Annotated in this window: 49 protein-coding genes; 28 read left to right on the top strand and 21 right to left on the bottom strand. The window is 71.4% G+C overall.

Going from position 1 to position 56856, the window contains the following annotated elements; genetic code table 11:
* Window positions 1-40: 40 nt before the first annotated feature.
* The 3 genes from ACFQRD_RS15455 to ACFQRD_RS15445 form a co-directional block, all read right to left on the bottom strand.
* Window positions 41-1528, bottom strand: a complete 1488-nt coding sequence (locus ACFQRD_RS15455) for a gluconokinase (protein ID WP_377804734.1) — start codon at window positions 1526-1528, stop codon at window positions 41-43.
* Between the two features lie 224 nt (window positions 1529-1752).
* Window positions 1753-2307 (bottom strand): copper chaperone PCu(A)C, encoded by a 555-nt coding sequence (locus ACFQRD_RS15450; protein ID WP_377804733.1) that lies wholly within the window; start codon window positions 2305-2307, stop codon window positions 1753-1755.
* Between the two features lie 123 nt (window positions 2308-2430).
* A complete protein-coding gene (locus ACFQRD_RS15445) occupies window positions 2431-3447 on the bottom strand; it encodes a LysR family transcriptional regulator (protein ID WP_377804732.1) in 1017 nt (338 codons plus the stop codon).
* Between the two features lie 89 nt (window positions 3448-3536).
* On the opposite strand from ACFQRD_RS15445, the gene ACFQRD_RS15440 reads away from it, so the two are divergent.
* The gene (locus ACFQRD_RS15440) at window positions 3537-3854 is read left to right on the top strand and encodes a hypothetical protein (protein WP_377804731.1); all 318 of its coding nucleotides are present in this window, start codon (window positions 3537-3539) and stop codon (window positions 3852-3854) included.
* Between the two features lie 79 nt (window positions 3855-3933).
* Here the strand turns inward: ACFQRD_RS15440 and ACFQRD_RS15435 are convergent, their stop codons facing one another.
* The 10 genes from ACFQRD_RS15435 to ACFQRD_RS15390 form a co-directional block, all read right to left on the bottom strand.
* Window positions 3934-7515: a S41 family peptidase gene (locus tag ACFQRD_RS15435; RefSeq protein WP_377804730.1), complete on the bottom strand. Its 3582-nt coding sequence runs from the start codon at window positions 7513-7515 to the stop codon at window positions 3934-3936.
* A 40-nt stretch (window positions 7516-7555) separates the two neighbouring features.
* Window positions 7556-8449, bottom strand: coding sequence for an S-layer homology domain-containing protein (locus tag ACFQRD_RS15430; protein WP_377804729.1), 894 nt, complete (start codon window positions 8447-8449; stop codon window positions 7556-7558).
* Between the two features lie 35 nt (window positions 8450-8484).
* Complete coding sequence (locus ACFQRD_RS15425; protein WP_377804728.1) at window positions 8485-9447, bottom strand: hypothetical protein; 963 nt, start codon at window positions 9445-9447, stop codon at window positions 8485-8487.
* 218 nt (window positions 9448-9665) lie between these two features.
* Window positions 9666-10733 (bottom strand): LLM class flavin-dependent oxidoreductase, encoded by a 1068-nt coding sequence (locus ACFQRD_RS15420; RefSeq protein ID WP_377017712.1) that lies wholly within the window; start codon window positions 10731-10733, stop codon window positions 9666-9668.
* A 126-nt stretch (window positions 10734-10859) separates the two neighbouring features.
* The gene (locus tag ACFQRD_RS15415; protein WP_377804727.1) at window positions 10860-11303 is read right to left on the bottom strand and encodes a VOC family protein; all 444 of its coding nucleotides are present in this window, start codon (window positions 11301-11303) and stop codon (window positions 10860-10862) included.
* Between the two features lie 478 nt (window positions 11304-11781).
* Window positions 11782-12357, bottom strand: a complete 576-nt coding sequence (locus tag ACFQRD_RS15410; RefSeq protein ID WP_377804726.1) for an endonuclease domain-containing protein — start codon at window positions 12355-12357, stop codon at window positions 11782-11784.
* A 581-nt stretch (window positions 12358-12938) separates the two neighbouring features.
* A complete protein-coding gene (locus ACFQRD_RS15405) occupies window positions 12939-13676 on the bottom strand; it encodes a transposase (RefSeq protein WP_377804725.1) in 738 nt (245 codons plus the stop codon).
* A gap of 239 nt (window positions 13677-13915) precedes the next feature.
* Window positions 13916-14344: a hypothetical protein gene (locus ACFQRD_RS15400; protein ID WP_377804724.1), complete on the bottom strand. Its 429-nt coding sequence runs from the start codon at window positions 14342-14344 to the stop codon at window positions 13916-13918.
* A 194-nt stretch (window positions 14345-14538) separates the two neighbouring features.
* Window positions 14539-15060: a ferritin gene (locus ACFQRD_RS15395; protein ID WP_377804723.1), complete on the bottom strand. Its 522-nt coding sequence runs from the start codon at window positions 15058-15060 to the stop codon at window positions 14539-14541.
* A 237-nt stretch (window positions 15061-15297) separates the two neighbouring features.
* Window positions 15298-16347 (bottom strand): LacI family DNA-binding transcriptional regulator, encoded by a 1050-nt coding sequence (locus ACFQRD_RS15390; RefSeq protein WP_377804722.1) that lies wholly within the window; start codon window positions 16345-16347, stop codon window positions 15298-15300.
* A gap of 541 nt (window positions 16348-16888) precedes the next feature.
* On the opposite strand from ACFQRD_RS15390, the gene ACFQRD_RS15385 reads away from it, so the two are divergent.
* The 14 genes from ACFQRD_RS15385 (at window position 16889) to ACFQRD_RS15320 (ending at window position 32919) form a co-directional block, all read left to right on the top strand.
* Complete coding sequence (locus ACFQRD_RS15385; RefSeq protein ID WP_377804720.1) at window positions 16889-17932, top strand: carbohydrate ABC transporter permease; 1044 nt, start codon at window positions 16889-16891, stop codon at window positions 17930-17932.
* A complete protein-coding gene (locus tag ACFQRD_RS15380) occupies window positions 17929-18855 on the top strand; it encodes a carbohydrate ABC transporter permease (protein WP_377804719.1) in 927 nt (308 codons plus the stop codon). The genes ACFQRD_RS15385 and ACFQRD_RS15380 overlap by 4 nt, the downstream gene beginning before the upstream one ends.
* Window positions 18856-19008: 153 nt before the next feature.
* Window positions 19009-20406, top strand: a complete 1398-nt coding sequence (locus ACFQRD_RS15375; protein ID WP_377804718.1) for an ABC transporter substrate-binding protein — start codon at window positions 19009-19011, stop codon at window positions 20404-20406.
* Window positions 20403-21269: a glycerophosphodiester phosphodiesterase gene (locus tag ACFQRD_RS15370; protein WP_377804717.1), complete on the top strand. Its 867-nt coding sequence runs from the start codon at window positions 20403-20405 to the stop codon at window positions 21267-21269. Before ACFQRD_RS15375 ends, ACFQRD_RS15370 begins: the two co-directional genes overlap by 4 nt.
* 149 nt (window positions 21270-21418) lie before the next feature.
* A complete protein-coding gene (locus ACFQRD_RS15365; protein WP_377804716.1) occupies window positions 21419-22180 on the top strand; it encodes a glycerophosphodiester phosphodiesterase in 762 nt (253 codons plus the stop codon).
* A 94-nt stretch (window positions 22181-22274) separates the two neighbouring features.
* Complete coding sequence (locus ACFQRD_RS15360) at window positions 22275-23564, top strand: amidohydrolase family protein (RefSeq protein WP_377804715.1); 1290 nt, start codon at window positions 22275-22277, stop codon at window positions 23562-23564.
* 9 nt (window positions 23565-23573) lie between these two features.
* Window positions 23574-24971, top strand: coding sequence for a sodium:solute symporter (locus tag ACFQRD_RS15355; protein WP_377804714.1), 1398 nt, complete (start codon window positions 23574-23576; stop codon window positions 24969-24971).
* A gap of 55 nt (window positions 24972-25026) precedes the next feature.
* Entirely contained in the window at window positions 25027-25434 is a 408-nt protein-coding gene (locus ACFQRD_RS15350) for a hypothetical protein (protein ID WP_377804713.1), read from the top strand.
* 12 nt (window positions 25435-25446) lie between these two features.
* On the top strand, window positions 25447-25659 hold the full coding sequence (locus tag ACFQRD_RS15345) for a helix-turn-helix transcriptional regulator (RefSeq protein ID WP_377017683.1): 213 nt from the start codon (window positions 25447-25449) through the stop codon (window positions 25657-25659).
* 156 nt (window positions 25660-25815) lie between these two features.
* A complete protein-coding gene (locus tag ACFQRD_RS15340) occupies window positions 25816-26868 on the top strand; it encodes an ABC transporter substrate-binding protein (protein ID WP_377804712.1) in 1053 nt (350 codons plus the stop codon).
* Entirely contained in the window at window positions 26865-28556 is a 1692-nt protein-coding gene (locus tag ACFQRD_RS15335; protein ID WP_377804711.1) for an ABC transporter permease, read from the top strand. The genes ACFQRD_RS15340 and ACFQRD_RS15335 overlap by 4 nt, the downstream gene beginning before the upstream one ends.
* Window positions 28557-28560: 4 nt before the next feature.
* The gene (locus ACFQRD_RS15330; protein WP_377804710.1) at window positions 28561-29721 is read left to right on the top strand and encodes an ABC transporter ATP-binding protein; all 1161 of its coding nucleotides are present in this window, start codon (window positions 28561-28563) and stop codon (window positions 29719-29721) included.
* Window positions 29722-29965: 244 nt separating this feature from the next.
* Window positions 29966-32440, top strand: coding sequence for a molybdopterin oxidoreductase family protein (locus tag ACFQRD_RS15325; protein WP_377804709.1), 2475 nt, complete (start codon window positions 29966-29968; stop codon window positions 32438-32440).
* Entirely contained in the window at window positions 32437-32919 is a 483-nt protein-coding gene (locus ACFQRD_RS15320) for a hypothetical protein (RefSeq protein ID WP_377804708.1), read from the top strand. The genes ACFQRD_RS15325 and ACFQRD_RS15320 overlap by 4 nt, the downstream gene beginning before the upstream one ends.
* 254 nt (window positions 32920-33173) lie before the next feature.
* Here the strand turns inward: ACFQRD_RS15320 and ACFQRD_RS15315 are convergent, their stop codons facing one another.
* Window positions 33174-33752 carry an HPP family protein gene (locus ACFQRD_RS15315; protein ID WP_377804707.1) on the bottom strand — a complete coding sequence of 193 codons (579 nt, stop codon included), beginning with the start codon at window positions 33750-33752 and terminating at the stop codon, window positions 33174-33176.
* Window positions 33753-33934: 182 nt separating this feature from the next.
* Between ACFQRD_RS15315 and gdhA the strand changes: the two genes are divergently transcribed.
* From gdhA to rox, 3 genes are all read left to right on the top strand, one after another.
* On the top strand, window positions 33935-35278 hold the full coding sequence (gene gdhA / locus ACFQRD_RS15310) for an NADP-specific glutamate dehydrogenase (RefSeq protein ID WP_377804706.1): 1344 nt from the start codon (window positions 33935-33937) through the stop codon (window positions 35276-35278).
* 171 nt (window positions 35279-35449) lie between these two features.
* Window positions 35450-36904, top strand: coding sequence for a hypothetical protein (locus ACFQRD_RS15305; RefSeq protein ID WP_377804705.1), 1455 nt, complete (start codon window positions 35450-35452; stop codon window positions 36902-36904).
* A gap of 370 nt (window positions 36905-37274) precedes the next feature.
* On the top strand, window positions 37275-38702 hold the full coding sequence (rox, locus tag ACFQRD_RS15300) for a rifampin monooxygenase (protein ID WP_377017664.1): 1428 nt from the start codon (window positions 37275-37277) through the stop codon (window positions 38700-38702).
* On the opposite strand, the gene ACFQRD_RS15295 is transcribed toward rox, so the two are convergent.
* Window positions 38696-39484: a fructosamine kinase family protein gene (locus ACFQRD_RS15295; RefSeq protein WP_377017662.1), complete on the bottom strand. Its 789-nt coding sequence runs from the start codon at window positions 39482-39484 to the stop codon at window positions 38696-38698. The genes rox and ACFQRD_RS15295 overlap by 7 nt on opposite strands.
* A gap of 74 nt (window positions 39485-39558) precedes the next feature.
* Window positions 39559-40875: a phosphotransferase gene (locus ACFQRD_RS15290; RefSeq protein WP_377017660.1), complete on the bottom strand. Its 1317-nt coding sequence runs from the start codon at window positions 40873-40875 to the stop codon at window positions 39559-39561.
* Between ACFQRD_RS15290 and ACFQRD_RS15285 the strand changes: the two genes are divergently transcribed.
* The 3 genes from ACFQRD_RS15285 (at window position 40874) to ACFQRD_RS15275 (ending at window position 43070) form a co-directional block, all read left to right on the top strand.
* On the top strand, window positions 40874-41389 hold the full coding sequence (locus ACFQRD_RS15285) for a DinB family protein (RefSeq protein WP_377017658.1): 516 nt from the start codon (window positions 40874-40876) through the stop codon (window positions 41387-41389). The two genes, ACFQRD_RS15290 and ACFQRD_RS15285, sit on opposite strands and share 2 nt — an antisense overlap.
* Window positions 41390-41416: 27 nt before the next feature.
* Window positions 41417-42013 carry a GNAT family N-acetyltransferase gene (locus ACFQRD_RS15280; RefSeq protein ID WP_377017656.1) on the top strand — a complete coding sequence of 199 codons (597 nt, stop codon included), beginning with the start codon at window positions 41417-41419 and terminating at the stop codon, window positions 42011-42013.
* A gap of 229 nt (window positions 42014-42242) precedes the next feature.
* Entirely contained in the window at window positions 42243-43070 is an 828-nt protein-coding gene (locus ACFQRD_RS15275) for an SDR family oxidoreductase (protein ID WP_377804704.1), read from the top strand.
* Window positions 43071-43241: 171 nt separating this feature from the next.
* On the opposite strand, the gene hutG is transcribed toward ACFQRD_RS15275, so the two are convergent.
* The gene (hutG, locus tag ACFQRD_RS15270) at window positions 43242-44219 is read right to left on the bottom strand and encodes a formimidoylglutamase (protein WP_377017652.1); all 978 of its coding nucleotides are present in this window, start codon (window positions 44217-44219) and stop codon (window positions 43242-43244) included.
* Window positions 44220-44258: 39 nt separating this feature from the next.
* Between hutG and ACFQRD_RS15265 the strand changes: the two genes are divergently transcribed.
* The 5 genes from ACFQRD_RS15265 to ACFQRD_RS15245 all read left to right on the top strand — a co-directional run bounded on the left by ACFQRD_RS15265 (window position 44259) and on the right by ACFQRD_RS15245 (window position 50546).
* Window positions 44259-45050, top strand: a complete 792-nt coding sequence (locus ACFQRD_RS15265; protein ID WP_377017650.1) for an IclR family transcriptional regulator — start codon at window positions 44259-44261, stop codon at window positions 45048-45050.
* Window positions 45051-45177: 127 nt separating this feature from the next.
* Window positions 45178-46038 carry a formate/nitrite transporter family protein gene (locus tag ACFQRD_RS15260; RefSeq protein ID WP_377017648.1) on the top strand — a complete coding sequence of 287 codons (861 nt, stop codon included), beginning with the start codon at window positions 45178-45180 and terminating at the stop codon, window positions 46036-46038.
* A 121-nt stretch (window positions 46039-46159) separates the two neighbouring features.
* Window positions 46160-47842, top strand: coding sequence for a urocanate hydratase (gene hutU / locus ACFQRD_RS15255; protein ID WP_377017646.1), 1683 nt, complete (start codon window positions 46160-46162; stop codon window positions 47840-47842).
* Window positions 47843-47958: 116 nt separating this feature from the next.
* Window positions 47959-49170 carry an imidazolonepropionase gene (hutI, locus tag ACFQRD_RS15250; protein WP_377017644.1) on the top strand — a complete coding sequence of 404 codons (1212 nt, stop codon included), beginning with the start codon at window positions 47959-47961 and terminating at the stop codon, window positions 49168-49170.
* A gap of 11 nt (window positions 49171-49181) precedes the next feature.
* Window positions 49182-50546, top strand: coding sequence for a YjiH family protein (locus ACFQRD_RS15245; protein WP_377017642.1), 1365 nt, complete (start codon window positions 49182-49184; stop codon window positions 50544-50546).
* Window positions 50547-50635: 89 nt separating this feature from the next.
* Here ACFQRD_RS15245 and ACFQRD_RS15240 read toward each other — a convergent pair whose 3' ends face one another.
* Window positions 50636-51172, bottom strand: a complete 537-nt coding sequence (locus tag ACFQRD_RS15240) for a hypothetical protein (protein ID WP_377017640.1) — start codon at window positions 51170-51172, stop codon at window positions 50636-50638.
* Window positions 51173-51216: 44 nt separating this feature from the next.
* On the opposite strand from ACFQRD_RS15240, the gene hutH reads away from it, so the two are divergent.
* Together hutH and ACFQRD_RS15230 are read left to right on the top strand one after the other, a co-directional pair.
* Window positions 51217-52785, top strand: a complete 1569-nt coding sequence (gene hutH / locus ACFQRD_RS15235; protein WP_377017638.1) for a histidine ammonia-lyase — start codon at window positions 51217-51219, stop codon at window positions 52783-52785.
* A 175-nt stretch (window positions 52786-52960) separates the two neighbouring features.
* Window positions 52961-54634: a metallophosphoesterase family protein gene (locus ACFQRD_RS15230; protein WP_377017636.1), complete on the top strand. Its 1674-nt coding sequence runs from the start codon at window positions 52961-52963 to the stop codon at window positions 54632-54634.
* Between the two features lie 103 nt (window positions 54635-54737).
* Here the strand turns inward: ACFQRD_RS15230 and ACFQRD_RS15225 are convergent, their stop codons facing one another.
* The 3 genes from ACFQRD_RS15225 to ACFQRD_RS15215 are packed head-to-tail and all read right to left on the bottom strand — an operon-like array spanning window position 54738 to window position 56762.
* Window positions 54738-55508, bottom strand: coding sequence for an SDR family oxidoreductase (locus ACFQRD_RS15225; protein ID WP_377017634.1), 771 nt, complete (start codon window positions 55506-55508; stop codon window positions 54738-54740).
* A gap of 47 nt (window positions 55509-55555) precedes the next feature.
* Entirely contained in the window at window positions 55556-56161 is a 606-nt protein-coding gene (locus ACFQRD_RS15220) for a DUF488 family protein (RefSeq protein WP_377017632.1), read from the bottom strand.
* Between the two features lie 4 nt (window positions 56162-56165).
* Complete coding sequence (locus ACFQRD_RS15215; RefSeq protein WP_377017630.1) at window positions 56166-56762, bottom strand: cysteine hydrolase family protein; 597 nt, start codon at window positions 56760-56762, stop codon at window positions 56166-56168.
* Window positions 56763-56856: the final 94 nt, after the last annotated feature.

Genomic DNA, 56856 nt, shown 5'->3' with positions numbered 1-56856 from the left:
TTCTGCGGCGCCGCCGTCACTCCGGAGGCTGCCCGCCGGCTCAGGCCAGGTCGGCCAGCTTCTCGAAGCGCTCGAGCCGCTCGCGGTAGTAGTCGGTGTGCGCGGAGACCGGTTCGACGCGGCGCAGCACCGGGACCTCGGCGATGTCGGTGCCGGGGGCGGCCTCCTCGAGGGCCATCACCGCGGCGCCGCGCATGGTCGAGCGGGAGACGGCGACGTGGTCGATCGGGGCGCCGAGCGCGTCGGAGAGCAGATGCAGCCAGCCCGGGACCGCCTCGGTCATGCCGCCGGACAGCACGATCCGCTCGGGATCCCCGCTGGCCTCGCGCAGCTGGTCGGCGATGCGCAGGAAGGTCAGCGCCACCCCTTCGAGCGCACCGCGCAGCATGTCCTCGGCGGTGGTCGAGGCGCTGATGCCCGCGAAGATCGCCCGTGAGGAGCCGCGCCACTTGGTGCCGCGCTCGCCGGAGAGGAACGGGATCACCAGCGGGGTGCCGGCCTCGGGCGGGACGGAGAAGAGCGTCTCGGTGTCGGTCTCGGTGATGTCGGTGGGGATGGCGAGCTGGGTGCGTGCCCAGTCGAGCACCCGCCCGCAGTCGCTCATGGCGGAGCCGACGAGGGTGCGGCGGTCATCGACGCGGTACGCCCACAGCCCGCTGGGCAGCGCCTGGATCTCTGTGTCCAGCAGCTGGCGGATCGCGCCGGAGGTCGCGGTGGAGATGCCCCAGATGCCGGTGCCCAGGGCGCCGATGCCCATGTTCGCGGCGAGGCCGTCCCCGATCACCGGCAGCCACACGGCTCCCTTCAGCACCGGGAACTCCTTGGCCAGCGGGGTGCCGGCGACCGGCAGGGCGTCGGACGGGTTCAGCGGGGTGCCCATCTTCTCGGCATCGACCCCGCCGGCCTCGAGCAGCTCGGGCACGTACTCGCCGGTGCGGCGGTCGATCATGCCGGACCACGCGGCCGAGGCGGTTCCCAGTGCCGGGGTGCCCAGCAGCTTGAACGCCACGTACTCGCCGAGCGCCATGAAGTGCGCGGTGCGGGCGAACACCTCGGGGTGCTCCTCACGCAGCCAGGCCAGGCGCGGGACCGTGTAGGAGGAGTGCAGGCGGGCGCCGGTGCGCTCGTGGAGGGCCTCGATGTCCAGGGCGTCGGTGAGGGTCGCGACCTGGGCATGGCAGCGGGTGTCCGCGTAGGTGATGCACGGGGTCAGCGCTTTGCCGTCGGCGTCGACCGCGATCAGCGAGGACGCGAAGGTGTCCACGCCGATCCCGCAGATCTCGCCGGGCAGCGAGCCCTTGAGCACTGTGCGCAGGGCGGTGCGGATCTCGTCGACGATCTGGTCCGGGTCGATGATGCTGGTGCCGTCGTCGCGCACCGTGAACGAGTGCGCCTCCTTGTGGGTGCGCTTGGCGACCTCGCGCCCGCTGGCGTCGTAGACGGCGGCGCGGGAGCCGCCGGAGCCGACGTCGAGGCCGACGACCAGGGGGCCCTGCGCGTCGTCGGTGGGAACGTTGAATCGAGGCACGGGGTTACTCTCCTGCGGGGTCGGAAGCATCGCCCGCGCCGAGCCGGGCCGCGATGCCGCGAACTGACCGCCGAGCGCAGGGGCGTCGGACCCAGGATAGGTGGCGGCGGCGTGTGGCCGCTGGCGCGGCCACGGGTTGCCACGCTGACCGCCGTGAGGGCGCCCGTCGCACTGGCGTCGTCCCGTCCCGCTGGTTCCGCTGAGACCGCTCTGTCCCGCGGGTTCTAATCGGTCCCGGAACGGTCCTCGACCGGCGCGGTGAACTGGTGTTCGGTGCCGTCGGCGAACGCGAGGGCGACCTCGACCTCATCGCCGGGCTGGAGGGGCTCGGTGAGATCCGTCAGCATGAGGTGGTTCCCGCCGGGCTCGAGCACGAGCTCCTCTCCCGCGGGAAGCGGGAAGCCGTTCTCCTTCACCGGCATGCTCTGCCCGTCAGAGCTGCCGGGCGCGTCCGCGTGCAGCTGCACCTCGCCGGCGGCGGGGCTCGAGGCCGCGACCAGGACCAGATCCCCCTCGGTGCCGTTGGTGAGGGTCCCGAAGACCGCGCTCTGAGACGGCATGGCTCTCGCCCAGGGGTCGTTGACCGAGAGCGTTCCGGATCCGGCTCCGCCGGAGTCCGATACCGAGGTCTCTCCGGTGGTGCCCTCGCCCTCACGCGGAGCGCCCGCATCGCCGCAGGCCGCGAGCGTCCCGGCGGTGACGGAGAGGGGGAGGAGGGACAGCAGAGCCGTCCGGCGGGACAGGCCGGTGCGGAGCCGGTGGGCGCGAGGGGGAGGCACCGTCCTATTGTGCTCCCCCGGGCGCCCGAATCGCGAAGCGTCCGACCTGACTCCAAGGCGTGACCTCTGGGTCGCGGGGAGCGGCGCCGCATCGTGCCCGAACGCGGTGTGGGACGTGGCGGCTCAGCCCCCGGGAGCCGACGCCGCAGCGGGCTGGTCCGTGACGACAGCCGCTACCGGCGGTCGCGGATCGCGTCGATCGGTCGACGTGCTGCCCAGGTAGATGACTCCCGGGATCTCCTCGGCGCGCATCGCGGCGACCGCGTGGATCCGCTCGACGATGTACTGCACGGCCGGGTTGCGCGAGGTCGCACGGCGCACCTGCACCCGCAGCCGGCGCCGCGGTGCGGGCGGATCGAGGGGGATCGCGACCACGTCGGGGCGCATGTCCCGCGCGATCACCGAGGGCTGCACGCTGACGTAGTCGCCGCTGGCGACGAAGCCGAGCACGGTGGAGTAGTCGTTGGGATTGACGTCCACGCGAGGGGAGAATCCCGCGGCGCGGCACGCCGAGCAGATCCGGTCGAACCAGTACGAGTCCAGCGGGTCGTCGGTCACCCACGCCTCGTCGGCGAGCTCCTTGAGCAGCAGCGAGGGGCGCCCGGCGAGCGGATGGCCCGCCCCCACCAGGGCCACGTACCCCTCCTCGAGGATCTCCTGGTACTCCCATTCCGCGGAGGGCCTGGAGGGTGCCTCCCCGTCGCCGACCACGATGTCCAGCCCGGAATCCTCGAGGACGCCGTCCCCCTGGCAGTCGCGCAGGGTGAGGTCGAGGCCGAGGTCGGGGTACCGGCGGCGCACGTCACGGGCGAGTTCGGGGATCCAGTCCCCGGCGATCGAGGTGGCGTAGCCGAAGCGCAGCCTGCCGATGCGACCGGAGCGGAGGTCCTTCGCGGTGCGCTCGACGGCATCGAGCGCGTCCAGGGCCGGCCCGGCCTCGTCGGCCAGGAGCCGCGCGTGCGCCGTGACGTGGATGCCGCGACCGGACCGTTCGACCAGTTCGAGGCCCGTCTCCCGGCGCAGGCTCGTGAGGTGCTGGCTGATGGCCGACGGGGTGTAGCCCAGCGCCTCGGCGCTGGCACGGATGCTGCCGGTCTCGACGACCGACCGCAGGACGCGGAGCTTGACGGGATCGAGCATGCCCTGACCGTACCGCGATTCAGCGGCACTGAACAGTAGGGTGCGAATCATCGCTTGTCCTGAACCGTCGCCGGGCTGAGGATCATGGCATGACCTCAGCACTGATCGGCATCGGCCTCATCCTTCTCATCGCTCTGATCACCGCGGTGCTCGGCACCGTGACCCGACTGCTGGCCGGCGGCATCGACGGCCCGGACGCCTCCCGCGGGGCGCCCCTGACCCTCACCGAGCGGATCGCCCGCGGCGACGAACGGATCGCCCGCGACCTCCGCCCCGACGAGACGCACCCCGTCGCCCGGACTGCCGAACGCGACGCGACGACGCGGGCGGTCGCGGCCTTCGGCCCCGACAGCCGCCAGGAGCTGGCCGTGCGCCACCCCGAGATCGTCGTGCCCACCCTGCGGTGACCGCGGCCGCCGGCACCAGCGCCGATAACGCTCGGGGCCGGCATCCGCCACGGCCCCGGGCGCCGACGGCGCCGGTCGTTCAGCTCTGTGCCGCCGGGCCCGGTCCGAACCGGGGCGCGGGCAGCGGGGGAGCGGTCGCGGCAGGGTGCTGCTCGAGCCGGGCCAGAGCCTCGGTGACCCCGCGCTCGATCTGCGGGTCCTCTCCGGCGACCCACGCGTTCGGCGGCAGCGGCACCTCGATGTCGGGCTCGACACCGTAGTTCTCGATGCCCCAGCCCTCGCCCTCGAACCAGCTGGCGTACTTGGGCTGGGTGATGCCGGTGCCGTCGACCAGGTCGAAGCGGCCGTCGATCCCGATCACGCCGCCCCAGGTGCGGGTGCCGATGATCGGGCCGATCTCCATCGCTCGGGAGACGGCGCCCACGATGTCTCCGTCGGACCCCGCCTCCTGGTTGGTCACCAGCACCACCGCGCCGCGCGGTGCGAACTGCGGGTAGGTGCCCGGCCTCTGGTGGCGCGGATAGTCCCAGGACAGCACGCGACGGGCGAGGCGATCGGTGACCAGCTGCGAGGTGTGCCCGCCGCTGTTGTAGCGCACGTCGACGACCAGGCCCTCCTTGGTGGTCGCCTCACGCAGGTCGCGGTGCATCTGCGCCCAGCCGGAGGAGACCATGTCGGGGATGTGGAGGTAGCCGAGGCGGCCGCCGGAGAGCTCATCGACCAGGGCGCGGCGCGATGCGACCCACGCCTGGTAGCGCAGCTGCGAGTCGTCGGCCAGGGGGAGGACCGCCACCCGGCGCTCGGCGCCGTCACGGGCCAGCACCAGCTCCGTCGGCCGGTTCGCCGAGCCGATCAGCAGGGGCTGGACGCCGTCTGGGCCCACCTCCCGGCCGTCCACGCGCACGATCGCATCGCCCACCTCGGCCGCCACGCCCGGAGCCAGCAGCGGCGAGCGGGCCTCGGGATCGGAGGAGTCTCCGGGCAGGATCGAGGTGATCACCCAGCGACCCTCGCGCTGCTCGACATCGGCTCCGAGATAGGCCGGGAGCATCGGCGGATCCGCCTGGTAGACCCCGCCCATCACGTAGGCGTGGGACGTGCCGAGCTCGCCCAGGACCTCCCACATCAGATCCTGGAAGTCGTCCTCGGTGACCAGTCGCTCGATGACCGGGTCGTACCAGGAGGTCATGGCGTGCCAGTCCATGCCGTCCATGTCGGCCCGCCAGTACTGCTGGGCCATGATCCGGTAGTTGTCCCAGAGCATGCCGCGGCGCTCGGCGACCGGGTCGACCGTCAGTCGCAGGCGGCCGGTGTCGATCGGGATGCGGGCCGGGTCCTCGTCCTCCACCTTGCGGTTCGAGGGGACCTTCACCCAGCTCTCGCCCTGCTTGATGACCAGGGACTCCCCGTCGCCGGAGACCGCGAGATCGGCGACCCCTTCGGCCAGCACGGTCAGCTTGCGATCGGCCAGGCTCCAGTGCTCGAGCGTGGGCCCGGGCTCCTCGCCCTCGACCCCGGCGCGCGCGGTGCCGAGCACGCCCTGCTGGGGATGGCGCAGCCATACGAAACCGCCGCTGACCGCGGTCAGGTGCGAGTACGTGCCCGAGACGACGGGGAACGGCACCAGGCGGTCCTCGACGGCGTCGAGGTCGACCCGGGTCGCCGGGGCCCTGTTCGCGTCGTCGGCCCCGGCCGGAGCGGTCGAGGTCGCCGGGTGCGAGCCATCCCCGGCCGACGGGGTATGAGCGGGCCGGGCCGCGGCGGGTCCCTCGGCATGCGGAGCCGCCGTCCCGTCGGCCTGTGCGGCGGGCTCCTCGCCGCCCCAGCCGTCGGGCAGCGGCCCGAACGGGTCGGCGGTGCTGCGTTCCAGCGGGATCAGGAAGGGGCGCTCGGCGTTGACGAAGCCGAGGTCGAAGACCATGTCGTCGTAGACGGTCTCGAAGGTGCGCATGGACAGCAGCGCCAGGTGCTTGCCGTCCGCGCTGAAGGCGGGCGCCGAATCCTGGTACTTGCCCGAGGTCAGCGCGCGGCCGGTGGGCTCAGGATCCTCGGTGTCCGAGATCATCAGGCGGCTGAGCATCCACGAGTTCGGCTCGGTCCACACCAGCCAGCGACCATCCGGCGACCAGGCCAGATCCGCGACCTCGCCGCCGCTGGAGCGGCCCACCTCGCGCACATGGTCCAGGTGCGGCACAGCCGGCGCCGCCTCGCTCTCCTGCTCCCACGGGGAGACGGCGCCTGTGCCGGAGCCACCCGCGCCCGTGGTGTTCGTGCCCGCGCCCGCGCCGCCGGCACCGGTGACACCCGAGGTCGCCGCGCCCGTGGAGGTCGTGGCGGGGTCGACCAGACCGCGCAGGGTCACCAGGCGCACCACGTTGTCGTGGCTGGAGATCGCGATCTTGGACCCGTCGGGCGAAGGGACGGCGTGCAGGATCCGGCCCACGTCGCCCAGGTCAAAGCGGATCTCCTCGCTGCCGCCGTCCAGCCGGGACAGAGCCAGCACATCCGAGCCGACGCCGCCGTGCTCGCGGTCCGAGAGCGCCTCGGCGTCGCTGACCATGAGGGCGAAGGGGGAGCGCCCGAGGGGGCGCACCTCCCGGATGCGCACGCCGTCGGCACCCGCGAGCAGCCGTGCCGGGCCGCCGCGGTGGGTGAGGGCATGGGCGCTGCCGCGCCACTCGACCACGCTCGAGCGGGCATCGTGCACCGGCCGCACGGCCAGCAGGTTCTCGCTCGGCGAGACGGGCCGGGGGACGCGGGACGCGCCGACCCCGGAGGCGAGGATCTCGACCTCGCGCGGCTCGGCCTGCAGCGAGTCCAGGGCGAACAGGCGGCCGCGGGAGGAGTACACGATGGTGGTGCCGTCGGTCGCGGGCTCGCGCAGGTAGCCGTCCTCGGCCTGCAGCGAGGTGTGGACCTGCAGGTCGGAGCCATCCGCTGCGACGGACCACAGATTGGCCGTGGCGCGGTCGTGACGGGCCGCTCCGGGCCCGGGGGTGTCGGAGGCGAAGATCAGCCGGTCGCCGTACCAGGCGATGCGCGTCTTGGAGGCGAGGATGTCCGCCAGCAGCGGCTCCCAGGAGCGTGCGGCGTGCGCGGCGGCCGGCGCACCGAGGGCCACGTCCTCGTGCGAGATCCACAGCTTCACCGCGGTCTCGCCCTGGTAGTGCTTCCAGCCGGCCTGATCGCGGCGCCACGGGGTGGCGACCACGGTGGGGCCCGACAGGTGGATCGCGACCTCGCCCGAGCGGCCCAGCGGCAGCAGCTCGGCCTGCCCCTCCAGATCGACCGCCCACAGCTGCGCATCCCGCGCGACCGGGGCGTTGTAGCTGCTCGAGGCGACGATGCGGCCGTCGGGAAGCCAGCCGACCACCTTCGTCGAGGGCCGGCCCCACGTGGTCAGGCGGCGCGGGGTGGTGGATCCGTCGGCCGAGACCACCCAGACCTCGGGGCCGCCGGAGGTGCGGGAGGTGTAGGCGACGTGGACGCCGTCGGGCGAGAACCGCGGATAGGTGACGGGGGCGCCCTCGTCGGTCAGTCGCCAGGCGCGGCCCCCGGCCAGGGGCGCGAGCCACACGTCGTTCGCGGCGGTGAAGACGACGGTGTCGCCACGGACATCTGGGTGGCGGAGGTAGGCAGCGTGGGCAGGCGTCGATGACATGGTCATCAGCCTAAGTGTGAGCGGCGGCGCAGGGGCGTGCTCAGCCGAGCGCGCCGGCGATGACGCCGTTGGCCCGGTGCAGCGAGATCGCGAGATCGGCGCGGCTGACGGACTTCTCTCCCGCCCAGACATCCTCCGCGAGAGAGGCGGGCACCATGCCCGCTGCCTCGAGCCAGGCCACATCGCGGAGCGTCGAGGCCGATTCCGGGGCTTCCGGAGCCTCCGGCGCCTCGGGCAGCGATGTCGCGGCCGACGGATCCCACGTTGCTCCGTATCCGGCCAGGGCCGGGCGCAGCAGCGCCGCCAGCATCCCGGCGACGCAATCGCGGGTGGCGTCCTCCTCAGGGCGGACGCGCAGGTCGGGGTCGCCCCACACGGCGCCGCGGCCGTGCAGCCACAGCAGCGCGGTGGCGATCTCGACGTCGTCCCCGAGGTCGGTGATCAGCGCCGGCGCGGTCTCCCGCGGCACGGCCGGGGCCCCGGCGAATCGGTGCAGGGCCAGGGCCACGGCGCCGCGGGTGAGCACAGCATCGGGGGAGTAGGCGCCGCTGCCATCGGCGGGCTGGACGCCGGTCTCGTGGGCCCAGCGCATCGCCTCCAGGCCGGGCGCGTCATCGGGAACGTCGGTGAACGGGCTGGTGACCGGCGCGTTGCCGGCTCCGGCGCCTGCGGAGGCCGAGGTGGCTCCGCCTGCGGTCCGGCTCAGCAGTGCCCCGGCGGTCACCGAGCTGCCGATGGCCGCCGCCGCGGTGCCGGCGACCAGGAAGGCCCGGCGGCGCAGGTCGCGGCGGGGAGCGGCGCCCCGGACCACCGTGGACTCCGCTGGTGTGATGGCGGCGGGCGGAGAGGTCGGGACCGGATCGGGCAGGCGGTCGGCGGGGGCATGAGTCGATGCCGCAGCGGCGGAGGCGTCGTTGGGGGCCGGGCGGGGCACCCGGTCCTGTCGCAGGCGCGGGGCAGGCGGTCGTCTCACAGCCACTGCAGCTCCCGCATCCGTTGCAGGATCGCCCAGCTCACGGCGAGATTTCCCCAGCCGTTGAGGTGGATGCCATCGGGTGCGCGGAGCTCCGGCGGGGCCACGTGCATCTCGAGCGCACCCTGAGTGCCCGCCTGCTCGAGCAGGCTCAGCGGGGCCAGCGGCGGGCAGCACAGGCCCTCGGCCGAGGTGAGGAGCATGGCGAGGTCGAGGAAGTGGTCGCCGTAGCGGCGCTGCTGCTCCTCGTTGACGGCGAGCACCGCCTCGGCCGTGTCCGAGCCGACCGGATCGTAGGCCGTCGGCCACTGTCCCAGCACCAGGGTGTCGTGCTCGGGATCGTCGGCGGCGTCCCACATCCGCTGGGTGTCCTCGAGGACCCCGTCGACGTCGAGAATGTTGTTCTTGCCCATCCACAGCACCTGGCGGGATCCGGCGGCCACTTCGGCGAGGGAAGAGGTGAAGACGCCATCGGTGACCGGAGAGGTCGGATCCTCGGGCGTGAAGAACCAGGTGCCGCTCGAGCCGTCCAGCTCGCCCGGCACGCCGTCGACCGTGCCCGGGATGCGCAGCGGCCCGGCCGGGGCGAGCCCGGAGTCGAGCTCGGCGCGCACGCGTCCCGTACCGGCTTCGGGGCTGCCGACGCAGGCCAGCCGCGGGGTGTCCAGGCCCCGCATCAGCAGGGTGTGCGGGGACCTGGTGGCGCCGACCCCGAAGCAGTGGACGCTCGCGGGCGCGGCAGCCAGCGCCAGGTGCTCGTGGATCCGGACGGTCAGCGGCGTGCCCTCGTAGCCGCGCTCGGAACTCATCGAGGACGAGCCCCACAGCGTCAACGGGCGCGTGGTCTCCGGGGCGAGCAGGTGGCGGGATGCCTCGGTGCCGGGAGCGGACTGGTGAGGCTTCGCGGGGAGGGGTGCGGCAGGCGCGGCCGGTACGGCGGCGATCTGCGGCGCGGGCATCGCGGTCCTCCGAAGGCGGTGCTGAGCGAGCGCCCCGATCAGCACCCGCGGACCTTCACCTTACGGGAGAACCGGTCATCCCGGCAGGGGTCGGCGGTGTGATCCGGCCGGGAGCCGACGATGCCGCGGAGGCGCGAGCCGGGGCGGCTCGGACGGTGCGGCTCGGACGTGTGGCCAGGCCGGGCCGTGGAGGCGGCGAGCCGGGGCCCTCGACAGCGTCAGGTGACGGGGTCGCCGGTCACCGGCCCCTCCGTGTTCGGCTTCCACCCCAGGTCAGGAGCGACATGCTGAGCGAAGCTCTCCAGGATGTGCAGGTTCAGCTCGACTCCTGCCTGCGAGGGGATCGTGAGCATCAGGGTGTCCGCGGACTGCACGGCGGCATCGGCCTTCAGCTCCTCGATCAGCTGATCCGGCTCGCCGACGAACGTGCGGCCGAAGGTGGAGCGGTGCCCGTCGATGATGCCGATCTGATCGGCACCGTCCCCGGGGCGCATGCCGAACATCAGCCGGTCCTGATCGGTGACGACGGGGAAGACGCTGCGGGAGACGGAGACGCGGGGTGCGTGAGTGTGGCCGGCGGCGCGGAAGGCAGTGCGGAACCGCTCGATCTGCTCAGCCTGGAGGTCGGCGAACTGGGCACCGGTGGCCTCGGTCAGCAGTGTGGAGCTCATGAGGTTCAGGCCCTGGCGGCCGACGTTCTCCGCACTGTCCCGGGATCCGGCGCCCCACCAGATGCGGCGGACCAGATCCGGGGAGTAGGGCTCGAGCCGCAGGTCGGCGCCGGGGGTGACCGGGGCGCCATAGGGCTGCTGGGCGGCGCGGGCCATCGGTTCGCCCTGGATGGCCTGCATGAACAGGTCGAACTTCTCGCGGGCGATGTCCGCCCCACGCGGGTCGGTGGACCCGGTGTAGCCGAAGGCCTCCCAGCCGCGGTCGGCCGGTTCGGGGCTGCCTCGCGAGACGCCGAGCGCGACCCGGCCGTCGGCGATCAGGTCGAGAGCCGCCGCCTCCTCGGCGAGGTACAGCGGGTTCTCGTAGCGCATGTCGATCACGCCGGTGCCCACCTCGATCCGCTGCGTGCGGGCGGCGACCGCCGAGAGCAGGGGCATGGGGGAGGCGGACTGCGGGGCGAAATGGTGGACCCGGAAGTAGGCGCCGTTGACGCCCAGCTCGTCGGCGCCGACGGAGATGTCGATCGCGTCGTGGAGCATCTGGCGGGCGTCGAGGCCGCCCGCACCGGGGCCGTTGCCGTAGTGGCCGAAGCTGAGGAATCCGAAGGCTCGCATGATGGCTCCAACGCTAGGCGGTTATTGAATGCTCCACAACCCGTGGCGGTGTCATAGACAGTGCGGAAAGCCCGGAGCCCGGCCCCGGAGCGCTGAGCCGGAGCCGTGGGCTGTGGCCCCTCGGTCTCAGCGCTCCTGTTGCCCGCCGACAACGATCGCCCACAGCACGCCGAAGCGATCCTTGACCTGTCCGTAGTGGTCACCCCACGGTGCGGGCTCGAACGGCATGACCAGCTCGGCACCCGTCGAGGTGAGCTTCTCGATCAGGGCCCGGCCCTGGCCGACCGACTCCAGGCCGATCAGGTACGAGTACACGTCCGACTCCAGCGGGGGCAGCTCCTCGCCGGGTGCGGTGAGGGCGTCGCCGCCGGCCAGGGTGACCAGACCGCCGTGGAGCTGTGCGTGCGCGATCGATCCGGGTGGCGGAGTGAACGGAAATCCCGAAAGGTCCGGGAAATCGTCGTAGGTCATGATCTGGAGCTCGCCGCCGAACACCTCGCGGTAGTACTCGAAGGCCTCACCGGCGTTCCCGGGGAAGGTGATGTAGGGGCTGAACTGCGGAGCTGCCATGGCGATCTCTCCCGGACGTCTCGTGCCTCAACTGGCGGGGCGGCGCCTGCGCTGCGGTGCGCGGCCGTGTTCAGTGTGGCACGGGGTCGTGATGGAGCCCAGGGTGACCAGGCGGGGCGCCGGGACACCACCGGCAGGCATGCCGGGTAAGGGGCACGCAAACTGGCGGGGCGGTATGTCGGTGGGCGGCTCTCACACTGGCTGGGCGGCAGGCCCGGCGGGCAGCAGAAACGGCGACTGGCAAAAAGGTGTAGCTGAGTGGCACCTGACCCCTCCCAGGGAAGGGGAGATGCCACTCAGCTACAGGTTCGTGCCACGGGTGGTTGCCGAAACTGGGCACGTCGGGGCAGGGTAGGCCGGGATTGGGCAGGCAGGGGAAGGCACGGGCAGGACGGGCCCGGGCAGGCAAGGAGGGGAGGGTGTACTGGGTGCGTTGGGCGACTGAGTGAGCCAGGTACAGGGGTCCGATCCGATCGGCTCAAGTCACCGAGAGGTCGCCCGGGATGCCGGAACGGCGGTGTTCGCCGCGACGCACGGCCTCCAAGACCAGGTCAAGCGTCGCCTCCCAGTCATCCATGATCTGGTGGTAGCTCAACCTGATCACCGTCATCCCCAGCGCTCGAGCGGCGAGATCTCGGCGGCAGTCCTCCTCGACTTGCTTGGGCGAAGAGTGGAACGCGGTGCTGTCGCATTCGATGATCAGCATCTCCGACGAGGAGATCCACTCGACCCACGGTCGGCACGTCGGCTTGCGCACGAACGCGGATGCCCTGCGGGAGAGAGCTCTATAGACGCGGGTCTCGGTCCCCGACTGGGCTCCGCGGCGGAGCGGCAGGATGGCCCTGCGCTTCCGTTCCGAGATCCCGGCCAAGGCGTCCTCCACATCGGTCTCGTCGATGAGACCCCGGTTCAGGCCGGACTCGAGTGTGATGGCTACGCCTTCCGTATCCAGGCAGGCAGTGGGCGCAGTGCTCGAGCGCCAGCTCGAGCGGGAGCACTGGATGCCGATCGGGCCACGTCCATGGCGGTGGGGAGTGCAGCAGAACGGATCCATCGATCCCAGCCGGTCCCCCTCTGCCTCCCGTGCGGAGCTTCGCCTCATGCAGCTTCTCGGAGGTGGGGACCCAGAACCCATAAAGCTTCAAGGCATCCACACAAGTCAATCGGTGTCCCCGCTGGAGCGCACTGATCACTCTCGGTGGCGTGAGCACGGAGCCGTACCACCCCTGGCCACAGCGAAGCAGTCGACCCGTACGGAGGTCCCGCTCGATCTGTCGCCGAGAGAATCCTTCGGCTATCAGCTGAGCACGCGTGCGGATGTGAGTATCGGGAGGTCTCACGCTGAGTGTCATACCGGCACGATGGCTACGATCCGGTTCTCGTTGTACTGGGCGGCAGATCACTGTGGAAAGGCGGCCACCGGGGAGGAAAGGCCCAGCGGGTAGGCCGGTGGCCAACCCGTGGCTAGGGGCGCGGCCGTGGAGGTGCCCCGGGGGGGGCGGCCTGGTGGTGGCGAAGGGTGCCTGGGGGAGGTGGCAAAAAGGTGTAGCTGAGCGGCATGTGCCCCCTCTGAGGGACGGGTAGATGCCACTCACGGGTGTTGTCAAGCTGGTTGGAGTCAGTCGCTGTTCTGGGTCAGGCTGTTTGCACGAGGTGGTTGATCCCGACCGTCGCTGGTGGGGACGGCGTTTTGGGTTTTGCTCGGAAGCGCTCGGGATGGGACTCGTAGTACCGTTGTAGGGTCGCCTCGCGCCTTGCCCACACTGTGCGCCATGTACCAAAGTGCACTTGCGACGGCGTGAAGTGGGCGACGCCAGAGTGGTACTGCTGATTGTTCGCCCACACGGTATATGCGTGGTCGAACTCACGAGCGTTCTGCAAGCTCTCGAAATACTCCGGGTATGACGAGCGGCTTTTCATTGTACTGAACTCGGCCTCAGAGTACGGGTTGTCATTGGAGACATATGGCCGACTATTGCTGGCCCCGATGCCGCGCTCATCGAAAAGGTTCATGAGCGCGGTTGACTTCATTGCCCCACCGTTGTCTGAGTGGATCACTCGAGGGGCGCCCTCCCTTGCGATGGCTTCGGTGAACATTTCAACGGCGTGACATCCTGCCGAGTCGATCTCAACTCGACTCGCGATGCGATACCGGGAGAAAATGTCAATGACCGAGTACATTTTGAAGGTGATGCGGGAGTAGGTTGATTTCAACTCGGTGATGTCCCAGCTCCACGCCTGCCCGGGCCCAGATGCCACGACGACCGGTAGCTGCCTCGAGTTCCGGGGGCGGTTCGAAGTGTCGGCCCCGACCTCTGGTGGACCGGTGAGCTTGCCTCCGACGCGATGCCAGGTGCTCTGACTGCCGTGCATGCGCCCCTCGTCCCAGGTGCTGTAGTACGCCTGCTGGACCGAGAGTCCTTCGCCGCGAGCGGTGTCTATGCGCGAGCTGATCGCCTCGCGCTCCTCTGTGGAGACCCGATTGGGGTAATGACGCTCGCGTTGATGGATGGGAGAGACTTTGGGAGGACGCGGGTTAATCCGGTAATGCCACGTGCTCCGACCCAAGCCGGTCAGCTTTAGAGCTTGTCGCTGAGAACCGTAAAGTCTTGTCAGCTCTCTGACGAGTTGGTTTTCGTGGTGGAGGAACCGTCGGGACTCGTCGCTTCCGGGCTGCCGTCTGGCCTCTGCGCGCTGTAATTGTGCAGAAGCCCGATAGCTTTTCCCAGAGCGTCATTCGCCTCTCGCAGACGCTTGTTCTCGTCTTCGAGTTCACAGACTCGCTTCTCAGTGTTTCGAAGGGAGTGTTCGTGCGCCATTCGCCTACGCTCCTTGATCGAGGTTGAAGGGCTGGTGTCATCACGAGGAATCAAACCTCGAGACAGATCTCCGTCATGAACAGAGCGGCGCCAGCGGCGAAGTTCACCTAACGAGAAGGGTTGCGCTTTCACCCACTCCAACTTCGCGCCGTGAGGAAGGCACTCGTAGTAGTAAACCATCTCACGGATCTCGTCCTCGGTATAGCCGGGGCTGATCGACACGGGCTTCTCCTCTTCTGACGCGGCTACACCGCGGCTACGCCTCCATGACTCACAGCCAGCCTGACGGCAGGGGTCAGCTACATGTTTGTGCCATTGGCCGCTCAGCTACAGGTTCCTGCCACGTGCCGGAGGCCGGCCGAGGGTGAACGGGCGGTGCTGCGCGCGTGGGCGAGGTAATCCTGCCCGCGGGCGAGTCAGTCCTCGCCGGCCTCGGTGGACTGGGCAGGGCGCTCGCCCAGCTCGCGATCCAGGCGCAGCAGGCCGGAGCCGTCGTCGCCGATCAGCTTCACGCGGCCGATGATCTCGGAGACGGTGGCCTCCTCCTCGATCTGCTCGTCGACGAACCAGTTCAGCAGCGGGCGGGAGTCGTAGTCGCCCTCCTTGTCGGCGCTGCGGTACAGCTCGCGGATCGACGCGGAGACCTTCTGCTCGTGGGCGAGCGCGGCCTCGAAGATCTCCAGCACGGACAGGCCGGGCCGCACCTCGGGGGCGTGGATGGTGCCGATGGCCGCGTGGTTGTCGCGGTCCGAGACGTGCTGGATGAACTTGTTGGCGTGGACGATCTCCTCGTCGGCCTGATGGCGCAGCCATGCGGCGATGCCGGAGAGATCCTGCTCGTCCGCCTCGATGGCGAGCTGGCGGTAGGTGATGGACGCCGCGAATTCGAGCGTGATCTGTTCCTGGAATTTCTTCTCAAGGTCATCAGAGAGCTTCATGGCGTTGACAATAGACCCGTCCGGCCGCGTTGTCAGCCATGGAAAGGCTTGCCTGACCTCGGAAGACAGGTGCGGGAGAGGGGTTGCTGGGATCCGGTGTCGGTGTGGATGGGGGCGGCTTCGGGGCCCCCGGGGCCGGTGCCGGGGGTGGCCGCTTCAGGCCCGGGGCCGGTGGTGACCGCTTCTGGACCCTGGGGGCGAGGGCCGGCCGGATCGGCGGCGTGGTGGCCGGCCGCCTCAGGCTCGCAGATGCTCGGGGACCGGGCCCAGAGTCCGCCCGGGCTGGAAGCGGCCGGCGCTGAGTGCGTGCTCGGCGCCGGCGGTCTCGGTGCCCGGCGGGCCTTCGGGCGATTCCTGCGCGCGGACCAGCAGCTCCTCCATGCGGGCCACCGCCGTGCGGGCCACGTCGACGACGGGAAGCTGGACAGTGGCGAGGCCGATGAGGTCGAGCCCGTCGGCCAGCCCGTCGAAGCCGACGGTGCTGACGTCCTCCGGGACCCGCATGCCGCGCGCGCGGGTCGCCCGCAGCAGTTCCAGAGCCACGTAGTCGACCGGGCACACGATGCAGCTGAGGCCCTCGTCGCGCGCCGCATCGAGAGCGCGCACCACGCCCTGCTCGACGGGCAGCAGATCGATCGGGACGGTCTCGACGCCGAGCTCCCGGCAGTGCTCGATCAGGCTGCGCATGCGCAGGTCGAACACGCGCGAGTACAGCAGGGGAGCGACGAGCACAGCGATCCGCCGGTGGCCCTTGGCGGCGACCTCCTCGGCGACCATCCGGCCGTGGGCGCGCTCGTCGTAGCTGACCGACTCGATCTGGGGATGATCGTTGGGGCGGCCCACGATCAACATCGGCGTCGAGGTGACCGTCTCCAGGAGATCTTCCGCGGAGGTCACGCCGGTGCCCACGAACAGCCCGGCGACCCGCTGACCCATCAGACGGTTCAGCCCCTGGACCTCGGCAGTGCCGTAGTCGTGGCGGAACGCGGTCACGGAGATCAGCGTGCGACCGGTCGCCTCGACGGCACGGTTCATCTCCGAGTGCAGATGCCCGTAGGCGGGATTGGTGGCGTCCCGGATCAGCAGGCCGAGCTGGCGGCCGTGGCGCATCGCAAGCCCGCTGGCGACGAGGTTGTGCACGTAGCCCAGGCGCTTGGCCGCCTCGTGCACCTTGATCAGCGCGTCGGCGGAGACGCGCTCCCCGGCGTTCTGGAACACGCGGGAGACGGTCGAGCGCGAGACGCCCGCGGCCCGGGCCACGTCCTCCATGGTCGGTGGTCGAGTCATGGCCTTGCCTTCCCCCTGTGCTCAGCACGTATCGCGCACTCGGGAAGCTCGGCGTCGGGCCCCGCTCGGCGGGCGCGATGTATCAGCGCAGGGTAGCGCACCCGGGAGGGTCCGCCCGGGCACGCGGATGACGCCCCGGTGAAGCCTGGGTTCTCGGACAGGTGGCCAGAACGCTCCGTCGCGGAACTTTCCGTGCACGGGGGGTGAACATCCGAGGAACCGACCGCCCGACGGGCACCCGTCGGGCCCGTCGACCCCGGTGCGCCGCGTTGGTGGGAGCGCTCCCACCTGCGGGGACAGTCCACGTTCACGAGCGGTTCACCGGGCTCGACGGGCAGTGGCGCGCGGGCCGGGGGCTCTTTACGGTGAGGGCCGTCGACGCAGCAGCGCAGTCATCCCGTGCCGGGCATGGCACCAGCGCGGCGGATGCGCCGCACCGTCCCTGGTTCACGCTGACCGCCAGGTCACGCCGCGACCACCTCTCACGTGAACGTCCGCCCCCGCGGACACCTCCGCCCAACAGGAAGGTGGGAGCGCTCCCATGACACTCGCCGTGCGACCGCAGCCCCCGTCGGACCCGTCGAACCCGTCGGTTCCCGACCGGGCCGGCACGTTGGGCGGCGTCACGGGTACGGGATCGGCCGGCAGCGGGACGCGAGGCACCGCGCTGAGGAGCGAGGAGCGCCGGCGCTCACCCCAGCGCCGCCGCCGGGTGCGCCGCGACGCACTGCTCTTCGGCGCGCTGATCGCCCCGAACCTCATCGCGATCATCGTGTTCTCGTACTATCCGGCGCTGTACAACATCGGCCTCAGCTTCGCCGACTGGGACTTCGTCGCCCCCACGCCCGAGTTCGTGGGGCTGGAGAACTACCGCGACCTGCTGACCGACCCGGGCTTCCTCCAGATCCTGCTGAACACCCTGATCTTCACCGGCGTCAGCGTGGTCGGCTCCATCATCGGGGGCCTGCTGCTGGGCAGCCTGCTGGCCACGAAGGTGCCGCTGACCGGTTTCGCCCAGACCATGGCCTTCGCCCCGCACATGCTCCCCGGCGCCGCGGTCGGCATCCTGTGGCTGTTCATGTTCGACCCCAACTACGGGCTCTCACGCTGGGCGTTCTCCATGTTCGGCGCGGCATCGCCGGACTGGACCACCACCTCCGACTGGTCGCTGTGGGCGATCACCATCGCCTACACCTGGCAGCGCCTCGGCTTCGTCACCGTCATCTGCTACACGGCGATCCTCGACCTGCCGAAGGACCTCTACGAGGCGGCCGCGCTCGACGGTGCGCACGGGGCGAAGCTGTTCCGCCACCTGACGCTGCCGCTGCTGAGCCCGATCACGTTCTTCCTCTCGATCACCGGCGTGATCTCCGCGGCTCAGGCCTTCGACATTATCTCGATCATGACCAACGGTGGGCCCGGCATCTCCTCGTCGACCCTGAGCTGGATGGTCTACGAGGAGGCCTTCAAGAACTTCGACATCGGCACCGCGTCCGCGGCCGCCACCGTGCTGCTGGTGATCCTGCTGATCATCACCTACGTGCAGGTCCGCTACGCCGAGAAGAAGGTGAACTACGACTCATGAGCACCCTGAGCACAGAGCCGGCACAGGCCTCCACGATCCCGCAGGCGGCCGACGGGACCAGCCGCCGGGCGGACCTCAACGCCGGTCGCCGTCGCGGACCGCGCCGCCCGGCGTGGCTGACCGGTCTGCTGATCGCCGCGGTCGTGGCGACCATCGGAGTCTTCATCCTCCCGCTGTACTGGCTGTTCTCCTCGTCGCTGAAGCCGCACGAGCAGATCTACTCCTGGCCGCTGCAGTGGATCCCGACGCAGGTGACGCTCGAGAACTTCCTCGACGCGTGGAACGCCGCGCCCTTCGACCGGTTCTTCCTGAACTCGATCATCACCACCGGCGTGGGCACCGCCCTGGAGATCTCGCTGGCGATCCTGTGCGCCTACGCGTTCGTGTTCGTGGACTTCCGGTACAAGAAGATCGCCTTCGCCCTGATCGTCGCCTCGATGATGCTGCCGGGGCACGTCACCCTGATCGTCAACTACATCACCGTGGCGAACCTGGGCTGGCTGAACTCGTACGCCGGGATCATCCTGCCCGGCGTCGCCAGCGCCTTCGCGATGTTCCTGCTCTACCAGTACATGCGCACCATCGACAAGGACATCCTCCAGGCCGCGGAGATCGACGGGGCGGGCCACATCCGCCGGATGCTCACGATCGTGGTCCCGCTGTCCAGCCCCATGATCCTGACCTGCACGCTGATCGTGATGGTCAGCAAATGGAACGAATACGTGTGGCCCCTGATCGTCACCAGCACGGCCACCATGCGCACTCTCCCCATCGGCCTGCTGTTCCTGCGCACCCAGGAGGGCTACTCCAACTGGGGCGTGATCATGGCCGGCGCCGTGTTCGTCTCCCTCCCCATGCTCGTCATCTTCTTCCTCGCCCAGAAACGCATCATCGGCGGCCTCGCCGCCGGCGCCATGAAGTGACGCCGCGCCAATCCTCGGTGCCGGCCCTGCCCGCCGCCGGAGCCCTCGAACCTGCTCACCACCGGAGCCCTGTGCTCCGACCCTGCCCCCCGCCGGATCACGCATGCCGGCCCTCGACCGCCAGCTGCACACCCTCACCAAGGAGCGATTGACATGTCCCGTCTGTACACCCCCTCGTCCCAGTTCTCCCGCCGCCGCATGCTCGGCGCCCTGGGACTCGGCGCCGGCGCCGCGGGCCTCGCTGCCTGTGGTGCCCCGGCCGGCGGTGATAATGCCGAGAGCAACCTGCGCGAGGGCTTCTCGCAGGCCGATCTAACCATCCCCGAGGGGTACGAGGGCCGCACTCCGATCCTGTTCTGGGCACCCTGGACCGGCGGCATGTTCGACGTCCTGACGGGCCTGTTCGACGAGTTCAACGAGTCCCAGGACGAGATCGTCGCGATCGCCGAGTCCGTCGGCGGCTACGCGGATCTCAATCAGAAGTTCACCGCGGCGCTGCAGGCCCGCGCCGTGCCGGACATCGTCTGCTTCCCCGAGATGCAGTGGCTGCAGTTCTACTTCTCCGACGCCCTGGTTCCCCTGGACGGCTACTTCGACGACGAGTGGAACCTGGACACCTACATCCAGAACTTCGTGCCCGAGTCCAAGGCCGCCGGTGAGACGTTCCTGGTGCCTTTCGCGCGCTCCACCCCGTTGTTCTACTTCAACAAGACCCGCTACATCGAGGCGGGGCTTCCCGAAGAGGGGCCCAAGACCTGGGAGGATCTCGCGGAGTTCGCCCCGGAGCTGGCGAAGATCGAGGTCGACGGCCGCCCGATGTCCGCCCTGGCCTTCAGCTCGGACGACGCGTGGCACGGACAGGCCGACATCTGGGGCTTCGGGGGCGCGAACTCCAACCAGGACTTCGAGGTCACGATCAACGACGAGGCCGGCGTCGAGTGGCTCGAGTGGCAGCGCAAGTTCGTCCACGAGGACGGCTACGCCTACCTCGCGCAGGACCCGGGCACGGACTTCAGCGCCGGGGTCAGCGCCGGCAAGCGCGGCTCCACCGCAAGCCTCACCGGCACCACCGAAGCCGCCGACTTCGAGGTCGGCGTGTGCTTCATGCTCTCCAAGGAGGGTCAGGAGGCGGCCGTGCCCACCGGCGGCTCCGGCCTGTCCATCGTGCGCGCCGAGTCCCAGGACCGCCAGGACGCCTGCGCTGAGCTGTTCCGCTTCCTGGCAGGCCCGGAGCAGTCCGCCACCTGGCACATCGGCACCGGGTACGTGCCGATCGTCCAGGCCGCTGCGGACACCGATCGCGTCAAGGAGAACGTGGAGAAGGATCCCAACTACGGCGTCGCCCTGGATCAGCTCGAGATCGCCCGCACCGCCGACTACACCAACTGGTTCCAGGCCGCGGTCACCGAGATCTCCGCCGCCCAGACCAAGGTCTACGGCGACAACACCCCCGCCCAGGAGGCTCTGAACGCCGCCGCCACGTCCCTCCAGGAGATCCTCGACGACAATCGCGAGGACATGGAGTCCGTCGAGTTCGAGGGCTGGAAGTGACGGCGACGACGGCCGGCGACGGTTCGGCTCCCACCCCGAGCGCCCCGGGTGCGCAGCCGGCCGCGACGGAGCTCTCCGCCACGGTCTCGTCGGCTCCGGAGGCGGCTGCTCCTCGGATCCCGCAGATCGTCGGCCACCGCGGCGCGGCAGCGGTGGAGCCCGAGAACACCCTGCTCTCCTTCCGCCGCGGGATCGCCGACGGATCGGACCTGCTGGAGTGCGATGTCCACCTCTCCAGCGACGGGGCCGACGCGGTCATCCACGACGCCACCATCGACCGCACGGCTGAGGAGGAGTCGCCGCTGCACACCGGTGCGGTGGCGGATCTGACCCGTGCCCAGCTGGACCGGGTGCTGGTCGGGAAGGGTGAGCACATTCCCACGCTCCCCCAGGTGCTGGAGGCCGCGACCCGAGAGGACGGCACACGTGTGCCGCTGCTGGTCGAGATCAAGGCACTCGCCGCCGCGCAGCTGGTCGCCGGGATCCTCACGGAGTTCTTCGAGGATGGCGATTGGGAGGATCCGCCGGCCGCCCCGGCGCAGATCATCTCCTTCCACCCCGAGGCGCTGCGCACGGCGAGGACCGAGGCCCCGCGCATCCCTCGTCTGCTCACCACCACGGCCACCTCGACGGAGTTCTTCGAGACCGCCGCGGAGCTCGAGGTGGCGCAGATCGGGGTGCGGATCGCCGACGCCCGCCAGGCCGACGTCGACCGCGCCCGGGAGCTGGGCGTCCAGCTGAACCTGTGGACCGCCCGCTCCGAGGAGGAGCTGGCGCGGGCATTGGAGCTGGGCTGCGACACGATCACCGTCGACGACCCGGCCTGGGCGACGCGGCTGATCGCCGAGCACACCGGCGGTTGAGACGCAGCGGCAGTGCCCACCCGCTGGGGTGCTGCCGCTGTCGCTCCCGCGGGAACGGCCCGCGAACCGGGAGTGATCCCTACTCTGGAAGCCCGAGCCGACGGGATCGCTGACCGGCGATCGCGTCCCCGATCTGCAACAGGAGAACGATGCCCGAGCCGCACGCACCGACCGAGACCGCCGCGCCCGCCCACGCGGAGCGCCCCTCCCGTCCCGTGGTCGTGGGGCACCGGGGCGCGCCGGTGCACGCCCCCGAGAACACGCTGGGCGGTTTCCGCCGGGCGTTCGAAGACGGGGCACAGCTGCTCGAGTGCGATGTGCACCTCAGCGCCGACGGGCACGTGATGGTCATGCACGACGAGAGCATCGACCGCACCGCGGACCCCGCCTCGCTGCTGCGCACAGGGGCGCTCGGCGACCTCACTCGCGCCGAACTGGGGCGCGTGCTACTGGCCGACGGCGAGAGGATCCCGACGCTCGAAGAGCTCCTGGAGATGACCACCGTGCCGGTGTTCATCGAGGTCAAGGTGGCACCGGCCGCGCAGGCTGTCGCGGCGATCCTGCGTGACCTGCCGACCGGATCCCCGGCCGCACGCTCGACGGTGATCTCCTTCCACCCCGAGGCGCTCGCCGAGATCCGCCGCGCCACGGATGCTCCCGTCTCCTATCTGGTGCGCCAGGTCGACGAGCGGGCTCTCGAGACCGCCCGGGAGCTCGACGCCGCCGGGATCGGCCCCTGGATCGGCGGCCTGTCGCTGCGGGCGGCGGAGTCGGCCCGGGCGGCCGGCCTCGCGGTGAACCCGTGGACGATCAACAGCCCGCAGGAGCTCGCCGTGGCGCGGGCCTGCGGCGTCGACACGATCACCACGGACGATCCGGCCTGGGTGCTCGGGGAGCTCGGCGCGGCCTGAGCGCAGGTAGTCCCACGTGCTGACATCGTCGGCGCCGGTGTGACGGCGCGCATACCATGACGGGCTGCTGTTCGCTCGATCTGGAGGAATGCCCGTGAGCCCCCGTACCGTCCTCGCCAATGCGCACTATCTCGATGTCGTCGGCGGCGTGTGGCGCACGGCTGATCTCGAGGTCGTCGACGGGCGATTCACCCGCGTGGCGCCGCACGGCGCGTCCGGCGCTCCGGCCGGTTCCGGGGACGGGGCTCGCGCGACGGACGGGGACGAGACGCGCGCGACGGACGGGGACGCCGAGATCATCGACCTCGCGGGCCGCTACGTCCTGCCGGGCCTGATCGACTGCCACGTCCACGTGTACGCGATGACGGCGAATCTCGGGGAGCTCGAGACCATCGCCCCACCCTACGCCGCACTCCAGGCCACGCGCCTGATGGGGGACATGCTCGAGCGCGGGTTCACCACGGTCAGAGACGTCGGCGGCGGCGACCACGGGCTGGCGTCCGCGCAGGCCGAGGGGTTGTTCCGGGGACCCCGCCTGTTCTTCGGCGGGAAGTCGCTGTCCCAGACCGGCGGCCACGGGGACACCCGCGGCCCCGGCCAGCAGGTCTCCACGGCCGTGCCCTGCTGCGCGGGCCTGGGAACCATCGCCGACGGGCCCGACGCGGTGCGACGGGCCGCGCGGGACCAGCTGCGCACCGGCGCCCACCACCTCAAGATCATGGCCGGTGGCGGCGTCGCCTCCCCGACCGACCGGGTCGACTCGATCCAGTACTCGATCGCGGAGATGCGTGCCGCGGTGGAGGAGGCGGCCGACGCCAACCGCTACGTCGCCGCGCACGCCTACACGCCCGGCGCCATCCAGCGGGCGATCTCCGCCGGAGTCCGCTCGATCGAGCACGCCAACCTCCTGGACCGCGCCTCCGCCGAGGCGATCCGGGACGCCGGCGCCTTCGTGACCATGAACCTCGTGACCTACTGGGCGCTCAAGGAGTTCGGTGCCTCCATGGGGCTGCCCGCCGCCAGCCAGGCGAAGGTCGACGCTGTCCTCAGCGCCGGGGAGAACGCGCTGCGGATCGCCGACGAAGAGGGCCTGGACCTCTGCTTCGGCAGCGACCTGCTGGGCGGGATGCAGGAGCACCAGTCCAAGGAGTTCGAGATCCGTGCGCGCCACCAGGACCCGCTGGCCGTGATCCGCTCCGCGACCCTCACTGCCGCGCGCCTGCTCGAGCGCGAGGGAGAGCTGGGGGTCATCCAGGAAGGCGCCGTCGCGGACCTCGTGGTCCTGGACCGCGATCCCCTGCAGGACATCACCGCGCTGTCGGAACCGGACCCCGTGCTCGTCGTCCAGGACGGGCGCACCGTCCGTGTCGGCGCAGATCGCTGAGCAGCCGCCGTGAACACCACGCACGTCATCGTCCTGGTCGCCTACGTCGCGCTGATGATCGCCGTCGGCGCCTGGTTCGGACGCAAGAAGGCGACCGCCTCGGGTGAGGACTTCGTCCTGGCCGGCCGCTCGCTGCCGGCCCCCGTCATCGGCGGGACCATGCTGGCGACCTTCGTCGGCTCCGGGTCCATCATCGGCGGCGCGAACTTCGCCTACACCTACGGGCTGCTGCCCGGGCTCCTCTTCTTCACCGGGACGATCGTCGGCACGATCCTGCTGATCGTCTTCGCTCGCCAGGTGCGTGGGGTCGCCGGCCACACCGTGCCGGAACTGTTCGACCAGCGCTACGGAAAGCCTGTGCGGATCGTGGCCACCGTGATGATCCTGATCGCGTTCATCGGCATCACGGCGTACCAGTTCACCGGCGCCGGCTACATCATCGGCCTCATCACGCCGCTGGATGAGCAGACGGGCGCGATCATCGCCGCCGTGCTGATCACGTTCGTCGCGCTCTCGGGCGGTCTGAAGTCGGTGGCGTGGACGGACTTCCTCTCGGCCGCGGGGATCGTGCTGGCCCTGTGGGTCGCCCTGTTCCTCGTGGTCGGGGTCGACGTCGGCGGGGTCTCCGAGCTCGGGGCGGTCAACGCGGACGCCGGCGTGCTCGGCGGCCTCACGGTCATCCAGATGCTCGGCTTCATCCTGCCCACACTGGTGCTCCTGCTCGGGGACCAGAACATGTACCAGCGGCTCGCCGCCGCCAAGAGCGACCGCGCAGCGCTGCTCGGGGCGGTGATCTTCTGCCTCGGCTCGGTGATCATGGTGGTCCCCGTGGTGATGCTCGCGGTCTCCAGCGCCCTGCTGCAGCCGGATATCGAAGCGGATATGGCGGTGCTGTCGCTGTCCGGCATCGAGTTCACCCCTGCCGTGATCGGTGGAGCGCTGCTTGCCGGGGCATTCGCGCTGATCATCACCACCGGATCCTCGTACCTGCTCACCTGCTCCTCGAACGTGGTTCACGACCTCGTCGGACAGCTGCGCTCACGGCCGCCGAACGACGCCCAGAACCTCTGGATCGGCCGCCTCGCCGTGCTGGCCGTGGCCTTGCTGGGCTTCGTGATGGTCAACTTCTTCCCCAGCGTGCTCGCACTGCAGATGTACGCGTACACGATGTACGGCGTCACCATCACTCCGGTGCTCCTCGCCGGCATCTTCTGGAAGCGGGCCACCGGCCCCGGTGCCCTGGCCGCACTGCTGACGGGCGCCGTGGCGACGCTGTACTGGGAGATCTCCGGGCGCTCGGCCGAGCTGAACTCGGTGATCGTCGCACTCCCGGCCGCAGTGCTGGCGCTGGCGGTCGTCTCGCTGCTGAGCCACCGCCGGGTACCGACCGACGTCAAGGTTCCTTAACCGTCAGAGACAAGGCCCCTTGACTCGCGTGTCAAGGGACCTATACATTCATGGCATGAGCACAGCGACACCACCCCCCGGTCCATCCGCCCGCTCCCGTGCCAACCGTTCCTTCGCCCTCCGCTTCGTCGCCGGAGCGGTCCTCTACGGCCTCGCCCTCGTCCTCGCGGGCTTCTCCGCCGACATCGGCGTGCCCGCCTGGCTCCCCGCCCTCCTGGTGCTCCCTGCCGTCGGCCTCATGGCCTGGGCGAACATCGAGATGTACCGCAGCGGCGACGAGTTCGAGAGGCGAAAGATCGCCGAGGCGATCCTGCTGGCCTTCGTCATCGCGACCCCGCTGATCCTGGCCGTCGGGGTGCTGCAGTTCTACCTGCTGCCGGAGCTGAACTGGATCTTCGCCTTCTCGATCCTCATGCTCGGCTGGATCGCCGGGACCATCGTCTCCGCCGTCCGCTACCGCTGAGGGGGCCCGGAGATGCGCAACGACATCAAAGCCCGACGCACCGAACGCCGCTGGTCACAGGCTGAACTCGGCGCCGCACTCGGCGTCTCCCGCCAGACGGTGATCGCCATCGAGAACGGCCGGTACGACCCGTCCCTGCCGCTGGCCTTCCGGATCGCCGCCGAGTTCGGCGCCCCGATCGAGGAGATCTTCCATCCCGACGACGAGGCGGACGGCGGCAGCTGAGGAGCGCTGCGGGGCGGCGCCGGCGCGTACCGGCTCGACATTCCGGTGTCGCCCCGCGTTCACCGCCTCGCCACGGCGGCCTTGCCCGGCGCCCGTACCGTCGGCGGCTCAGCGAACCAGCCCTGCACTCCTGAGCCCCCAGAAAGGTCATCTCCCGTGACCACTCGTCGCACCGCCCTCGCGCTCCTCGCCTCCACCACCGCAGCCGCCGGCCTCGCCGCCTGCTCCGAACCGGCCGACCCGGACGCGGCCGCCGGTGACGCGGGGGCCTCCGACGCCGGCGGAGGCGAGTCCACGACCATCACTCTGTACACCTCGGAGCCCCAGGCCAAGATCGACGAACTGATCGCCGCCTTCAACGAGGAGCACCCCGAGATCACCGTCGAGACGTTCCGCGCCGGCACCGGCGACCTCAAGGCCCGCATCGACACCGAGAAGGAGACCGGCGCGGTCGGCGCCGACGTGCTCATCGCGGCCGACGCCCCCACCTTCGAGGGCTACAAGGCCGAGGACCTGCTCGCCCCGTACGAGCCCGCCGAGGCGGACGCGCTGCTGCCCGAGGTGCTCGACGCCGACGGCTACTACGTCGGCACCCGCATCATCCCCACCGTGATCATGGTCAACACGAACGAGATCACCGAGCCGCCCACCAGCTGGCAGGAGCTCACCGGCGAGCAGTACCGCGACCAGCTGGTGATGCCGAACCCCGACGTCTCCGGCGCGGCCGCCTACAACGCCGCTGTGTGGCTGGCCGACGATCAGCTCGGCGAGGCCTGGCTCAGCGACCTGGCCGCCAACAATCCCGTGATCGCCGAGTCCAACGGGCCCACCTCGCAGGCGGTCGCCGAAGCCGCCCAGCCCGTCGGCATCGTCGTGGACTACCTCGTGCGCGACCTCGCCGCCGAGGGCTCCCCCGTGGAGGTCTCCTACCCCTCCGAGGGCGTGCCCTACATCAGCCAGCCCGGCGCCATCTTCGCCGACTCCCAGCACCCCGAAGCCGCCGCCACCTTCCTCGACTTCGTCGTCAGCACCACCGGCCAGGAGCTCGCCGTCGCCCAGAGCTACCTGCCGGTGCGCGAGGACGCCGGCACCCCCGAGGGCGCACCGGCCATGGCCGATATCGCCCTGATGACCCCGGAGGCCGAGGCGGTCACCACCGACCAGCAGGCCGCCGCCGTCGACACCTTCAACGGGATCATGGGCGGGTGAAGCCCGCTCTGCTCAACACCCCCGAGCGGACATCGCACTCGCCCGCCCCGGATCGGGCGGTCACCGTCGCGGCGCTGCCGAACGGACCGCGTATCGGACCGATCGCCCTCAGCCGGCTGGCCGTCTGGCTGCTGCTGGCCGGCCTCGTCGCCGCGCCGCTGGCGATGGTGGTCTCGCTCGCCCTCGGCGACAACCACGCCGACCTGCTGCTGCGCGACGGCATCGCCCGCGCGACGGTCAACAGCCTGGTCACCTCGGGCCTGTCGGCCGCCTTCAGCGTCGTGATCGCCCTCGTGCTCGCACTGGCGCTGGAGCGCACCGACCTGCCGGGACGGCGCTGGATCCGCCTGCTCTCGCTGAGCCCGATGCTCATGCCGCCCTTCGTCGGCGCCATCGCCTGGAGCGGGCTGCTGGGCCCCGGCGGCTCACTGAACCAGCTGTTCGGCGCGCCCCTGTGGGACATCCGCGGCGGCGACGGGGTGACGTTCCTGCTGACGGTCCACTCGGTGCCGCTGGCCTACCTGATCATCGCCGGCGCCCTGCACCGGGTCCCTGCGGCCCTCGAGGAGGCCGCCCGGATCTCCGGCGCCGCGCCCTGGCAGGTCTTCGCCGACGTCACCTTCCCGCTGCTGCGCCCCGCGGTGCTCTCGGCCTTCACGCTCAACGCCGTCTCCGCGCTCGGCGACTTCGGCATCCCCGCCCTGCTCGGGCTGCCCGAACGCTTCTACACCCTCTCCACGATGGTCTACCGGTACATCCAGTCCGGCACCGTCGAGGCCCCGCTGCAGGTCTCCGCCCAGATCGGACTGCTGCTGATGACGCTGGGCATCGCCGGCGCCATCGCGGACTACCTGGCCACGCGCCGCGTCGGCAGTGAGCTGACCGGTGACGGGACCGGCAGCATCCTGCGCCTGGGCACCCTGCGCGTGCCGGCGGCCGCGGTGATCGCCGCAGCGGTGCTGGCCGTGACGATCCTGCCGCTGCTCGGGCTCGCCCTGCGCGCCCTGGTGCCGGCGCCCGGCATCCCCCTGACGCCCGGTACCGCCACCCTGGAGAACTTCACCACCGCCCTGGCCTCGCCGAACTCTCAGCGCGGGATCCTGAACTCCCTGCTGCTCGCGGCAGGGGCCGCCCTCGCCACGACCGTCCTCGGCACCGTCATCGGTATCCTGACCACCCGCACCCGCTCCCGGGACAACGCCGGGATGCTGGTGGCGACCCTGCTGCCCCAAGCCATCCCCGGCACCATCATCGCCGTCGGCTGGCTGATCCTGGGCCGGTACACCGGGCTGTACAACACGCGTGAGCTGATCCTGCTCGCCTACATCACCGCGTTCACAGCCATCGTGGTCCAGGCCGTGCGCGCCCCGCTGGCCGGCACCCCCACCGCGCTGGAGGAGGCCGCCCGGATCTCCGGCGCCACCCGCGGCCGCGCCCTCGTGGATGTCGCCGGCCGGCTCGCCGTCCCCGCGGCCCTGACCGGTGGCCTGCTGGTGGCCTTGACCGCCGTGCGGGAACTGACCCTGTCGGCCCTGCTGCTGGCCCCCGGTGCGCAGACCCTCGGGGTCGTCATCTTCAACCTCCAGCAGGCCGGGGACTACAACTCCGCCTCCGCCCTGTCCCTCCTCGTCGCCGTGGTGGGCCTGACCGGTCTCGCACTGGTCGGGACGTCCCGCCCCCTGAGGTGAATGAATGTCCAGCCTGACCTGCACCGACCTCAGCCTCACCTACCCCGGCGGCACCCGCGCGCTGGACCGGGTCTCGCTCGCCGCGGCCGACGGGGAGTTCCTCGCCCTGGTGGGCCCCTCCGGATCCGGCAAGACCAGCCTGCTGCGAGCCATCGCCGGATTCGTCCAGCCCGACGCCGGCACCATCACCCTCGGCGAGACCACCGTCTCCGGAGCCGATGCCTGGGTACCGCCCGAGCGGCGCGGCCTGGGCATGGTCTTCCAGCAGCACGCCATCTGGCCCCACTGGTCGGTCGGCCGCAACGTCGACTACCCGCTGCGGCGCACCGGCCTCGCGGCGACCGAGCGGCGCCGGCGCACGGAGCACGCCCTCGAGCTGGTGGGCCTGGCCGAGTACCGTGACCGCAACCCCGCGACCCTCTCCGGCGGGCAGCGCCAGCGGGTCGCACTCGCCCGCGCCCTGGCCGCCCGGCCCCGGGTGCTGCTGCTGGACGAGGCGCTCTCGGCGCTGGATGAGCCGCTGCGCGCCGCGATGCGGGTCGAGATCCGCATGCTCGCCGAGCGGGAGGGCCTGACCGTCGTGCACGTGACCCACGACCGCGAGGAGGCGCTCGCCGTGGCCGACCGGGTGGCCGTGCTCGATCACGGCGCCCTCCAGCAGGTCGGGACCCCTCAGGAGCTGGTCGAGGATCCTGCGACCTCCTTCGTCGCCTCGTTCCTGGCCGACGCCACCCTGCTGGACGTCGTGCCCGCCGGCGACGAACTGCGGCTGCGCACGGGCGGCCACCGCGTGCCCGTCGACGTGGTGCGGACCATGAGCGCCGACGGTCCGGGCAGCGCGAGGGCCGACACTCTGAGTGGCGCGGACGCCGACGGTCCGGGCAGCGCGAGGGCCGACGATTCCGGCAGCGCCGCGCGGCCCGCCACCGGCCACGTCCTGGCCGTGCTTCCCGAGGAGGTCCGTCTGCGCGCCGACCCGGAGGGGGAGGGGCACGTCGAATCGAGCCTGTTCACGCGCACCGGCGCGCAGGTCCAGCTGACCTGGCACGGGCAGCCGCTGCAGGCACGCGTCCCGGAGCGCGGCCTGCGCCGGGGCGACCGCGTGGACGTCCGCGTCGGCCGAGCGCTGCTGTACGGCGGGGCCGGCGGCGCAACCGCTCCCTGACCGCCCGCCGTGCCGTCGGGTGCGGCGACCGGCACCGCCGTCGGACGCGCGGACCGAGCCGTCGGATGCGCCGACCGGACCGCGCGGCCAGATCGCTCAGCCAGACCGCTCAGCCAGACCGCTCGGCCCGCCGTCATCCTTGTCGGCCGAGCGCCTCCTGCGTAGGGTCCGCCGCAGAGGGACAGCGTGTGCGAACGGCGTCCGGATCACAGTCGTGCGGGCGTCGGCGAGCGGAAGGAACTCGATGACGACCAGGGACACGGACAGGATCGCCGAGCCATGGGGGCAGCGCACCCCGTACGGACCAGGTCAGACGTGGCCCGTGCGCGTGGACACGCATCTGGCCGAAGGGGTGACTGAGGCGGACGTCGACCGCTGGGTCCAGACCGCCTCGATCCTCCACTCCAACGGTGACGCCCTCGACATCGCGGTCAAGGACGACCGGATGGTCGGCGTGCGCGGCAGGGCGGAGGACCGCGTCAACCACGGCCGCCTCGGCGTCAAGGACCTCTACGGCTGGCAGGCCAATGCCTCGGGGGATCGACTCACGCGGCCGCTGATCCGCGAGGACGGCGAACTGGTCGAGACCGACTGGGACACGGCGATGGACCGCGTGGCTGGCCGTACCCGCGAGCTCCTGGACGAGCAGGGGCCCAGTGCGATCGGCTTCTACACCACCGGCCAGCTCTTCGCGGAGGAGTACTACACCCTCGGACTCCTGGCCCACGGCGGGATCGGCACCAACCACGTCGACGGCAATACACGGCTGTGCACCGCGACCGCCGCGGCCGCGCTGAAGGAATCCTTCGCCTGCGACGGCCAGCCGGGCTCGTACACCGACATCGACCACGCCGACGTGATCGCCCTGTACGGGCACAACATGGCGGAGACCCAGTCGGTGCTGTGGATGCGGATCCTGGACCGCCTGGAGGGGCCGAATCCGCCGCAGCTCATCTGCGTGGACCCGCGGCCGACGAAGGTCGCCGAGCACGCCACCGTGCACCTGGCACCGCGACCCGGCACCAATGTCGCCCTCATGAACGCCCTGCTGCACGAGATCGTCACCCATGACTGGGTCGATCACGACTATCTCGACGCGCACGCGGTGGGCTACGACGAGCTGAGCAAGCGCGTGCGCGAGTACCCGCCGGAGGTCGCCGCCCGGATCTGCGACATCCCGGCCGAGCAGATCCGCGAGGCCGCCCGCCTCCTCGGCGGCGCCGAGCGGCTGCTGTCGACCGTGCTCCAGGGCTTCTACCAGTCCAACCAGGCCACTGCTGCGGCCGTGCAGGTCAACAACATCCACATCGTCCGCGGCATGCTCGGTGCCCCCGGTCGCGGCATCCTGCAGATGAACGGTCAGCCCACCGCGCAGAACACTCGCGAGTGCGGCGGGGACGGTGACCTCCCGGGCTTTCGCAACTGGTCCAACGACGCCCACGTCGCCGACCTCGCGAAGGTGTGGAACGTGGACCCGATGTCCATCCCGCACTACTCCCCGCCCACCCACGTCATGCAGATGATGCGCTACGTGGAGGAGGGCTCGATCAAGCTGCTGTGGGTCAGCGGCACCAACCCGGCGGTCTCGCTGCCCGAGCTCGCGCGCATCCGCTCGATCCTGCAGCGCGAGGGACTGCTGCTGGTGGTCCAGGACATCTTCCTGACCGAGACCGCCCAGCTGGCCGACGTGGTCCTGCCCGCCGCCACCTGGGGCGAGAAGACGGGGACCTTCACCAACGTCGACCGCACCGTCCACCTCTCCGAGAAGGCGATCGATCCACCCGGCGAGGCGAGGCCCGATCTCGACATCTTCGTCGACTACGCCCGTCGCCTCGACCTGCGCGACAAGGACGGCGGCCCGCTGGTGCCGTGGACCGAACCGGAGGAGGCCTTCGAGGCGTGGAAGGAATGCACCCGCGGGCGGCCGTGCGACTACACCGGCATCACCTACGACAAGCTCCGCGGCGGCTCGGGCATCCAGTGGCCCTGCAACGACGAGCACCCCGAGGGCTCCGAGCGCATCTACCAGGACGGGATGTTCTGGGCCGACCCGATGTACTGCGAGAGCTACGGTCGCGACCTCGTCACCGGTGCCCCGCTGGAGCCGGACGAGTACAAGTCCATGAACCCCTCCGGCAAGGCGGTGCTGAAGGCGGCGGCGTACATGCCTCCGCACGAGCTGCCCAGCGCCGAGTACCCGCTGCAGCTGATCACCGGGCGCACCCTGTACCACTTCCACACCCGCACCAAGACCGGACGCGCGCCGCAGCTGCAGGTTGCGGCTCCGGAGGTCTGGGTCGAGATGTCCGTCGGCGACGCCGACCGGGGCGGCTTCACCGAGGGAGATCTGGCCCGCATCACCACGCCGCGGGGCGTGGTGGAGGCCGCGGTGCGCATCACCGGGATCCGGGACGGCGTGCTGTTCCTGCCCTTCCACTACGGCTACTGGGACACCGATGCCGGGCACGAGCCGGACGCGGCCGGCCGCGCCGCGAACGAGCTGACCATCACCGACTGGGATCCGGCTTCCAAGCAGCCGATCTTCAAGACCGCGGCCGCGCGGATCGAGCTGGTCACGGCCGGTTCCGGCCCGTCTGCCCCGGCGCCGACGACGACCGCGTCCGCCTCGGTGGCGCGGACCCGGACCACCGGGACGCCGACGGCCGGTGGCCCGGCGGCGACCGCGAGCGAGAGCATCGAGACGGAGGGGGCACGATGAAGATCGGACTGGCACTGGCGGAGCTGCACCGCTCGGAGAACAACTTGGCACGGAAGCTGCTGCACATCTCGGAGCGGCACAAGGTCGACCACGAGATCTACCACCTGGGGCAGGACCTCGCCCGCTGGTCCCAGCGGCACGTGCGGGAGCTGGCCGAGATCGCCCCGCAGTTCGGCCAGCAGCTGGATCCCGAGCCCGCGGGGGAGCATCCGCTGCGCCAGAAGCTGCGCGAGCGCAGCAGCGACCTGCTGGGCCGGGACAGCAAGGTCGGCCTGCTGCTGCTGGTCGACCTGCGCGAGACCTACACGATGGCCGCGGGCGTCTCGGCCGACTGGGAGATGCTCGGCCAGGCTGCGCAGGGCATCAAGCACGCGGACCTGCTCGCGCTGACCAAGCGCTGCCACCCGGATAACCTGCGGCAGATGCGGTGGGCCAACGGGAAGCTCAAGGAGTCCTCCACCCAGGTCCTGGTGAGCTGAGGACGAGCTCCGGCGGGAAGCAGGTAGGCCGGCGGCCCCGGCGACTCGGCCGCGCCTGCCGATCCGGCCGCCCCGGGGTCCCGGGGCCCCGGGGTCGCGGGGCCTCGCGCAACTTCGTGGTCCGGTGCGCGACCTGACGGCGCTCAGGCGGGGTGACTCGGCGCTGGCCACCAAAAAGTTGCATCCCTTCCGGCGGTGCGGCGGTGCGGCGGTGCGGCGGCGTGGCGGCGCGGCAGTCGGCGGCCGGCACGGGCTCAGCCGGTGCTGTCCCCGTGGCTCGCGTCGGCCTCCCGGCTCGTGCCCCCTCCCGCAGCCGGCGCGCCGGCGGGACGCGTGCCCAGCAGGAGGTTCAGCCCCCAACCCAGCGCGGTGACCAGCACGACGGCCCCGGCCATCGACGCCCACGCGGCCGCTCCCGAGAGCACGCCCAGGCTGACGATCAGGGTCGTCGCCCCGGCCGGCGGGTGCGGGGTGCGCAGGGCGGTGAGGACGAACGTGGTCACGGCCAGCGAGCCGGCGCCGGCGACGAGGTAGGCCGGGGTCAGTCCGCCCTCGGCGGCCGACGGCGCGCCCACCAGACCGAGCCCGAGGACCGCGGCGATGCCTGCCAACAGCGCCACTGCGTGCCCGATCAGGGCGTTCAGCGGCCGTGACGCTTTCTGCTGGGGCGATTCGAAGAACAGCATGACCGTCGGCCCCAGGCTGGGGAAGAGCCATGGCTGGTGCAGCATCAGACCTACGGCACCGGCCGCCGCCAGGACCACCAGCGCCAGCACGGCCGCGTACACCGCTGCCCCGAGCGAACCTGCTCTCTCCTGCATCCGCTGCAGCATCGGCACCTCCATGCACGTCACCGTCGGTATGGGTCGCCTCGCGCGGCGAGCGTAACGCCGGGCGCGCCGGCCCGGCACGACGTGGAACGAGTGGTCGAGAGCGGCCGGCGAGACGACGAGGCCCGGGCGCATGCAGATGCCTGACCATGGAGGGTGAGCGCTCCACCACGAGAGGACACCGCATGACTGCCACGCCCCTCCAGGACACCCTCGACCAGGTCCTTCGCCGCAATCCGGGGGAACCGGAGTTCCACCAGGCCGTGCGCGAGGTCTTCGAATCCCTCGAGGTGCTGCAGGGCAAGCATCCCGAGTATGCGGACGCCAACGTGCTGATGCGCCTGTGCGAACCCGAGCGGCAGATCATCTTCCGCGTCCCGTGGGTCGATGACCAGGGCACCGTCCAGGTCAACCGCGGATTCCGCGTCGAGTTCAACTCCGCGCTGGGCCCCTACAAGGGCGGCCTGCGATTCCGTTCCAGCGTGAACCTCGGCATCGTGAAGTTCCTCGGCTTCGAGCAGATCTTCAAGAACTCCCTGACCGGGCTGCCGATCGGCGGCGGCAAGGGCGGCTCCGACTTCGATCCGCGCGGCCGCTCCGACGGGGAGGTGATGCGCTTCTGCCAGTCGTTCATGACGGAGCTGTACCGCCATCTGGGCGAGCACACGGATGTCCCGGCCGGGGACATCGGCGTCGGGGCTCGCGAGATCGGCTACCTCTTCGGCCAGTACAAGCGCCTGACGAACCGCTACGAAGCGGGGGTGCTGACCGGCAAGGGCCTGGACTGGGGCGGCTCGCTGGTGCGTAAGGAGGCCACCGGGTACGGCGTGGCGATCTTCGCCGACGAGATGCTGCGTGCTCGCGATCGTTCGCTCGAGGGGCGGCGGGTGGCCGTCTCCGGCGCCGGCAATGTCGCCCTGTACGCGATCGAGAAGGTCCGGCAGCTCGGCGGGATCCCGGTGACCGCCTCGGACTCCACCGGCTGCGTCATCGACGAGGACGGGATCGACCTCCCGCTGCTGCAGCAGATCAAGGAGGTCGAGCGGGGGCGGATCTCCGAGTACGCCGAGCGCCGCGGCGGGCGCGCCCGCTATGTCGAGGGCGGCCAGGTCTGGGACGTGCCTGTGGAGATCGCGCTGCCGTGCGCGACCCAGAACGAGCTCGATGCCGACGCGGCGCGCGGGCTCATCGAGGGCGGGGTGCTGGCGGTTGCCGAGGGCGCCAACATGCCCTGCACGCCGGAGGCCGTGGACCTCTTCGCCGAGGCCGCCGTCGCCTACGGCCCGGGCAAGGCCGCCAACGCCGGGGGAGTGGCTACCAGCGCGCTGGAGATGCAGCAGAACGCCAGCCGTGACGCGTGGAGCTTCGAGTACACCGAGCAGCGGCTCACCCGGATCATGAAGGACATCCACGCCACCTGCCTCGAGACGGCGGAGGAGGTCGGCCGCCCCGGGGACTACGCGGTGGGCGCCAATATCGCCGGTTTCCGCAAGGTCGCCGACGCCATGATCGCCTTCGGCGTGATCTGATCCGGCGGGGCCGACGGCCCCTGCTCCACGTCAGCCCGTTCGAGAACGCCGGTCGCACTGATCCAGTGCGGCCGGCGTCTCTCGCGCGCCCTGGCGACGCAGTGACTCAGGGCACAGGCCCTCAGCTGGGAACGATTCTCAGCTACTGCTAACCTCTCATCCATGAATACTATGAGAAGCATTATCATGAAGCGGCGGGTGGTGGCGCTCGCCGGAGCGGGCGTGCTGGCGCTGGCCGCCTGCAGCGGCGGGGACTCGGGCGGAGCGTCGGACGGCGGCTCCTCCGGGGCGTCCGACGGGGCTGCCGAGTCCGCCCCGGAGCAGGTCGAGGTCGGCGCGCTCAGCCCGCGCATCGTCCTCGCCCACGACGGCGGCGTCACCACGCTGGACTCCACCGACGGCACCGAGCTGGGCAGTGCCGAGCTCGAGGGCTACGTCCGCCTGAATCCCGCGGGCGATGGCCGCCATGTCGCCGTCAGCGCCGCCGACGCGATCACGATGTACGACACCGGCTTGATCGCCCAGGCCCACGGCGACCATTTCCACTACTACGAGCAGGAGCCGCTGCTGACGGACCTGGGTGTCGACGCCCCGCATCCGGGCCACGTGGTTCCCCACGGGGACCGCACGGCCCTGTTCGCCGACGGCACCGGCGACGTCACCGTCATCGACCCGTCCCAGCTGGCCGAGGGCGACCTCGGCGTGCTCGAGGAGACCAGCACCGAGGATCCCCACCACGGTGTCGCCGTGCCGCTCTCCGGCGGCGGGATGCTCGTCACCCAGGGCACCGAGGACGCCCGCAGCACCGTCCAGGTGCTCGACGCGGACGGCAACGTCACCGCCGAGACCGACGACTGCCCGGGCGTGCACGGCGAGGCCGCCGCCCAGCCCACGGAGTCCGGCGACGTCATCTCCCTGGGCTGCGAGAACGGGCCCGTGATCTATCGCGACGGGGAGTTCCACAAGGTTCCGGTCGAGACGGACTACCAGCGCTCGGGGAACCAGAAGGGCGTCGAGTCCTCCCCGATCGTGCTGGCCGATCACAAGGTCGAGGCAGAGCCCGAAGGCGGCATCGAGCGCCCCACCGAGATCGCCCTGATCGACACCCGTGACGATTCGATGCAGACCGTCGACCTGGGCTCGGAGTACTGGTTCCGCTCGCTGGACCGCGGCCCGGAGGGTGAGGCACTGGTTCTGACCGCCGACGGCGAGCTGAACATCCTCGACCCCGAGACCGGCGAGATGCTCCAGGAGGTTCCCGTCACCGGCGAGTGGACGGAGCCCGACGAGTGGCAGCAGCCCGGCCCCATGATGGCCGTCGCCGACGGCACGGCCTTCGTCGTCGACCCCGAGGCGCAGAAGCTCTCCATGGTCGACATCGCCAGCGGCGAGGTCTACCGCGAGCTCGACCTGCCCGTCGTCCCGCACGAGATCCAGGTGGCCACCGGCACCGCTTCTGGCGAGTACGACGTCTCCGGCGGTGAGGGCGAAGAGGGCCACGATCACGAGGGTCATGACCACGAGGGCGAGGCCAGCGACGCCGGCGGCGACCACGAGGGCCATGACCACGAGGGCCATGACCACGAGGGCCATGACCATGAGGACGAGGAGGGCCACGACCACTGAGTCCGTGGCTCACCGCCCGCCGGCCGTCTGCGCGTCACTGCGTGGAAGGCTCCGGGCGCCCCGCGGGCGGCACGTCCGCCCGCGGGGGTTCTCGACGGGGCTCACCCCGGGGGAGTTCGTACGGCGGTGGCGACAGGATCACCACTGACGCGGCGGGGCTCGCTGTCGACGCGGGCTGACAGCGGCGAGGGCTGAGAGGGGAGAGTCCCCGAACGTCTCCGGGGGACGAGTCCCGGACGCAACGCCCCGGACCCTGCATTTTCAGAATATAGACGGACCCGGGGCTTGCCGCAAGACCCCTCCGGGGCGGCAGGATATGCGGCCGCGGTCGATTCCGGAAGCCGCGGTCGATTCTGAGGGGGAGGCATTCATGGACGACGTGATCATCAGCGGGGGCGGCCCGACCGGCATGATGCTGGCGAGCGAACTGCGGCTCCAGGGCGTGGACGTCCTGGTGGTGGAGAAGGATGCGGTGCCGGGCCGGCTGGCGCGATCATTGGGCCTGCACGTGCGCAGCATCGAGATCATGGACCAGCGGGGCCTGCTGGACCGGTTCCTCGAGCACGGCCGGAAATATCCACGCGCCGCGGATTTCGCGGGTGTTTCCCGGCCCTGGCCGGACGATATGGATACGGCGCACGGGTACGTCCTCGGCATTCCGCAGACGATCACCGACCGGCTGCTGGCCGAGCGGGCCGTCGAGCTCGGGGCGCAGGTCCGTCGCGGTGAGGCAGTCAGCGGCGTCGAGCAGGACGAGGAAGGGGTCACCGTCGAGCTGGCCGGGGGCGAGCGGCTGCGCTCGCGCTGGCTGGTCGGCTGCGACGGCGGCCGGAGCCTGGTGCGCAAGACGCTCGGCGTCGGCTTCCCCGGGCAGGCCGCCACGACCGAATGGCTGCTCGGGGAGATGGTGGCCACGACGCCGGCCGACGAGATCGCCGCGATCACGGAGGACGTCCGCACGCGCCATCGCGGCTTCGGGATCGGCCCGGCGGGGGAGGACGGTGTGTATCGCGCCGTCGTGCCCGCCGCGACGGTGGCCGAGGACCGCGCCGTCCCGCCGTCGCTCGACGAGTTCCGCGAACAGTTTCGCGCCTACGCCGGGACCGACTTCGGCATCCATTCGCCGCGATCCCTGTCGCGGTTCACCGATGCGACCCGTCTGGCCGAGCACTACCGCGCCGGCCGCGTGCTCCTCGCCGGCGACGCCGCGCACGTCCACCCGCCCATGGGAGGCCAGGGACTGAACCTCGGCATCCAGGACGCGTTCAATCTGGGCTGGAAGCTCGCCGCGACCGTCCAGGGCTGGGCACCGCAGACGCTGCTGGATACGTACGAGAGCGAACGCCGGCCGGTGGCCGATGACGTGCTGACCACGACGCGTGCCCAGTCGCAGCTGATCTCGCCGGAGCCCGGCCCCCAGGCGGTGCGCCGGCTGCTGGCCGAGCTGGCGGAGTTCGACGAGGTCAACCGGTTCCTGCTCGAGAAGGTCATCGGCACCGGAATCCGTTACGACATGGGATCCGGCCACGAGATGGTGGGCCGTCGGCTGCGCGACCTCGCGCTGCCCGCCGGGCGTCTGTACGAGTTGATGCGGGAGGGACGGGGCCTATTGCTCGGCGGGACCGGTCGCCTCTCCGTGACCGGGTGGGCCGACCGCGTCGACCACATGGTCGAGGTCAGCGATGAGCTCGAGGCGCCGGCTGTGCTGCTGCGCCCCGACGGCTACGTGGCGTGGGCCGGCGAAGACCCGGACGAGCTGCGTCTGCAGCTGCGTGCCTGGTTCGGGGACGCTCAGTAGCCCAGCTGGTCCGCCCGGGCGATGATCGCCTCGGCGGTGGCCACGGCCTGGTCGGCGTAGGCCTCGCCGAACAGGTGGACGTGGGCGAGCAGACCGAAGAACAGGTGGGCGGGCAGGTCCTGCTGCCAGTCGCCCGGCATCGGGTGCTCGGCCTCGTACCCCTCGAAGATCTCGTCCAGGTGGGGTGCGCCGAACAGCGACAGCATCGCGAGGTCCTCGAGGCGGTGGCCGCCGTGGGCGGCCGGGTCGATCAGCGTCACCCCGTCCTCGGTCCACATGAGGTTGCCGGACCACAGGTCGCCGTGGACACGGGCGGGCTCCTCGGAGCCCTGTCCGCTGATGCCGTCGTACGCCCCGTCGGCGATCATGTCGATCGCCTCGTCCACGGTGTCGTGGCCGTCGGCCCCGAGCGTGCGGGTGACCTTGTCGGCCAGCGGCCGCAGGCGGTCGTCGGCGTAGTAGTCGGGGAAGTCGGCGTGCGTGGAGGTGGAGACGGTGAAGGGGTTCTCCAGGGGGCCGAACCAGGCCGCCTCGGCCGGGGTCCAGCCGAAGTCCGGTGCGCCGGCGTCGTGCAGACGAGCCAGGCCGCGGCCGAACTCGCGGGCCGCCCCGGCGCTCGGAGCGGTCGTCGTCAGCTGCTGCAGGCGCAGGAAGTCCTTGCCCTCCTCGAGGACGGGCACGACGGGGACGGCCTGCGGCTCTGCCAGCCAGCGCAGCCCGGCGGCTTCGGCGGCGAAGTATCCCGCGGGGGCACCGGAACTGTTCTTCACGAAGTCACTCATGCCCCCACCGTATGCCGATGCGCTCGGCGCGCCACCACTTGCGCCCAGGCGTGGGCACTCTCACCCGTGGGAGTTCAGCGGTGGGTGTCGTCGAGCCCGAGCTCCTCGGCCAGGGTGCCGCGGAGGACCGGCAGCACCTGGCGGTGGGCGGCCCGGGTCGCGGCGCGGGAGGCGACGTGGACCAGCATCGCGGTGCGTTCGTACGCCGTCCAGGCTCGCATCCGCCGGCGCAGCGCGCCGACGTCGGCCACCGAGGCAGGCACGGGCCCGTGCTCGGCGCGCGCTCGCACATAGGCGTCGACGAAGGCGCTGACCTGGTCCTCGTCCAGCGGGACGTACCAGGGTCCGCCGTGCACGGCGCCGCCGATGATGGCCAGGTCGCGGGCGGGATCATCGCCCTGTGCCCACTCGAAGTCGATGTAGCCGACGGCCGGTGGCTCCGCGGTCTCCACGGGCCGGTCCCACATGATGTTGGTGGCGCAGAGGTCGCCGTGGGCGAGGACGAAGCCGTCCAGCTGGGCAATGTCGCTCTCGACCGTCGCCACGCGGGACAGGGCCGCGTCCAGGATCGGTTCGAGCGCGAGCTCCCGGATCAGGGCACCGTGCCGGGAGCGCCAGCTCTCCACCTCGGCCTCGACCTCGCTCAGCAGCGACGGCGTGCCGCGCGGGATCGCCGCCCAGGGGTTCCGTCCCAGGGTCACCGGGCCCCGCCCGGGAGCGGGCACCGAGTGCAGGTGCGCGAGGTGGGCGGCGTGCGCGGCGAGGTGCTGCGCGGTCCAGGCCTCCGGCACGGCGGCGGTGCCGGGCATCTCGGAGGTGACGACGAAGGGATGGCCGATGGGGCTGGGTGCCGGGTCCCCGGGGTCGCCGCCGGGCGCTGGGCCACCTGCCCCGGCGGGCGGGGACCCCGCGTCGGCCGGCTCGTCGTGGAACGCGATCGGCTGCGGGCCGACGTCGGGCGGGACCAGAGTCAGCGCGGCGATCTCGTGAGCGAGCTCCTGCGGCATCTCGGCGAGGGGCACGTGGGGGATCCGCACGATCAGCGGTGCGTTCTCCTGCGGGACCAGCCGCCAGGCGGCGAAGTGCTCACCGACGCCGGCGAGCGAGACCCGTGCCTGCCCGGACAGCGAGGGTGGGAGCACCGACTTGTGCAGCCCCGGCAGCCGCACCGGAGAGGACTCGTCCCGCAGGGGCAGGACCAGCACACCGGTGCGCCAGGCCTCGACGAGCCGCTCGCCCATCGCGGGGGACGCAGGATCCAGCAGGGCCGTGGGGTCCGCGGGGTTGGACGACGCCATCTCGACTCCTGTGCTGGGGATGCCCGATCTTACTCGGCGCAGCGCGATAATCCCTGGTTGCTCCGTGAACGGCGTGCCAGGATCGCTCTCCATGAGCACTCCCGACCCCCGCCGATTCGGCCCGATGACCGCGACCGAGCGCGAGACTCTCGACCATTGGGTGGACTTCCACCGCCAGACCCTGCTGCTGAAGATCGACGGCCTCGACGCCGAGCAGCTGTGCCGGCGCTCCGCGCCCCCGTCGGCCCTGAGCCCGATCGGTATCGTGCGCCATCTGACCGAGGTCGAGGCGCACTGGTTGCGCGAGGTCACCCTCGGCGAGGCCGTCCCGGACTACTACAGCACGCCGCAGAATCCCGATGGCGACTTCGAGGACGTGGACCCGGCCACTGCCGAAGCCGACGTCCAGCGCTACCGCCAGGAGATCGAGGCCGCCCGGGCGGCCCAGGCGAGCTGGAGCGATCTCGACGGCCCGGTGCGCGGGCTGCGGAAGGGTGAGCCGGTGAACCTGCGCTGGATCCTCACCCACCTCATCGAGGAGTACGCCCGCCACCTCGGCCACCTGGATCTGCTGCGCGAGCGGATCGACGGGCGCACCGGGTACTGACCCGATCCCTCTGGCACGATGTGCCGCATGAGGGAGCAGACCGCGCGCCCAGTCGGCGCCGAGCAGGTGACCCTGCGTCTGCTGGCTCCCTCCGACGCCCCGGCGCTGGCCGAGCTCGAGTCCCGCAACCGCGAGCGTCTGCTGATCGGCGCTCCGGAGCGGACGGCGAACTGGTTCACCGAGGCCGGGCAGCGCGCCGCCATCGCTCAGGCTGTCGAGGATCGCGAAGCCGGCCGCGGCCTGCCGCTGACGATCTGGCTCGAGGAGAACGGCAGCAGCCGTCTGGTGGGGCGCCTGAGCTTCACCGGCATCGTCCGCGGCGCTGCCGAGTTCGCCTCGCTCGGGTACTGGGTGGACCACGCCGACACCGGCCGCGGCATCGCCACCCACGCCGTGCGCGCCGCCATCGCCGTCGCCTTCGGTGGGCTCGGCCTGCACCGGCTGCAGGCCGAGGTGCAGGTCGGCAACGACGCCTCGGTGCGGGTCCTCCAGCGCTGCGGCTTCGCGGAGTTCGGCCTGGCCCCGTCCTTCCTGCGATTGGGAGGCCAGTGGGCGGACTGCCGTCTGTTCCAGCTGGTCAACGAACGCTGGCGGCCGCCCGGTGACGGCTCTACCGGCCACTGACGCCCGGCGATAACCGCTCGGGGCGGTGGTTCGTCGCATTGCCCCAGCAGCCCTCCGCCAACGCTCGCGCCGCCGGAGGGGATGCAGCTATATGGCGGTCAGCGCCGAGTCACCCTGCCTGAGCGCAGTCAGGTCGCGTACCAGACCAAGAAGTTGCGCTGACCCCATGGGCGACGCGACCGGTGATCCGGGGCTTCCCGGCGCTTTCCTCCGCGCCTACTGTGAGGCCATGGATATCGCCGTGCTCGGAGCGACCGGCACCATCGGCCGCCACCTCGTCACCCGCCTCGAAGCCGCCGGCCACAGCGTGCGCCCCCTCAGCCGGGCGAGCGGCGTCGACGCATTCCGCGGCACCGGTCTGGAGGAAGCGCTGACCGGGGCCGACGTCGCCGTCGATGCCCTGAACATCGCCACCATCCGCGGTGACCGCGCGGTCTCGTACTTCACCCGCACGGCGCAGAAGGTCGCCCGGGCCGCCGAGCGCGGCGGGGTCCGCCGCGTCGTCTGCGTCTCGATCGCCGGAGCCGCCGATCCCGCCGTGAACCGCCTGATGGGCTACTACCGCGGGAAGGCCGCCCAGGAGCGCCTCTACCGGGAGGCTCGCATCCCGGCGACCATCATCCACTCCACCCAGTGGTACGAGCTGGCCGGATCGATCCTGTCCCAGGCGAGCCTGGGCCCGGTCGCGGTGCTGCCGACCATGCGGATGGCCCCGGTCGCCGCGGCCCGTGTCGCGAGCTTCATCGAGCGCGAGATCGAGAACGACCCGCTCGTCACCAGCGGTGTCCCGGTCGAGCGTGGCGACGGCGACGCGTCGGGCAACGATGCCGCCACCAGGACCGCCGCCATCCGCGGCCCCGAGGAGCTCACCAGCGCCGAGCTCGTCCGGCGCATCCTCGCCACCCGCGGCAGCCTCGCCGGCAGGTCACCGCGCCTGGTCACGGAGCTGCCCTACCTCGGGCGCGGCCTCGCCACCGGCGGACTGATCCCTGCCGACGCCGAGGTCGACGACATGACGCTCGAGGACTGGCTGCGCGAGAGCGACCAGCCGCTCTGAGAAGCCGGCTCGGCAAGAGTCAGCCGTCCGCTGCCCGCCGTCAGCCGCCCGCCGCCTGTCGCCTGCCGCCTGTCGCTCGCCGTCAGTCGTCAGCCGTCGGCCGTCAGCGGCGTCGGGCGAGGGAGCGTTGGCCAGGTCCGACCCGACTCACTACCGGGCGCCGACGACTCACTACCGGGCGCCGACGGCGTGCCGCACGGCGTCATCGATGAGTCGAGCCGCGGTGCGCGCGGTGCGGGAATCCACGTCCAGGGCGGGATTCAGCTCCACCACGTCCAGCAGGGCCAGCTTCCCGCTGCCGGCCGCAGCTCGGACGGCCGCCGCGATCACCGGCACGGGCACGCCGTAGGCAGCCGGAGCGGAGACGCCGGGCGCGACGGCCGCCGGCAGCACGTCCAGATCGATCGTCAGATACAGCAGGTCCAGGTCAGCGGTGAAATCCTCGACGAACGCGGTGACCTGCTCGGCTCCGCCGTCGGCACACTGCTCGTCGGTCAGCCAGCGCACGCCGAGCCGTCGGGCCTCCTCGAACAGCACGCCCGTGTTCGAGGGCTCGGCGATGCCGAGCACGGCGTAGTTCAGCTCCCGCCCGGCGGCCGCCTCGGCATCGGCCATCTGCGCGAACGGCGTGCCCGACGTCGGCCGCTCCTCCCGGCGCAGATCGAAGTGGGCATCGAGGTTCAGCACACCCCAGCGGGCGCCATCGTCAAGTCGGCCGGAGGCCGCGAGACCGCGATAGGAGGCCCACGCCGTCTCGTGCCCGCCGCCGAGCACGAGGGAGAGGCCGCCGCGATCTCCCGTCGTCCGCAGCGCCTGCCCGAGCCGGGCCGCCAGCTGCTCCTGCCCGCTCTCGAGGTCCTGCCCGTCCACAGCCACATCACCGAGGTCGACGATGCGGCGGCGCCCGGCTCCGATCTCCCCGTGCAGTGCCATCGGCCCCAGTGCGCGGCGCAGGGCCCCGGGCCCGTCGGCCGCGCCGGGGCGGCCCCGGTTGCGGCGCACGCCTTCGTCGGACCGGAATCCCAGCAGCGCGACATCGGCGATGCTCGGCTCCTCGGTGTCCACGATCATGTGCCAGCGGGCGTGCTCGGTGCCGTGGCCGTCCAGCCGGCCCGTCCATGCGCGTGCGGATGCAGCAGCGGCATCCATGGCGACCTCCCTGTGATGCGGTGGCATGCTGGCCCCATCATGGCACCGAAGGTTCCCGCCGCCGATGCGGCACTGCAGCTGACGACGTACCTCGCCGCGCAGCGCACCCCCGTGCCCGCGATCCAGATCGCCCGCGACCTCGACCTGCCCCGCTCGACCACGTACGACCTGCTCAGCGTGCTCGTCGAACGCGGCTTCGCCCTCCACCTCGCCTCCGAGCGGCTCTACGGCATCGGTCCCGCGGCGTTCGAGCTGGCCGGCGGGTACGCCCGGCAGGAGCCCCTCGCACGCATCGGCCGACGGGTCGTCGAAAACCTGGTCGACGAGGTGGGGGAGTCGGGTCATCTCGCCGTGCTGCACGGTCGTGACGTGCTGTACATCGTCGAGGAGCGTGCCCGGAACCGGCCCAGCCTGGTCACGGATGTGGGCGTACGGATCCCCTCCCACCTGACCGCGAGCGGGAGGGCGCTGCTGGCCGAGCTCCCGCCGGCGCAGCTGCGCAGCCTCTACGGCCGCGAGGCCGACTTCACCGCCCGCACCTCCGCCCCCGGGCCCACGACGCCGCAGCAGCTGCGGGCGCTGCTGGCCGACGTGCGCCGCGAGGGCGTCGCCGAAGAGACCGGGGAGGTCACCGACACGCTCTCCTCCCTTGCCGCCGTGGTGCGCGATCACACCGGGTGGCCGGCCGCCGCGGTCGCGCTGACCTTCGTCGAGGACCACACGAGCGACGAGGACCGGGCCCGGCTGGCGGTGGCGGTGCGCGAGGCGGCCGGTGAGCTGACCCGCCGCCTGCACGGTCCGGTCGGCTCGGGCTCGCCCAGCCGGACCTGACCGCCGACGGGACGTCGGTCGACGGTGCTGCGCATATGACCGGGCAGCTGCGACTGGCGTCCCGTCCGTGGACACGGGGCTGTTGGTATCCTTCGTCGACCCGACGTGCGAGCGTGAGGACGGACCCATGGCTCCTGAGCAGCAGCCCTCCGAAGCCGACGAGCGTGCCCGGCTCGGTGAGTCCGACGAGCCCGTCGAGGACAAGCTCGTCGAGGAGTTCCAGAACACCGTCGCCGAAGGCGCGAACAAGCTCAATCGCACCTGGCGCGCCCAGATCATCACCGGTCTGTTCGGCGGCATCGACGTAGGCCTGGGCCTGATGGCGATGCTCGCCGTGCTCGAGGCCACCGACTCCAAACTGCTGGGCGGGCTCGCGTTCGGCATCGGCCTGTTCGCCTGCCGCCTCGCGCACTCCGAGCTGTTCACCGAGGACTTCCTGCTGCCCATCAATGCCGTGATGGCCCGTCGCGGCACCTGGTGGCAGCTGGTGCGGCTGTGGGTGGTCACCCTGGCGATGAACCTGATCGGCGGGTGGCTGTTCATGTGGTTCGTGGTCGCCGCCTTCCCCCGCTTCGAGTCCGTGCTGACGGAGACCGCGACCGGCTACATGGAGAAAGGCCTGACCAGCGAGACGGTCTCCCTGGCGCTGCTGGCCGGGTTCACGATCACCCTGATCACCCGCATGAATCAGGGCTCCAGCGAGGGCATGGTGACGCTGGCGAACTCGCTGATCGCCGGCTTCCTCGTGGTCGGGCTCGGCATGCTCCACGGCGCCCTGAACGCTGTGGTGATCTTCGGGGCGATGCACGCCGGAGCGGCGATCTCGTACGTGGACTGGCTGATCTGGTTCGCCTGGGTGGTCCCGCTGAATGTGCTGGGCGGGCTGCTCATGCTCGCCTTCCCGCGCCTCATCCGCACCTGGGAGCTGGTCCAGAAGGAGCGTGCCGCCGAGGACTCCGGCAGCTCCCAGACCTCCGTCGTCTCCTGACCGGGCTACTGGCCTGCGACCAGTTGTCCGGTATTCCGGACATAACCGGGCCGGCAGGTCTCGCCCGGGACGCCCGGGCGTGGTGAGCTGGACCGAATCCCCGCCACGGAAGGAACCGACGATGACCCTCCCCGGAGCCCGCCCCGTCCGCGCCCCGCGCGGCACCGCCCTCAGCGCGAAGTCCTGGCAGACCGAGGCACCGCTGCGGATGCTCATGAACAACCTCGACCCCGAGGTCGCCGAACGCCCCGACGACCTGGTCGTCTACGGCGGCACCGGCCGTGCGGCCCGCTCCTGGGAGGCCTTCGACGCGATCACCGAGACCCTCCGCGACCTCGAGGACGACGAGACCCTGCTGGTCCAGTCCGGCAAGCCCGTCGGCGTGCTGCGCACCCACGAATGGGCACCGCGCGTGCTGCTGGCCAACTCCCACCTCGTCGGCGACTGGGCCACCTGGCCCGAGTTCCGCCGCCTCGAGGCCGAGGGCCTGACCATGTACGGGCAGATGACCGCGGGCTCCTGGATCTACATCGCCACCCAGGGCATCCTCCAGGGCACGTTCGAGACCTTCGCGGCCGTGGCCGCCAAGCGGTTCGGCGGCACCTTGGCCGGCACCATCACCCTGACCGGCGGCTGCGGCGGCATGGGCGGGGCCCAGCCCCTCGCGGTCACCCTGAACGACGGGGTGTGCCTGATCGCCGACGTCGACCGCAGCCGCCTGGAGCGCCGCGTCGCCAAGCGCTACCTCCACGAGATCGCCGAGGACCTCGAGGACGCCGTCGCCCGCGCCAGCGCCGCCCGCGCCGAGCGCCGCGCCGTTTCGATCGGGATCGTCGGCAACGCCGCCGACGTCTTCCCCGCGCTCTTGGAGCGCCACCGCGCCGGCGAGGTGCACATCGACGTGGTCACCGACCAGACCAGCGCCCACGACCCGCTGTCCTACCTGCCCGCCGAGGTCACCGTCGAGGACTGGCAGCGCGAGGCGGAGGCGGACCCGGAGGGCTTCACCAAGAAGTCCCGCGAGGCGATGGCCTGCCAGGTCCAGGCCATGGTCGAGTTCCAGGACGCCGGCGCCGAGGTCTTCGACTACGGCAACTCCATCCGCGACGAGGCCCGCCACGCCGGCTACGACCGCGCCTTCGCCTTCCCCGGCTTCGTCCCCGCCTACGTGCGCCCGCTGTTCTGCGAGGGCATGGGCCCGTTCCGGTGGGTGGCGCTGTCCGGTGACCCGGAGGACATCGCCGTCACCGACGCCGCGATGAAGGAGCTCTTCCCCGACAACGAGCACCTCCACCGCTGGCTGGACGCCGCCGGGGAGTACGTCGAGTTCGAGGGCCTGCCCGCCCGCATCTGCTGGCTCGGCTACGGCGAACGCCACCTCGCCGGCATGCTCCTGAACGACCTGGTGCGCGACGGGAAGGTCAAGGCCCCCATCGTCATCGGCCGCGACCACCTCGACTCCGGCTCCGTCGCCTCCCCGTACCGCGAGACCGAATCCATGCTCGACGGGTCCGACGCGATCGCCGACTGGCCGCTGCTGAACGCTCTGACCGCCACCTCCTCCGGCGCGACCTGGGTCTCGATCCACCACGGCGGGGGCGTCGGCATCGGCCGGTCGATCCACGCCGGCCAGGTCGGGGTGGCCGACGGCACGGAGCTGGCAGCCCGCAAGCTCGAGCGCCTGCTGACCAACGACCCCGCCACCGGCGTGTTCCGCCACGTCGACGCCGGCTACTCCCGGGCCGACGAGGTCGCCCACGAGCGCGGCGTGCGGGTCCCGATGACTCCTACCCGCCGCGACTGAGGCCCCGGGCCGCCGCGGTGCCGCGCCGAGCCGGCCCGAGCCGCAGCTGCGTATCCGCCCTCGCGCATCCGCCCCTGCCCATCCGCCCCCGCTCATCCGCATCCGGAGGTATTCCTGTGACCAGCACCGTGCTCACCGGTATCAGCGAGCTGTGGACCCTGGACCCCGCGTGCGATGACCCCGCGCGCCCGGGCACGGTCACCGACGAGCAGGTCGTGCGCGACGCGGCCGTGGTGATCGAGGACGGGCTCGTCGCCTGGACCGGCCCGTCGGCCCAGGCCCCGTCGGCCGACGCACGCGAGGACCTCGGTGGCAGGGCGGTCCTGCCCGGCTGGGTCGACTCCCACACCCACCTCGTCTTCGACGGCGACCGCGCGGGAGAGTTCGAGGCCCGCATGGCCGGGCAGGCCTACGCCGCCGGCGGGATCGGCGTGACCACCTCGGCGACCCGCGCCGCGGCCGACGAGCGCCTGCGGGACCTGGTGCGCGCCCGCATCGCCGAGGCCGCCCGGGGCGGCACCACGTGCCTGGAGACCAAGACCGGGTACGGACTCACCGTCGCCGAGGAGCTGCGCGCCGCCCGCCTCGCCTCGCAGCTCAAGGCCGACGGGGAGCTCGACGAGGTCACCTTCCTCGGCGCCCACCTCGTACCCTCCGAGTTCGGCGGAGACGCCGAGGGGTACGTCGACCTGGTCACGGGTGAGATGCTCGAGGCCGTCGCCCCGTACGTCGGCTGGATCGACGTGTTCTGCGAGAGCGGCGCCTTCACCCCCGCGCAGTCCGAGCGCGTCCTGCGCGCCGGTGCCGACGCGGGGCTGGGCCTGCGGGTGCACGGCAACCAGCTCGGTGCCTCCGGCGGGGTCGCGCTCGCCGTGGAGCTGGGAGCGGCCAGCGTCGACCACGTCAACCACGTCAGCGCCGCCGACATCGACGCGCTCGCTGCGGCCCGCGAGAGCACCGTGGCCACCGTGCTGCCGGCCTGCGACCTCTCCACCCGAGCACCCCTCGCTCCGGCCCGGGAGCTGCTGGACGCGGGGGCGAGCGTCGCGATCGCCTCGAACTGCAACCCCGGCACCAGCTACACCAGCTCCATGAGCTTCTGCGTGGCCACCGCCGTGCTGCAGATGCACCTGACGCTGGCCGAAGCGATCCGCGCCGCCACCCGCGGCGGGGCCCAGGCCCTGCACCGCGAGGACGTCGGCCACCTCTCCGTCGGCGCCCGCGCCGACCTCCACGTGCTCGACGCCCCCGCCGCCATCCATCTCGCCTACCGCCCCGGCATGCCGCTGACCCACCGGGTCTGGCGGGCCGGGATCCCCCTGCCCTGAGGAGGACGTCGATGACGACGCCCGCGACCCCTGCGCCCCGTCCCGAGCCCGGTTCCGCCGCCGGCTCGCCCGATGGAGCGCGCTCCACCCCGCCGCACCGGTGGCGCTTCGTGGTCTACAGCGCCATCGGCCTGGCGATGTTCTTCGTGACCGTCGAGATCGCCGGCAGCTCCACGATCCTCGTCGACCACGTGCTGAGCCTCGTGCAATGGGTGCTCGGCCCCGTGGTGCCCTGGGTCGTGGTGGCTCTGGTGGCGCTGGGCACGGTCCGCCCGTTCGCCACCGGCACCTGGCGCAATGGGGCGCTGCGGACCTTCTTCGCGCTCGCGAACGTCGTCGGCCTCGCCGTCGCCGTGTGCGCGGCCGCCGGCTACTACCCGGGGCCGCTCGCCAACCCCGACATCGGCCCGTTCCTGTGGGACAAGCTCGCCATCCCCGTCGGCCTCATCGTGCCCGTCGGCGCCGTGTTCCTCGCGCTGCTGGTCGGCTACGGACTGATGGAGTTCATCGGCGTACTGGTCCAGCCGATCATGCGCCCGGTGTGGAAGGTGCCGGGACGCGCCGCCGTCGACGCGGTCGCCTCCTTCGTCGGCTCCTACTCGCTCGCCCTGCTGATCACCGACAAGGTCTACCGCGAGGGCCGGTACACCGGCCGGGAGGCCGCGATCATCGCCACCGGCTTCTCGACCGTCTCGGCGACGTTCATGGTCATCGTCGCCAGCACCCTGGATCTCATGGACCACTGGACGCTGTACTTCGTGCTCACCCTCGCCGTGACCTTCGCGGTCACAGCGATCACCGTGCGGATCCCGCCGCTGCGCACCGTCGCGCCCGACACCTTCGAGGGCGTCACGCACCTCCCGGAGCCGGTCGCGCGCGGCAATCGGTTCGCCGCCGCCTGGGCCGAGGCGATGCGCGCCCTGTCCAGCGCACCTGGCCTGGGACGGGGGACCTGGTCGACGTTCCGCGACGGCGTGCGGATGTCCTCCGCGATCGTCCCCTCGATCCTCTCGATCGGCCTAGCCGGCCTGCTGCTGGCGACCTACACCCCCGTCTTCGACGTCGTGGGCTGGCTGTTCGTGCCCGTCGCCTACCTCGTCGGCCTGCCGGATCCGGGACTGGCGGGCAAGGCCGCCGCGATGGGCATCGCCGAGATGTTCCTGCCGGCCACAGCCGTCGCCGGCCATCCCTCCGACGTTCTGCGCCTGACCATCGGCGTCACCGCCGTCTCGCAGATCATCTTCTTCTCCGCCCTGGTGCCCTCGATCCTGGCCACCTCGATCCCGATCAGCGTGGGCCGGCTGGTGATCATCTGGATCCAGCGCGTGATGCTGACGATGCTGATCACCGCGCCGCTGGCGCACCTGCTGCTGTGACCGCGGTCCGCCGGCCCCTCACGGCTCCTCCCGCGACCGCGGCGCTGAACGTCGCCGAGACTCGCCGTGCCACCGCGGTCCCGCGCGCGCTAGCGCCGGCGAGGCATCTGTGTCCGGCGCCAATGCTGGTACGGGCCCCAGTCGAACAGGCCCGGGCCCGCCTGGATCCTCGTCCCGTCGCGCCCCTCCACCACCACGAAATAGCCCAGCCGGGCCGTGCGCTCGTAGATCCGGGTGATGTCCTCGTAGCGGATGGTGTGCGTGCGGCCGGCGATGTCCCGCTGGATGAGCGCCTCCGGGCCCGCTTCGACGTAGACGATCACGTAGACCCACAGCAGGAACAGGGCCAGCAGCGACAGCAGCGCCCCGGCGATCAGCATCTGCCGGGCGTTGGCCGGGTCCTCGTCCTCGGTCGTGCCGACCACCGCGATCAGAGCGGCCACCAGGTAGACCACCACGGCGATGACCGCCATCAGCCGCGGGGCCCGACGGCGCGTGGGATGCCGGCGATGACGGTGCGGACGCCGCACCGTGTGGATCGTCAGCAGCACGACGCCCGCCATCGCCACGACCAGCACTCCGGCGTCGAGCAGCTCCGGCCACACCTGCTGCCACACGTCCCCCATCGCCACAGAGTACGACGCCCCCTCACCTCAGGAGACGACCACCGATGACCACCGCCCCGCATCCCGCCGCCGGGAACCGCACCATCACCCTGTCGACCTCGGGCCTGACCGCGGCCGACGTGCTCGCCGTCGCCCGCCGCGGCGCCGAGGTGCGTCTGGACCCCGCCGCCCGCGAAGAAGTCGCCCGGGTGCGCACCCACATCGAGGACCTCGCCCTCGGCGAGACCCCCGTCTACGGCGTCTCGACCGGATTCGGAGCGCTCGCGGACACCTCCATCCCGCCCAGCCAGCGCCACGCCCTGCAGCGCTCCCTGATCCGCTCCCACGCCGCAGGCGCCGGCGGCGAGGTCGAGCCCGAGGTGGTGCGCGCCCTGATGCTGCTGCGCGCCCGCACCCTCGCCTCCGGCCGCACCGGCGTGCGCCCCGTCGTGGTCGAGACGATGCTGGCGCTGCTGAACGCCCGCATCACCCCGATCGTCCACGAGTACGGCTCCCTCGGCTGCTCCGGCGACCTCGCCCCGCTCGCGCACTGCGCGATCGTGCTGATGGGGGAGGGGCGCGCCCGGGACCGTGACGGCGTCGAGCGCCCCGTGCCCGAGCTGCTGGCCGAGGCCGGCATCGAGCCCGTGCTGCTCGAGGAGAAGGAGGGCCTGGCGCTGATCAACGGCACCGACGGCATGCTCGGCATGCTGCTGCTGGCCCTCGCCGACCTCGACGAGCTGGTGCGCGCCGCGGACCTCACCACGGCCCTGACCGTGCAGGGTCTGCGCGGCCGCGACACCGTCTTCCACCCCGAGCTGCACACGCCGCTGCGCCCGCACCCCGGGCAGGCCGCCTCGGCCGCGAACATCCTGGCCGTGCTGCAGGACTCGCCGATCATCGCCGATGTCGCCGCCGAGGGCTCCAGGGTCCAGGACGCCTACTCCCTGCGCTGCGCCCCGCAGGTCGCCGGCGGCGTGCGCGACACCATCGAGCATGCCCGCACCGTTGCCGACCGGGAGCTGGCGGCCGCCATCGACAACCCGGTCGTGCTCGAGGACGGCACCGTCACCTCCAACGGCAACTTCCACGGCGCCCCGGTCGCCTACGTGCTCGACTTCCTCGCCGTGGTCAGCGCGGACCTGGCCTCGATCGCGGAGCGCCGCACCGACCGGATGCTGGATAAGTCGCGCTCCCACGGGCTGCCGCCGTTCCTGGCCGACGACCCGGGCGTCGACTCCGGCTTCATGATCGCCCAGTACACCCAGGCGGGTCTGGTCTCGGAGATGAAGCGGCTGGCGGCACCGGCGAGTGCGGACTCGATCCCGTCCTCGGCGATGCAGGAGGACCACGTCTCGATGGGCTGGCACGCCGCCCGGAAGCTGCGCACCAGCGTGGACAACCTGCGCCGGGTGCTGGCCATCGAACTGCTCGCCGCGGCCCGCGCGATCGACCTGCGCGCCCCGCTGGAGCCCTCGGCCGCCTCGCGCGCCGTGATCGACGTGCTGCGCCGCACCGTCGAGGGTCCGGGCCCGGACCGGTTCCTCGCCCCGGACATCGCCGAGGCCGAGGCGCGGCTGCGGGACGGGTCGGTGCTGGCCGCGGCCGAGGGGGTCACCGGGCCGCTGCGGTGAGGGCCGCCGGGCCGGCGGCGACTTCGCCGACCGGACCTCCCGCGGTCATCCGTCGTTGGTGTGCAGGTCAGATCCTGGTCGCAGGAGGTCCCTAGTCTCGCGGGTGCTCGATCCCGATCAGGCCCCGCCGCCTGACACGAGCAGCCCCCGCCGCCTGACCCGAGGAGACCCGCCCATGCCCGCTCCCAGCCGTATCGACCGTCGCACCCTCCTGCAGCTCCCGATCGGCGTCGGCGCCCTCGGTGCCGTCGGCGCCGTCGGAACCGCCGCCGCCTCGGCCGCTCCCCGTCCTGCCCTGTCCGAGAACGCGTGGACCTTCGGCCTGATGAGCGACACCCAGTGGGGCGCGGACGCTGACGGGGAGAACCCCGGCTCCATCGCCGGCGGCCTCCAGCGCATGATCAATGAGCGCATGATCGACGAGGGCGCCGCCTTCCTGGTGCAGGTCGGCGACAACGTCGATCGGGAGGAGGACAGCTACAACGGCCGTCCCGACGTGCGCACGCTGCCGATCAAGGGCGAACTGGTCCAGCCGCTGTACGACGCCGGCATCGGCTTCTACACCCTGCGGGGCAACCACGAGTCCTCCGCGACGGCCGGCCAGGAGCTGCCGCAGGTCTTCCCCCAGCACATGGGCGAGGGCGAGAACCCGCTCGGCGGGGCGACGAACTTCTCATCCCCCTCGGAGGTGCTGAAGGGGCTGTCCTACTCCTTCGACGTCGAGAACGTCCGCCTCATCATGCTCGACCAGTTCACCCGTCCGGACGGCTCCGGCTCCACCGGCGACAACATCCTCGACCAGCTCGACTGGATCGAGGAGCGCGTGATGAGCCGCGGCGCGGACATGCACTGCATCATCGCCGCGCACAAGAACCTCATCGGCGGCAACCACGTCGACAACCTCTTCGGCAGCGATCCCTCCGAGAATCCCGACGGGGTGGACCGGTTCCTGCAGATCTGCGACGAGGGCGGGGTCGCGTTCCTGTGGGGCGGCCACGATCACCACCACAAGCGCTCGGTGATCACCAGCGCCGACGGCCGGCACTCCATCGAGCAGCTCATCGCCGGCTCGGACAGCGCCAAGTTCTACACGCCGGATGTCCCCTCCATCGACGAGACCTACGGCGGCCCGTCCGAGACTGTGCTCGCCGAGGAGCTGTGGACGCTGAGCCACTACCTCATCACCGTCGACGGCCCGATGCTCTACGTCGACTTCTACTCCATGAGCACCGGCGCCGACTACGGGCCGACGTACATGAACGTCACCCCGCCGGAGAGCGGCTGGTACTGGCGCGAGCGCTGGGGCCGCTCCCTGAACGGCCAGGAGTTCCTCGTCGGCCCGGGGGAGTCCTACACCGTGGTCAGCGACGAGTTCGAGGGCACCACCGCGAGGATCCTCGACGGTGTCAACACCGCCGAGACGTCCGACTACGCCGGGCGGGCCCTGTCCAAGCACATCGCCACCGGCTGGCAGGACGCCGGGGACGGCGACGCCTCGCCCCGCTTCCACCTCACGGGCATCCACGAGAACCTGACGCTGAACGACGAGTCCGTGACCGGTCAGCTGCCCGAGGCCGACGAGACCGATGAGGCCGACCGCTTCGTCCTCGAGCTCAGCGGCGGCGCCCGCGCGTTCCGGGCCGATGGCAGCTACGGGCTCGCCACTCGCGGCGAGGACGGCTCCTGGATCAACGCCGTGGACGCGAACCACGCCGGGACCAAGAAGTTCGTCAAGGGGCCCTACCACGAGGGCCATGCGGTGGGCACCTACGGCGTGGATCCGCGCACCAAGAAGGCCTGGGCCGTGCTCGACCGCGGCGGCGTGTTCGTGCTGCGTCGCGGGATCTGAGCGGTCCGCCCGCGCGCCTGCGCGACCCGCGCGCCGCGACGCGCGCAACCGTTCCCCCGAGACGTGCCGGAATCGCCACGTTTCGGGGGAATGGGGCCGCGGTTCAGAGCGCCGGGGAGGCGAAGCCCCCATTGGAGTAGAGCAGCTGTCCCCGGATCCACTCGCCCTGCTCGGAGACCAGGAATCGCACCAGGTTCGCGACGGTCTCTGGCTCGCCGAGGTGCCCGCCGGGCGTCGCGGAAGCGGCCGAATCGCGCACCTCATCGCTCATCCAGCCGGTATCGATCGGGCCGGGGTTGATGAGGTTGGTGCGGATGCCGCGGTCGGCCAGTTCATGGGTCCCGGCCAGCACCAGGCGGTCCAATGCGGCCTTCGTGGAGCCGTAGGGGAGGTTGTGCACGGTGTGGTCGCTGGTCAGCGCGATCATCGCGCCGCCCGGGGTGTCCGCGCCGGCCTCGACATGTTCGGCGAAGGCTTTCAGCAGCAGCCAGTTGGCGCGGACGTTCACGGCATAGTGGCGGTCGAAGCTCTCCACGGTCGTGTCCAGGATCGAGGAATCGACCGACTCGCAGTGGCAGGTGACCAGGGCGCCGATCGGGCCGAGCGACTCCTGGGCCGATGCGATCAGGGTCTCGGGGATCTCCGGATCCGACAGATCGCCGGGTACGAGGTCGACCCGTCGGCCGCCGGCGCGCAGTTCGTCGGCCAGGAGTTCGACGTCGGCAGGTTCGCCGTAGATGCGGCGGTCGTAGTCCTCGAAGTAGTTCAGGGCCAGGTCGAAGCCGTCGGCGGCGAGACCCCGCGCGATGGCGGCACCGATGCCGCGACGGCGGCCGACGCCGGTGATCAGGGCGGTGCGGGGGAGTGTGTGCATGTGCCGGACGCTATCCGGGGGCGCGAAGGGCGGCAACGGATTTCTGCCTAGTCGCCGCGGTCCTCCGGGTCGGTTCTGTCCTTGTCCTCGGCCCGGTCCTCGGGCTCGGTCCGGTCCCAGACCACGTGCCCGTCGGCATCTAGTCGGGCGCCGGCGCTCGACTCATGGGTGCGTAGCTGGCCGGACGGCATCAGGTGCTCGACAGGCACCTGGTGCTCGAGGAGCATCACGTCGGCGATGAGGCGGCGATGGCAGCGCCACCACACGGACTCCGAGCACATCACCGCCGTGCGCTGCCGGGCGCAGTCGGCGAGGAGCTCGGCGATCCCGGCCCGGAACTCGTCGCTGCGGGTCCAGGCCGCATAGGCGCGGAACTGCGCGACCCGCCACCAGGGATCGGCGGACGCGGCATCGTCGTCCTTGGTGAGGCGACGTCGCCCGCCCAGACGCTCGTCCCAGCGGTAGACGACGCCGATATTCTCGCAGATCTCCTCGATCGCGCCGTGGGAGGCGGCCTCGTTCGCGCGGCTGCCGGGGAAGCGGCGTACGTCGACCAGGCGCTCGATGCCGGCGCCGCGCAGCAGATCGGCGAGGTCAGCACGGTCGAGGCGGCCGTGCCCGAGGGTGAGCAGTGGTGGCGGGACCGACGACATGGGCTCAGGACCTCGCGCCGGCGATCACGTCGCCGGTGGTGCGCAGATCGACTTGCGGCTCGAACAGGCCCATGGTGTGCAGGGCGGCCGCGCCGTTCTCGCGGGTGGAGTGGGCGACGGCATCGGTGACCACGGTGACGCGCATGCCGGCATCGGCCGCCGCCAGCACGGTCGCGATCACGCAGCAATCGGTGGAGACACCGGTGACCAGCAGGTGCGGGCCGGTTCCGGGTGCGGCGCCGATCCGCGCTGCGAGCTGCGGCCCCCACTTCCCGAAGGTCGGCTCGTCGACGGTGGGGTGGGCGGAGAGGCCGCGTGCTTGCTCGACCAGGTCGTACAGCGGATCCTCCGCCGGTACGTCGGCGAACGGCCAGGCGGCGAAGTAGTCGCCCCAGGCGGTGCGCCGATCGGCGGTCGGCAGCCACCGGGTCAGCACGGTCCGCTCGGGCCCGACGGCCACAGCGAGCTCGCGGATCCGCTCCCAGGCCCCGCCCCAGAACGGCGAGGCCCACTCCGAGGCGGGATCGGCGAAGATCTGCTGCGCGTCGACGACGAGCAGCCAGGGGCGAGCCTCGGAGTCCGGGCCGGGATCAGTGCTCATGGGTATCTCCTATGTCAAGCGGCTTGCGGGATGCAAGTCGTTGAGGTGGGGTTCAGTGAGATCGGGGTGTTCATGAGTGCTGCGGCGTGGGCAC

The sequence above is a fragment of the Brachybacterium sp. GCM10030268 genome (assembly GCF_042666305.1).
Taxonomy (GTDB): domain Bacteria; phylum Actinomycetota; class Actinomycetes; order Actinomycetales; family Dermabacteraceae; genus Brachybacterium.
The sequence above is the reverse complement of the archived record's forward strand: the minus strand, read 5'-3'. Positions and strand labels throughout refer to the sequence as shown.

What these genes read in the sequence shown, in the direction of transcription:
- ACFQRD_RS15410 (WP_377804726.1), bottom strand. Translation starts at nt 12,357, where the DNA reads ATGGATCCGTTCTGCTGCACTCCCCACCGCCATGGACGTGGCCCGATC.
- ACFQRD_RS15375 (WP_377804718.1), top strand. Translation starts at nt 19,009, where the DNA reads ATGTCCCGTCTGTACACCCCCTCGTCCCAGTTCTCCCGCCGCCGCATG.
- ACFQRD_RS15425 (WP_377804728.1), bottom strand. Translation starts at nt 9,447, where the DNA reads ATGCCCGCGCCGCAGATCGCCGCCGTACCGGCCGCGCCTGCCGCACCC.
- ACFQRD_RS15415 (WP_377804727.1), bottom strand. Translation starts at nt 11,303, where the DNA reads ATGGCAGCTCCGCAGTTCAGCCCCTACATCACCTTCCCCGGGAACGCC.
- ACFQRD_RS15350 (WP_377804713.1), top strand. Translation starts at nt 25,027, where the DNA reads ATGAGCACAGCGACACCACCCCCCGGTCCATCCGCCCGCTCCCGTGCC.
- ACFQRD_RS15325 (WP_377804709.1), top strand. Translation starts at nt 29,966, where the DNA reads ATGACGACCAGGGACACGGACAGGATCGCCGAGCCATGGGGGCAGCGC.
- ACFQRD_RS15295 (WP_377017662.1), bottom strand. Translation starts at nt 39,484, where the DNA reads ATGAGTGACTTCGTGAAGAACAGTTCCGGTGCCCCCGCGGGATACTTC.
- gdhA (WP_377804706.1), top strand. Translation starts at nt 33,935, where the DNA reads ATGACTGCCACGCCCCTCCAGGACACCCTCGACCAGGTCCTTCGCCGC.
- ACFQRD_RS15285 (WP_377017658.1), top strand. Translation starts at nt 40,874, where the DNA reads ATGAGCACTCCCGACCCCCGCCGATTCGGCCCGATGACCGCGACCGAG.
- ACFQRD_RS15395 (WP_377804723.1), bottom strand. Translation starts at nt 15,060, where the DNA reads ATGAAGCTCTCTGATGACCTTGAGAAGAAATTCCAGGAACAGATCACG.
- ACFQRD_RS15445 (WP_377804732.1), bottom strand. Translation starts at nt 3,447, where the DNA reads ATGCTCGATCCCGTCAAGCTCCGCGTCCTGCGGTCGGTCGTCGAGACC.
- ACFQRD_RS15405 (WP_377804725.1), bottom strand. Translation starts at nt 13,676, where the DNA reads ATGCACGGCAGTCAGAGCACCTGGCATCGCGTCGGAGGCAAGCTCACC.
- ACFQRD_RS15220 (WP_377017632.1), bottom strand. Translation starts at nt 56,161, where the DNA reads ATGTCGTCGGTCCCGCCACCACTGCTCACCCTCGGGCACGGCCGCCTC.
- ACFQRD_RS15230 (WP_377017636.1), top strand. Translation starts at nt 52,961, where the DNA reads ATGCCCGCTCCCAGCCGTATCGACCGTCGCACCCTCCTGCAGCTCCCG.
- hutG (WP_377017652.1), bottom strand. Translation starts at nt 44,219, where the DNA reads ATGGATGCCGCTGCTGCATCCGCACGCGCATGGACGGGCCGGCTGGAC.
- ACFQRD_RS15265 (WP_377017650.1), top strand. Translation starts at nt 44,259, where the DNA reads ATGGCACCGAAGGTTCCCGCCGCCGATGCGGCACTGCAGCTGACGACG.
- ACFQRD_RS15315 (WP_377804707.1), bottom strand. Translation starts at nt 33,752, where the DNA reads ATGCTGCAGCGGATGCAGGAGAGAGCAGGTTCGCTCGGGGCAGCGGTG.
- ACFQRD_RS15420 (WP_377017712.1), bottom strand. Translation starts at nt 10,733, where the DNA reads ATGCGAGCCTTCGGATTCCTCAGCTTCGGCCACTACGGCAACGGCCCC.
- ACFQRD_RS15260 (WP_377017648.1), top strand. Translation starts at nt 45,178, where the DNA reads ATGGCTCCTGAGCAGCAGCCCTCCGAAGCCGACGAGCGTGCCCGGCTC.
- hutU (WP_377017646.1), top strand. Translation starts at nt 46,160, where the DNA reads ATGACCCTCCCCGGAGCCCGCCCCGTCCGCGCCCCGCGCGGCACCGCC.
- ACFQRD_RS15240 (WP_377017640.1), bottom strand. Translation starts at nt 51,172, where the DNA reads ATGGGGGACGTGTGGCAGCAGGTGTGGCCGGAGCTGCTCGACGCCGGA.
- ACFQRD_RS15380 (WP_377804719.1), top strand. Translation starts at nt 17,929, where the DNA reads ATGAGCACCCTGAGCACAGAGCCGGCACAGGCCTCCACGATCCCGCAG.
- ACFQRD_RS15345 (WP_377017683.1), top strand. Translation starts at nt 25,447, where the DNA reads ATGCGCAACGACATCAAAGCCCGACGCACCGAACGCCGCTGGTCACAG.
- ACFQRD_RS15225 (WP_377017634.1), bottom strand. Translation starts at nt 55,508, where the DNA reads ATGCACACACTCCCCCGCACCGCCCTGATCACCGGCGTCGGCCGCCGT.
- ACFQRD_RS15245 (WP_377017642.1), top strand. Translation starts at nt 49,182, where the DNA reads ATGACGACGCCCGCGACCCCTGCGCCCCGTCCCGAGCCCGGTTCCGCC.
- ACFQRD_RS15435 (WP_377804730.1), bottom strand. Translation starts at nt 7,515, where the DNA reads ATGTCATCGACGCCTGCCCACGCTGCCTACCTCCGCCACCCAGATGTC.
- ACFQRD_RS15305 (WP_377804705.1), top strand. Translation starts at nt 35,450, where the DNA reads ATGAGAAGCATTATCATGAAGCGGCGGGTGGTGGCGCTCGCCGGAGCG.
- ACFQRD_RS15330 (WP_377804710.1), top strand. Translation starts at nt 28,561, where the DNA reads ATGTCCAGCCTGACCTGCACCGACCTCAGCCTCACCTACCCCGGCGGC.
- ACFQRD_RS15385 (WP_377804720.1), top strand. Translation starts at nt 16,889, where the DNA reads ATGACACTCGCCGTGCGACCGCAGCCCCCGTCGGACCCGTCGAACCCG.
- ACFQRD_RS15440 (WP_377804731.1), top strand. Translation starts at nt 3,537, where the DNA reads ATGACCTCAGCACTGATCGGCATCGGCCTCATCCTTCTCATCGCTCTG.
- ACFQRD_RS15365 (WP_377804716.1), top strand. Translation starts at nt 21,419, where the DNA reads ATGCCCGAGCCGCACGCACCGACCGAGACCGCCGCGCCCGCCCACGCG.
- ACFQRD_RS15320 (WP_377804708.1), top strand. Translation starts at nt 32,437, where the DNA reads ATGAAGATCGGACTGGCACTGGCGGAGCTGCACCGCTCGGAGAACAAC.
- ACFQRD_RS15215 (WP_377017630.1), bottom strand. Translation starts at nt 56,762, where the DNA reads ATGAGCACTGATCCCGGCCCGGACTCCGAGGCTCGCCCCTGGCTGCTC.
- ACFQRD_RS15280 (WP_377017656.1), top strand. Translation starts at nt 41,417, where the DNA reads ATGAGGGAGCAGACCGCGCGCCCAGTCGGCGCCGAGCAGGTGACCCTG.
- hutH (WP_377017638.1), top strand. Translation starts at nt 51,217, where the DNA reads ATGACCACCGCCCCGCATCCCGCCGCCGGGAACCGCACCATCACCCTG.
- rox (WP_377017664.1), top strand. Translation starts at nt 37,275, where the DNA reads ATGGACGACGTGATCATCAGCGGGGGCGGCCCGACCGGCATGATGCTG.
- ACFQRD_RS15390 (WP_377804722.1), bottom strand. Translation starts at nt 16,347, where the DNA reads ATGACTCGACCACCGACCATGGAGGACGTGGCCCGGGCCGCGGGCGTC.
- ACFQRD_RS15290 (WP_377017660.1), bottom strand. Translation starts at nt 40,875, where the DNA reads ATGGAGAGCGATCCTGGCACGCCGTTCACGGAGCAACCAGGGATTATC.
- ACFQRD_RS15275 (WP_377804704.1), top strand. Translation starts at nt 42,243, where the DNA reads ATGGATATCGCCGTGCTCGGAGCGACCGGCACCATCGGCCGCCACCTC.